Source organism: Pseudomonas sp. REB1044, assembly GCF_038813925.1.
Taxonomy (GTDB): Bacteria; Pseudomonadota; Gammaproteobacteria; order Pseudomonadales; family Pseudomonadaceae; genus Aquipseudomonas; species Aquipseudomonas boreofloridensis.
In genome coordinates this window covers 228937-285806 of the sequence record NZ_CP046139.1, presented here as the reverse complement: position 1 = coordinate 285806, position 56870 = coordinate 228937, and the positions used below count along the sequence as shown (strand labels likewise).

Sequence of the window (56870 nt, the reverse complement as noted above, 5' to 3'; positions counted from 1 at the left end):
TGACCGACACCGGCCTGCCAGCCGGCCATGCGCCGGTGCTGCTGCTCGATCTGCGTGTCGTCGATGAAGTTGTCCGACGAGCGCGTCCACAGGCTGCTCCATAGCGTGGTCTTGCGCACTGCATCGCGGTACACCAGGCGCGACAGGCGCAACTCGTTATTGCGGCTTTCGCCCCGGTAGCTGAAGTTCTGGTTCACGCCCGCGACGGTCTGGTGATAGTCGTACTCGCTGGTAGTGAAGGCCAACTGCCAATAACCGAACGGCACCGAGTAATGCAGGGTGTGGCCCTTGGTGCCCTTGCTGCCGGACTCGCCGCCGCCCAGGTCGTGGTTGAAGCTGGCGTAGAACAGGTCGTTGAGCGACAGCGGGTTGTCCAGCGACAAGGCCACGGCGCCCTGGTACTTGCCGGTGGTCTTGCTGCCGCTGTTGTCCACCGACAGGCTCAGGCGGGCCGGGAAGCGCTGGCGCCAGGCAATGATCACATCGCTTTCACCGGGCTTGGCGTCCTGAGCGCTGGCCGGGGCGATGCGGATGTCGGCATCGGCGGTGGGCACACGCTTGAAGTTCTCCAGGCCCTGCTCGATGTCGCGCAGGTTGAGCAGGTCGCCCGGCCGGGCCGGCAGCGCGTTCCAGGCATTGGCGCGGCGGCTGGTGGCGGCGTCGAAGCGAATCTGGCCGATGCGTCCGGGCAATAGGGTCAAGACCAGGATGCCGCTGTTGAGGTCCTGGGCTTCGGCGAGCACGCGGGTGGTGACGAAGCCTTTCTCGATGATCGCGTTCTGCACGCGCTTCATGGTCAGGTTCAGACCGCCTGCCCCCAGGCACTGGCCCAGCGCCGGATCATGCGCGGGATTAGCCGCGCGCAAGGCCCACTGAAACTGCTCGGCGGCGTCGCCGATCAGGCGGATCTGCTCAATGCGAAAGCACGGGGTTTCGTTTTGCGGCAGGCGCCCGGTGGCGCCCTCGGCAGGCGCCGCTTCCAGGCGCACGTCGGGGCGGGTATCGAGTTGCTCGCGCAGCACCCGCTCACGCTCACGCTGGCGCTGCAGTTCTTCTTCGGGACCGGCCGCCACGGACGTCTGAGTGGCGAGCAGGCCCGCGAGCAATAGCCAGGCGGATGACAGGCAGTGAGCAGCGGTGACGCGCGAGACGCGCGCAACCAACGCCGAACGACGGGCGAGTGGCAGCATGGCACATCCTTGTGGGCCGAAGATCAGGTAAGAAGGGGCGCCGCGCAGGGAAGGAATGAAGCGCGGTCAGCCGAGCGTTGAGACGGGGAATTAGCCGGAAAGTTGCGACCGTTCGCAGGAATAGTCCTACAAAGCGCGAATCTGTGAACGGGATCGCGAAACGCACGGCGTATTTCGTCGTGCGTTCATCAGCGCTGGGCGGATCAGGCGGTGGGGGGCGTGTCCGTCTCCTCGCCTGACACCGCTGGCGGTTGCGACGCGGGTTCTGAATCGGTCGCTTGTTCGGTCAGAGGCGCGTCCGGGACGGCCTCAACGGCCGGTGCCGCAGGCGGCTCGCGCAGACGGTTGAGCTCCGGCAGGCCGAGCTTGAGCAGGCGCGCGGTCTTGCTGCTGGCGACCTTGGCGTTGTTCTGCGAAGCCGGCAGGCGCGACAGTTGCCCGGCCAGGTTCATCGCCAGGATCTCCCGCGAATACACACCGCCGCCCAATTGGTAGATAGCTGCGATCAGTTCGCGCAGGTCCAGCGGCAGGCGCCAGCGGGTGCGCAAGGCCGAGCCGAACGGCGCGCCGAATTCGTTGAGCGACAGTTGCACCTGATCTTCGTCCAGCTCGCCCCCGGCCAGCCGCCACTCCTGCAAGGTGCGCAGCACCGCCAGATCGCCCAGGCAATGCAGCAGGCCGGCGCAGTAGCAGCGCTCCGGGTCGAGGTCGAGCTGTTGCGCCAGGGTGCGGCCGTAGTCGGCGGTGCGCAGCGAGAGGTTCCAGTAATGCGCCGCGTGGTGGGTCAGCAGCGGATCGCTCAGGCGCGCGCTGCGTTTGAGGGTCAGCCCCAGCACCAGGTTCATGCTCTGGGTGCTGCCCAATTGGTTGAGCGCCTGAAGCAGCGTCTGCACCGGCTTCTCGCGGTGCAGGGCGGCGCTGTTGGCGGCGGCGATGAGCACGGCGGTGATCTGCGGATCGTTGCGGATGTCTTCCTCCAGCACGCGCAGGTCCAGGCCCTGCGGGCTCAGCGCACGCTTGACCGCCGCCTGCACGTCCGCGAGCAGCGGACCGCCGTCGGCGCTGGCGCGGCGTTGTTCGAGGAACGCCGGCAGGCGAGCGCCGGGCTGCAGCGGCGGCACCGGGCAGGCGATCTGCTCGCCCACTTCCAGCAGCAGGTTTTCCAGACGCTTGCGCAGGTTGTCCAGGTTCAGCGGCTTGCTCAGGTAAGCGGTAGGGTGCAGCGGTAGCGCTTCCTTGACGCTGGCGCTGTCGTTGCGTTCGCTCATGAGAATGAACGGCAGCGCGGCCTGTTCGCGCCGGCCACGCACCCTGCGCAGCAGATCGAGGCCATCGAGGCCCACCAGCTCGCGGGCGGCGATGATCAGGTCGGGCATGCTGTCCAAAGCGCTCAGCGCCTGGGAGCCGTCGGCGCAGACTTCCAGGCGCGCGTCGCAGCGCACGCTCAGCAGCATCTCGCGCAGCATGTCGCGAACCCAGGGGTCGCTTTCAGCGATCAACACGCGCGGTGGAAGGGGATCTGCAGCATTCATGGGCAACTCCTGGCAATCAGTGACGCACGATCCTTCGCAGCTTCCGGAAACATCATCTGGACACCATAGCGCCACCAGCCGGACTTGGGCATAAAAAAACCCGCCGAAGCGGGTTTTTCCAACGAAGCCGTGAATTACGCCAGTTCGGCGAAGCACGCTTCGATGATGGCCAGGCCTTTGTCCAGCAGCGCGTCTTCGGCGGTCAGCGGCACCAGGATGCGCAGGACGTTGCCGTAGGTGCCACAGGACAGCAGGATCAGGCCTTTGTCGCGCGCCTTGGCCACGACTTGTGCCACGGCTGCGGCGTTCGGCGTGTGGGTGCCCTTCTCGAACACTTCCACGGCGATCATCGAACCCAGCCCACGGACGTCGCCGATGATCGGGTGCTTCTGCTGGATTTCACGCAGGCCAGCGGTCAGGCGCTCGCCGACGGCCTTGCTGCGCTCCAGCAGTTTCTCTTCCTCGAACACCTGGATGACGGCCAGGGCCGCGGCGCAGGCGATCGGCGAACCCGCGTAGGTGCCGCCCAGACCGCCTGGGGCGATGGCATCCATGTACTCGGCCTTGCCGCACACACCGGCCAGCGGGAAGCCGCCAGCGATGGATTTGGCGAAGGTGGTCAGGTCAGGCGCGACGCCCATCTGCTCCATGGCGAAGAAGGTGCCAGTACGGCCAGCGCCGGTCTGCACTTCGTCGGCGATCAGCAGGATGCCGTGCTGGTCGCACAGGGCGCGCAGACGCTGCATCAGTTCTTTCGGCGCCGGCAGGAAACCGCCTTCGCCCTGTACCGGCTCGAGGATGATCGCGGCGATGTCGCGCGGCTCGGCGTCGTTCTTGAAGATGCGCTCGACCGAGGCGATGGCGTCATCGACGCTCACGCCGTGCAGTTCGCTCGGGAACAGGGCGCGGAAGATGCCGCCGGGCATCAGGCCCATGCCAGCCGAGTACGGCACGACTTTGCCGGTCAGGCCCAGGGTCATCATGGTACGGCCGTGGTAGCCGCCGGTGAAAGCGATCACGCCCGCACGGCCGGTGGCGGCGCGGGCGATCTTGACGGCGTTTTCCACGGCTTCGGAGCCGGAGGTGACCAGCAGGGTTTTCTTGGCGAAGTCGCCCGGCACCAGGCTGTTGATCTTCTCGGCCAACTCGACGTAGGGCTCATAAGCCAGCACCTGGAAGCAGGTGTGGCTGACCTTGGTCAGCTGCTCCTGGACGGCTGCGACCACTTTCGGGTGCAGGTGGCCGGTGTTGAGCACTGCGATGCCGCCGGCGAAGTCGATCAGTTCGCGGCCTTCGACGTCGATCACCGTGGAGTTCTTCGCCGACTCGACGAAGATCGGGTGAATCTGGCCGACGCCACGTGGGACGGCGGCGACACGGCGTTGCATCAAGGATTCGTTGGTCTTGCTCATAATGCCCTCATTCGCGCCGAGGCTTACGGCGCTGTTATTCGGGGGTGGCTAGGCGGACGGCGGACAGTATTCGTTGATCGACTGCCGCGCACGCCCCGGCCACCAGGTACTGCGCTGTCAAAAAAACCAGCGGGACGTCGCTCTCGCGCCCCGCTGGCGAGGTAAATCCCTTAGCGCATCAGACGCTGATGCACAGGTATTTGATTTCGAGGTAGTCCTCGATGCCGTACTTGGAACCTTCGCGGCCCAGGCCCGAGGCCTTGATGCCACCGAACGGCGCGACTTCGTTGGAGATCAGGCCGGTGTTGATGCCGACCATGCCGTACTCCAGCGCCTCGGCGACGCGGAACACGCGGCTCATGTCGCGGGCATAGAAGTAGGAGGCCAGGCCGAACTCGGTGTCGTTGGACAGGGCGATGACTTCGGCCTCGTCCTTGAAGCGGAACAGCGGGGCCAGCGGGCCGAAGGTTTCTTCCTTGGCGACGGCCGCGTGCTTGGGCACGTCCACCAGAATGGTCGGCTCGAAGAAGTTGCCTTCGATCAGCTTGCCGCCGGACAGCACCTTGGCGCCTTTGGACACGGCGTCTTCAATGTGTTCCTGGACCTTGGCCACGGCCTTGTGGTCGATCAGCGGGCCGGTGGTGGTGCCGTCTTCCAGGCCATTGCCGATCTTGAGCTTGGCGACCGCCGCCTTGAGCTTCTCGGCGAAGGCGTCATACACGCCGTCCTGCACGTAGAGGCGGTTGGCGCAGACGCAGGTCTGACCGTTGTTGCGGTACTTGGAGATGATCGCGCCTTCGACCGCCTTGTCCAGGTCGGCATCGTCGAACACGATGAATGGCGCGTTGCCGCCCAGCTCCAGGGACACTTTCTTGATGTCCTTGGCGCATTCTTCCATCAGTTGGCGACCGATTTCGGTCGAGCCGGTGAACGACAGTTTGCGCACCAGCGCGTTGCCGGTCAGCTCGCCGCCGACTTCGCCGGCGCTGCCGGTGACCACGCTCAACACGCCCGCCGGGATGCCGGCGCGGGTGGCCAGTTCGACCAGGGCCAGGGCGGAGTACGGGGTCTGCGAGGCGGGCTTGAGCACCATGGTGCAGCCAGCGGCCAGGGCCGGGCCGGCTTTACGGGTGATCATCGCCGCCGGGAAGTTCCACGGGGTGATGGCGGCGGTGACGCCGATCGGCTGCTTGATGACGATCAGGCGCTTGTCCGGCTGGTGGCCAGGAATCGTGTCGCCGTAGACGCGCTTGGCTTCTTCGGCGAACCACTCGATGAACGACGCCGCGTAAGCGATCTCGCCCTTGGCTTCGGCCAGCGGTTTGCCTTGTTCGGTGGTCATCAGGCGGGCCAGGTCGTCCTGGTGCTCGATCATCAGCTCGAACCAGCGACGCAGCTTGGCCGAACGCTCCTTGGCCGTCAGCGCGCGCCAGGCCGGCAGGGCCTTGTCGGCGGCTTCGATGGCGCGGCGGGTTTCCGCAGCGCCCATCTTCGGCACGCTGCCGATGACATCGCCCGTGGCCGGGTTGGTCACCTGGATGGTCTGACCGCTGTCCGCGTCCAGCCACTCACCGTTGATGAAGGCCTGCTGGCGGAACAACTGAGCGTCTTTGAGCTGCATGTCGGCTTCCCTTGACCGCACCGTACACGCACGGCGCGAATGGTTGATTGTGCTTCAGGCGCCGGCTAAGGCGACCGTCATGGATGCTGGCACCCGGTCGAATCGGTGTTCGATATGGGCATCGAGCGTTTGAAATCTCAAACGAATGCTAAGCGGCTGCTGGGGTGTTGGACAATAGCCTGTTCGAAAAAAAGAACGAATGGGCAAATGCGGTGAGTGGCGTCCAGTCGGGAAGTTCACGGGCCGGAGGTGGAGCGACGAGCTTGCCAACGGCAACACTGCCTGCAGGTTAAACGAGCGGGTTGACGCAAATGCGATAGGCGCGTGAAACCGTCCCTGGATGGGTGCTTATGGCTACGATCCGGAGATCGTCCTTAATACGATGAACTCAAACGTTTCATTCAGCTCGATGGCCAACCGGGCGCTGCGGGAAAACCTGTCAGAGATCAAGGCGATGGACGCCATCGACACAGACCGGTATCATGGCGCCCGCATTGCACTCGTAGCTCAGCTGGATAGAGTACTGCCCTCCGAAGGCAGGGGTCGTGGGTTCGAATCCCGCCGAGTGCGCCATCTCCAAAAGCCCTGGGAATCTCCCGGGGCTTTTTCGTTCCTGCGCCACCCTCCCGCGCCCCTCCCCTCACCACCGCCATTGATGGTAGCGTGGGCACGTTCCTACTTTTGCACGTGCCCTTTAAACCCTTCGCGAAGGAATGCGCTCGATCATGCCCTTGCCCAAGTTCTCTGCCGCCTCCCTGCTGCTGGCCAGCCTCGCCCTGCTCAGCGTGCCGGCCCACGCCAATCTCAGCCCGCAACAATCCGCCGCCATCCTCAAAGCCTACGACGGCAGCGAGCCGGCCGACTTCAAGCAGTTCATCGGCCAGGTGGCCACGCATGAGCTGGCCAAGACCGATGGGCTCGAACAGACCCTCCAGGCCTATCAGGCCGGCACGTCACTGAATGCCGAGCAGCAAAACGAGATCAACCGTCTGCTGGGCCTCTATACCCGCATCAAGTACGGCAAGGCGGCCACCGAGACGCTGCGCGAGCTGGTCGAGATTCCGACCTTCCAGGTCGAGGGCGTGGCGCAGCACGACAACCCGCAGTTCCACAAGATCGCCGCGAAGATCCAGGCGCTGGCCGAAGGCTTTGGCCTGGCCTTCCGCAACGTCGACAACCGCGTCTACGAAATCACCCTCGGCGAAGGCAAGGAAGTGGTCGGCCTGCACGCCCACGCCGACGTGGTGCCGGTGAACCCGGACAACTGGAAGCTGGAAAACGGTACTCGCCTGGACCCGTTCAAGGTCACCCTGGTGGGCGATCGCATGTACGGGCGCGGCACCGAGGATGACAAGAACGGCATCGTCGTCGCGCTCTATGCGTTGAAAGTGGCCAAGGACGAGAAGCTGCCGCTGGCGCGCCAGTTCAAGCTGCTGATCGACACCACCGAAGAAACCTCCGGCGACGCGATTCCTTATTACTTCGCCCACAACGCCACGCCGGACTACAACCTGGCCCTGGACGGCGGCTATCCGGTGGTCATCGCCGAGAAAGGCTACGGCACGGTGATGGCCAGCTTCGCCAAGCGCGCGGGCGAAGGCAAAGGCGCGGAAGTGATCAACCTCACTGGCGGCCTGGCCACCAACCAGATTCCCACCACCTCAGTGGCGACCTTGGTCGGCGACCACCCGGTGGACCTGGCCCGACGCCTGAAAAAGGCCGGCACCGATTATCGCAAGGCTCACGGCAAGGACTTCCGGATCGACAGCGTGGTGTCCGGCAAGCACGTGATCCTGACCGTAACCGGCGTGTCTGCGCACTCCTCCTCGCCGCAGTCGGGGGTCAACCCGGTGGCGCGCATGCTCGACTTCCTCAACGGCCTGGGCGAACGCGTGCCGCTCAAGCGCAACCACTTCACCGACGCTGCGCGCTACGCCGCCGACAACTGGGGCCTGGACTACCTGGGCAGCAAGCTGGGCATCGGCTTCAAAGACGACTTCATGGGGCCGCTGACCGCCTCGCCGACGTTCGTTGGCGTGGACGACAAGGGCCTGAAGCTGGCGGTGAACCTGCGCATTCCCAAGGGCAAGTCAATCCAGACCCTCAAGGACGAGCTGGGCAGCAAGCTCGGTGCCTGGTCGAACGACACGCACACCGCCGTGGCCTTCGACTACAGCCTCGACGAGCCGATGTACCGCAACCCCGAAGGCGCGTGGGTGAAGGCGCTGCTCGACGTTGCCAGCCAGAACCTCGGCCTGCCCCATGAGTTCGGCACCTCCGCCGGTGCTACCTCGGTGCATAACCTACCCAACGGTGTCCAGTTCGGTCTGGCCATGCCCGGCGTGAAGTACACCGGTCACAACGACAACGAGTTCAAGACCGTAGAGCAGTTCATGCTCGACCTGCAGGTGGTCAGTGAAATGGTCGCGCGCATCGGGCAGATGCCCACGCTCTAGCGACGCCTGCCGAGGGCTGCCTGCCAGCCCTCGGATTTTTCCCGCCAATGACGTTTTTCAATCGGCTCCATGCCGTTTCCTGCATTGCCCGGCCACGCGCGGTCTTGGATGCTTGAGGCTTTCCAGGACAGCGTTTTTTCCACTGCCGAGGCCGCCATGAAGAACGTCGAACACATCCTCAAGAGCAAATCCCAGCATCAGACCGTCTACACCATCGGCCCTGACGATTCGGTGCTCGACGCACTCAAGCGCCTGGCGGAAGTGAATATCGGGGCGCTGCCGGTGGTGGAAGGCGATCAAGTGGTGGGTATCGTCAGCGAGCGCGATTATGCGCGCAAGCTGGTGCTCAAAGGCCGCTCGTCGGCGGTCACGCCAGTGCGCGAGATCATGAGCGCGCCGGTGGTCACCGTGGAACCCAAGCACAACCTGGAATACTGCATGAACCTGATGACCAACCGGCACCTGCGCCACTTGCCGGTGGTGGACAACGGCAAGTTGCTGGGCCTGCTGTCGATCGGTGACCTGGTCAAGGAAACCATCGCCGAGCAGGCCAACCTGATCCTGCAACTGGAGCAGTACATCCGCGGCGAGTGACGCCTCAGGCCTTGGGCTTGTGCAGCGCCTCGTTGAGCTGGTCGATCATGACGATCCAGTCGGAATCGGCGATGTAGTTTTCCTTGAGGAAGGCGCGCTGCGAGTCGCTCCAGAACGGCGCGTCCACCAGTTTGACGTCGTCGTCCAGCGGGGAATGGGTGGTGATGAAGCGGTCGATCTCGACAGGATCGTCGTCCAGGCCCATCTGCTTGAAGATTTCCGAGAACTCGTGAGTCGGTGCGTCCATGGTGCGTACCTCCGGGTAGGTCTAAGGGGTGCCTACCTCTAGACAGCTCGCAGGCCGCACTGACTCGATCCGATGCGCCAATCCGCTGGAAAAAACGCCGCGCCGCCTACAAAGGCGCGCGGCGCAGGGTGGCGAGGAAGGTCGCGGCACCGATGAACAGCCCGGCGAAGGTGCGGTTCAGGCGCTTCTGCTGCCGGGGCGTGCGCATCAGGCGCAGCACCCGCGAGGCCAGGCCGGTATAACCGGCCATTACCAGCAGGTCGACGCTGATCATGGTGACGGTGATGGTCAGGTACTGGGGCAGCAACGGTGCGTGCGGGTCGATGAACTGCGGCAGGACCGCCAGCATGAACACCAGCGCCTTGGGGTTGCTGACGTTGACCAGGAAGCCCCGGAACACCAGGCTCAGCGGCTTGCCGATGGGGCGCACCGCCGAGGGGTCGGTGAGGTCCATCGGCAAGGCCCGCCACTGGCGATAAGCCAGATACACCAGGTAGGCGACGCCGAACCATTTGATCACCTGGAACGCGGTGGCCGAGGCGGCGAGGATGGCGCCCACCCCGGCGGCGATGATGGCGATCTGCACGATCAGGCCCAGTTGCAGGCCCAGCGCGTTCCAGTAGCCGCGCCAGAAACCGTATTGCAGCCCACTGGACATCGAGGCGATCGCCCCGGCGCCCGGCGACAGGCTGATCACCCAGCACGCAGCGAAGAACGCCAACCAGGTCTCCATCGACATCGCACACCTCACTCGCGCTAATGTTGCAAAACGTTAAGCTACGATCCTGGCCAAAAAAGCACCAGTGGTTTTCGCGCGAATGCCCACGCAGCAGCGCCGCTCAGGACAGCGCTTCGAGCTCCGCCTGCATGCTCTCCAGGGTTTCCAGCGCCAGCATCCACGCTTCTTCCAGCTCGCCTTCACGTTGCTTGAGGCTGCTCTGACGCGCCAGCAACTCGCGCAGCTCGTCCTTGCGCGCCGCTTCGTAAAGTTCGGCATCGCCCAAGGCCGTCTCGATCTGCGCCAGTTCCGTGTGCACCTGGCCCAGTTCGGTTTCCAGCTTGTCGGCCGCTTTCTTGTGCGGCGCCAGTTGCTGACGCAGTGCGGCGGCGGCCTGGCGCTGGGCCTTCTTGTCGGTCTTGTCCGGGTTGACCGGGGTGCTGCTGACCGGCGCGGTGCGCTGGCGATAGTCGATCAGCCAGCGGCTGTAGTCGTCCAGGTCGCCGTCGAAAGGCTGGACCTTGCCGTCGGCCACCAGCAGGAAATCATCGGTGGTGCTCTTGAGCAGATGACGGTCGTGGGAGACCACCACCACGGCACCGGCGAACTCCTGCAAGGCCATGGTCAGCGCCAGGCGCATTTCCAGGTCGAGGTGGTTGGTCGGCTCGTCGAGCAGCAGCAGGTTCGGCCGCTCCCAGGCGATCAGCGCCAAGGCCAGCCGGGCTTTTTCGCCACCGGAGAAGTTGAGCACCGGCTCGTCGATGCGATCGCCGCGAAAATCGAAGCCGCCGAGAAAATCGCGCAAGGTCTGCTCGCGCTCGCTCGGCGCCAGACGTTGCAGGTGCAGCAGCGGGCTGGCCTTGTCGTCCAGCGAGTCGAGCTGGTGCTGGGCGAAGTAGCCCACTGCCAGGTTCTCGCCGCGCGCCAGGCGACCGCCCAGCGGCGCCAGCTCGCCGGCCAGGTTCTTGATCAGGGTGGACTTGCCCGCGCCGTTAGGGCCGAGCAGGCCGATGCGCGCGCCGGGAGTGAGCTGCAGCTTGACCGTCTCCAGGATGGTCTTGTCGCCATAGCCCAGCCGACCTTCGGACAGGTCGAGCAGCGGACTGGAGATTTTCTGCGCTTCGCGGAAGACGAAGTCGAATGGCGAATCGACATGCGCCGCCGACAGTTCCTCCATGCGCTCCAGGGCCTTGATCCGGCTCTGCGCCTGACGTGCCTTGGTGGCCTGGGCCTTGAACCGGGCGATGTACTTTTCCATGTGCGCGCGCTGCGCCTGCTGCTTCTCGTAGGCCTGTTGCTGCTGCGCCAGACGCTCGGCACGGGTGCGTTCGAAGGCGCTGTAGCCTCCTTTGTACAGGTTCAGCTTGCGCTGCTCAACGTGCAGCACGTGGTCGACCACGGCATCGAGGAAGTCGCGGTCGTGGGAGATCAGCAGCAGCGTGCCCGGATAGCCCTTGAGCCAGTCTTCTAGCCAAAGGATGGCATCGAGGTCCAGGTGGTTGGTGGGCTCGTCGAGCAGCAGCAGGTCGGAGGGGCACATCAGCGCCTGGGCCAGGTTCAGGCGCATGCGCCAGCCACCGGAGAAGTCGCCGACGCGCCGATCCATCTGTGCGCTGGTGAAGCCCAGCCCGGCCAGCAGCTTGCGCGCACGGGCGTCGGCGGTGTAGCCGTCGGCGCTGTCCAGCTCACTGTGCAAGCGCGCCAGCGCGGTGCCGTCGTGGGCGTGCTCGGCGGCAGCCAGGTCGGCCTGGACCTTGCGCAGGCGCAGGTCGCCATCGAGCACGTAGTCTACGGCCAGGCGGTCGAGGGTATCGACTTCCTGGCGCATGTGGGCGATGCGCCAGTCGGCGGGGATCTGGCAGTCGCCGGCGTCCGGCGACAGCTCGCCGCGCAGCAAAGCGAACAGGCTGGATTTGCCAGCACCGTTGGCGCCGATGAGGCCGGCCTTGTGACCGGTGTGCAGGGTCATCTCGGCGCCTTCTAGCAAGCGCTGCGGACCACGCTGTAAAGTGAGGTTAGATAGTCTGATCATGATGGTCGCGGAGTCTATCAGCTTCCGGGTGGCCCACACAGGGCGCTCGATCACTGACGCGAGTCGAACCAATGCACACCGATCTATGGGATCACGCGCGGGCCTTGTATGCCCGGCCAGGCGTCGAGCACGCCTGTCTTGCCTTGCAGTCGCTGGGCGGCGATGTCTGCCTGCTGCTGTGCGCCACCTGGTTGCAAGCGCGGGGCGTGGCGGCAGAGCCGCAGCGGGTGGAGGCGTTGCTGGCGGTCAGCGGGCCGTGGCAACGCGACGTGGTGGCGCCGCTGCGGGCGTTGCGTCAGGCGTGGCGCGGGCAGGCGGCGCAGGACGCTGCGTTGGCGGCGCTACGCGAACAGGTGAAGAGGTTGGAACTGGAGGCTGAGCGCGCCGTGCTGGAGCGCTTGCAGGGCATTACCTGCGGGTGGTCGGCGAGTCCACACGGACACGCCGATGATTGGCTGCAACGGCTGGCGCCGGCGCCGACCCACGACCACGACGCGCTGCATCAATTGCGCGCCGCGGCCGCTGCGCTTCAGGAGGCCGAAGAGGACGACTGAGCGTTGCCGTTGGCCACAGGAGCCGCGGCAGGGGTTGCCGAGTTGGACGACGATGCGGCAGTGTCGGCTGGCTTGGCGGCAGCGGGCTTGGCTGCCGGCTTGGCCGCCGCCGGTTTGCGAGCGACGCGCGCAGCGGCTGGCTTGGCCGCAGGCTTCGCGGTTGCAGGCTTGGCGGTCGAAGCCTTGGCGGCGGCAGGTTTGGCAGCAGCAGGTTTCGCAGCGGTGGGCTTGGCGGCAGTTGCTTTGCTCGGCGCTTTGGCCGCTGCAGGCTTGGCGGCGACGGGCTTGGCGGCAGTAGGCTTGGCCGCGGTCGATTTGGCAGGAGTCGCTTTGGCCGGGGTTTTGGCAGCAGCCGGCTTGGCGGCGGCGGACTTCACCGGAGTCTTCGCAGCAGGCTTGGCCGCAGGTGCCTTGGCCGCCTTGGTGGCGGGAGCCTTCGCTGCTGGCTTGGCTGCAGCCTTGCCAGCCGGCTTAGCGGCAGGTTTGGACGCTGCTTTGGCGGCGGGTTTGGCGGCGGCACGCTGATCCAGCGCCTTGCCGGCCGCCTCGCGGACCTTACCGACGCCCTGCGCCAGTTTCAGGCTGTCCTGGGCATCGCGCTTGAGTTGCTGAATATAGGTGCGCGTTTGGGTCTGACGCTCTTTCAGCGAATCGAGCAGCGCTTCCAATTCACCGATGGCGCCTTGGGCCTTCCCTTGGGCCTTGGCTTTGCCAGCCTGGGCAGCGTCCTGCAACTTCAGACGGGCGTTGTGCAGTTTCTCCTGCGCTTTACCGCGTTGTTTTTCCAACTTGGCGAGCAGTTTCTCCGCATCCGCCAGCGCTTGCGAGCAAGCCTCTTCCAGATGTTCGAGCAGGCTACCGGAAAGTTGCTGGAGCAGGTGCAACGGCGTACTAACGGGCTTCTTCTTGGCCGACATGGCTTACCTCCTGGCTGACGAGAGTGCGGCTCATACTATGCTTCTGCTGCTAACGCCGCTAGGCCATGTTGACAGTATTCTCGGCGACGCGTTGCATGTTCGGGCACAGTTTGAAACGTGCATCTGCGCCGGTCTGCCGCCGTCGTGTGGCTGTTGGATAATGGCGGCCTCCCGGCCACTGGGAAAGACTGACATACTTCGCCCTCAACGCCGCAGGAGTCGCCCGTGCACCGTCTTTCGATATTGCTGCTGAGCGCGCTGGCCTTCTCGGCCATCGCCGCCACGCCCACGTCGCCGCCCAATGACCAGGACCTGGCCTACAGCCTGGGCGCCAGCCTGGGCGAGCGCCTGCGCCAGGAAATGCCCGACCTGCAACTCGACGCCCTGGTCGAAGGGCTGCGCCAGGCCTATCAAGGTCAACCGCCGCGTATCGAGAAGTCACGCATGCAAGCCATCCTGCAACAGCATGAAGAACAGGCGGCAGCGGCCGGCGCACAGGCCCACACCGACCAGTTGCTGGCCGCCGAGAAGCGCTTCATGGCCACCGAGCGAGGGCGCGCCGGCGTGCATGAGTTAAGCGAGGGTGTGCTTTACAGCGAACTGGCCAGCGGCAGCGGCGCACAGCCCAAGGCCGGCGGCAGGGTGCAGGTTCGTTATGTCGGGAAGTTGCCGGACGGCTCGGTGTTCGATCAGAGCCAGCAGCCGCAATGGTTCAGCCTGGATTCGGTCATCGCGGGATGGCAGGTGGCGCTACCGCAGATGAAGACCGGCGCCAAATGGCGAGTAGTGATCCCTTCGGCGCAGGCCTACGGGGCCGACGGGGCGGGCGACCTGATCGCGCCTTACACCCCACTGGTCTTCGAGATCGAACTGCTGGCGGTGGGCGACTGACTCAGGCCTGCACCGCGCCCTCGACCTTGTGCGCGGTGTGCAACACTTCGATCAGGCAGTCTTCCAGCTCGAAGCGCTCATGCAACAGCCCGCCCAGCTTGCCCAGCTTCTCGGCGAATCGCTCCGGATCGGTGCACTCGCCTTTCTCGCAGTGATCGTTGAACGCCAGGGCGATCTGAGTGCTGTCATCGATGCGCGGGTTGATCTGGGTGGCGAGTTCAAGGCCGCGGGTGTCGCCAAAGGCCTTGGCTTCGCTGACCAGTTGCTCGCTGATCTCGAAGTGCCACGCCGATACATAGTCGACCAGCGCCGCGCAAAAGTCGCGATTCTTGTCCTTGTCGGCGAAGGCAGGCTTGGCGTCACGCAAGGCGTAGAACGCCTGCACCAGTTCGTGACGCTCCTTGAGCCAACGGTCGATCAGCTTGTGGACCCCGCCCCACCGTTCCTGGGCGTTCTGGCAACTATCGAGCATGGCAGTCTCTTCCCTAGCTGGGCAGATGCAGCTGCACCCGGCGCCTCGATCGGGCGACACAGCGGTGAAATCAGCGCAACGGCATCGAACCGTGTGATTTAGGTATGTGTGCAGGGCAGATTATTCCCGCACGTGCTGCCCATCAAGGTACGCAGTGGACTAAGTTCATACAAGCGTTCGATAGCCTTGGCCCGAGCCGCTGGTCGTGCGCTTGCCCCAGATCAACCCTTGCCCGGCATGCGTCGGCACCACGCCAACAGATGCCAGCAGGGCAGTGCCGCCAGCGCCAGGAACGCCAGCAAGCTCCATTCTGGAAGGGTGAGGTCGAGGAAGCTCCAACTGATCGACACGCACTCGGAGTTACCAACCAACAAGCGCGCCAGCGCCTGCGCCCAGGAGCGCTGGAAGGTATGCTCGAACGGTTCGGCCGAGACGGTCGGCCACTCGCCCTGTAACCAGACATGCCGGGCGGCCAAGGCCAGGCCGAGAGTGGCCACAACCATTGCTATCGACGCATAGGCGCGGGCGCCTTTGAGCCCCGGTGCGTGCAGGACAGCGCACACACAGATGACGCCGTAGAGCGCTAGCAGCAAACGCTGGCTCAGGCACAGCGGGCACGGCACCAACCCCAGCCAGTTCTCAAGGACGAACGCTGCCGCCAAGGCCAGCACCGAGCCGAGCAAGCCTAAGAAGAACAGAGGGCGCGAGCGAACCTGCGACATGACCGATGCGAATCCCATGGTGTTCGGAGTGGTTTAAAACGGTAGAGGAAAGAGGACCGCTGTTTCAAGTTGCTACAGAGGGAAGAAGTCGTTCATTGGAAGGGAAAGATTTCTGATGTCGGTAGGAAGAATCCTAGGCCGTAATGACAATGAAGTAGCGTCTGACCCGCCTGATTGAAATAGGCCGTAAATACCGCAGCGGTCAGGGTGCCCAGCGGCACCCGATCAAGGCATAGGCGATGCCGGGCCACGCAGCAGAATCACGCGGCTCGGCACACAGACGCCGCTCAGGTCTGGACCGCCTCAGGCAACGGCAGGGCCAGCAGGCGCTCGTCGAGCAGCCCCAGACCCTCCTGGAACAATTGATTGCTGCGCTCGGTCTCGCCCAGCCCTGCCAACAGTCGCGCCAACTCGGCACAGGTTTCCGGGTTGCGTTGCATGCGCAGACTGCTCTCGAAGTAGTCGCGAGCTTTGCCCCAGAGGCGGTTCTGCTGGCTCAGACGACCGAGGGTCAGCAGCAAGCTCGGGTCCTGCGGGTGGTCCTTGAGCCAGCCTTCGGCGGTCTGCAACTGGCGCAATGGATCGTCACCGCGTACCAGCCCGTACAGACGCGCCAAGTGGCTTTCATACTGACGCTTCAAGGCGCTGCGCAGCACCTGCTCCGCCTCCCCTTGGGCGCCCACCTGACGCAGTTGCTCGGCATAGGCCAGTACCAACTGCGGTTCATGGCGCTGGGCCGAGGTCAGTTGCTGCCAGGCACGCTCCAGCGACTGACGCGCCGCCTGTGGATCTTCACCCCGCGTGGCGGCCAGGCTCAGGTTCTGCCCCCAGGCACGCTGTTCCAGTTCGGCCAGCTCTGGGGCCGGCAGCACCTTGCCCTTGCGCAAGTCGGGCAGCAGGCGAATCAACGCAGGCCAGTCGCCGCGCTCGCGGTGCAGACGCTGCAGCAAACGCAGCACCTGGACGTTGTGCGGATGGCGCTCCTGCATCACCAGCAGGGTATCCAGCGCACCGTCGGTATCGCCGCGGTCCATCTGCAGTTGCGCATGGGTCAGCGCAATGGCCAGCTCAGCCTGGGGCTGACGCTCCAAGGCGCGTTCGAGCAAATTGTCACTGTCCTCGGTTCGCCCCTGCTCGTTGGCGGCGCGCGCCGCACCGAGGTAATACAACAGCGGCTGACGCTCGGCCTCGGCGGCACGGTGCAGGTGACGCTGAGCACTGGCCCAGCGCCCCTCGGCCAGGTCCAACTGCCCCTGCTCGATGGCGATGCGCACACGACGGCGACGGTTGCGTCGCGACCATGGGTTGACCACGCCGCTGGATGTCAGCACCAGCCCCACCAGATAACGCAGCAGCAGCAGGGCCAGCACGAACACTACCAACGCCGCCAGCGCCGCCCATAAGCCCGACTGATAACGGAAGCCCCCGTAGGCGATCAACACGTAGCCACTGTGCTTGGCGATGGCCACGCCCAGCCCCGCCGCAACGACGATTGCCAGCACGGCCAGCAGGTAAACACGCTTCATGGCTTGGCCCCCTCACCCTCGGCCGGCAGGTGCCGGCGCTGGATGTAGGCCTGCACCGCCGCCAGGCTTTCAGCCAGATCGGGAACCTGCACCGACACCGGCTGTTCGGCCAGGGCGTTGAGGCTGTCGAGCATGGCCTTGCTCTGCGGATTGTCGACATTGAAGTTGGCCAGCAGCACGCTGCGGGCATCGTCCAGGGCACGGGTGTACACCTTGTCCTGACCGTTGAGCGCGGCCCACTGGGCCTGTTCGAGGGTCAGGCTCAACGCCAGGCGCACCTGGCTGAGCGACTGCCCGGCCAGCAGCGGACGCACGTTCTGGTCGGCATTGAAGTCGACTTGGAAGTATTTGGAAATTTCCGCCCACCAGTTCGACAGACGGGTGCTGAAGTCGCCGTCTTCGGTCAGCGCACCAACCGCGTTGGCATCGCTGTCGAACTCCGGCGCCAGGGCGCTGAGTTGCTGGACCTGCTCGCGCTGCGCGGCGAGCTTGAGGAACAGGCCGGTTCGGTCAGGTTGCTGGGTGCTTTGCAGGGTCGCCAGGCTGCGCGCCAATTGCTCACGCGCGGCGAACACACCAGGATCGCTCTGCTCGCGCAGAATCTCGTCGGCGCCCTCGACCAGTGCCGTGGCGCTGGTGATGTCCTGCAAGGCTGACAGACGCAGGGTGGCCAGGCGCAGCAGATGTTCGGCCTCGGCCAGCCGCCATTCCTTGCGGCTTTCGCCCAACACCGTTTCCAGGCGCTGACTCAGCCGCTGCTGGTCGCCCTGCAACTGCGCTACCAGACGCCGGCGGTCTTCCAGTTCACTGGCTGCCGGCAGGCCGGCGAGCTGCGAGCCCAGTTGTTGCTGACGCTGCTGCAACGCCTCGGCGCGCTGGTTCAGCGCCTCGATATGCTCGCCCTGGCCCTGCTCGTTGCCTTGCAACTGATGCACCTGCCATGCGCCCCAACCGCCAACGCCCAGACCGGCCGCGCCAAACAGCAGCGCCAGCATGGCCAGGCCGTTGCCAGCCCGCTTGGCCGGCTGCTCGACGGGGGTGTGCGGCGCCTCGGCCGCCGTGGGTTGTTCGTTGTTGGACAAGACAGTCTCGCTCACGTATCCATCCTTTGCATGGGGGCGCCGTCGCTCTGCGCTGGGCGCCTTAAGAGGCAGGTGCAGCGCTGCGCTGCACGGCTGCCAGCAAAGCCGTGGCACTGGCGCCACGGCAATCCACAACCTGTTGGGCACCTGCTGCCCTGGCCTGCTCGGCGACCCGCGGGCTCGGCACGAACAGGGGCATCTGCGCAACGCGGGGCCACTGGGCGCCAGCGAGCCGCTGCAGATGTTCGAAACCCTGCCCACTGCTGACCACCAGCCCGTTCAGGCGTTCCGCTTCGATCCGTTGCAGCAGGCTGCCTGGCGGATGATCCGGCAGGCGACGTTCATACAGTTCCAGATAATCGACACTAGCACCTTGCTCACCAAGACGCTCGGCCAGCAGTTCGCGACCTCCCTTGCCACGGACGATCAGGACACGTGCTGTAGGAACCGCGATAGCCTCGCGCAGGACGGACACACCGAGCAAGGCCTCGCTATCATCGCCGGCTGTAGGGTAAGTCACCTGCAGACCCGCGGCCTGGAGCACCCGGGCCGTGGCTTCGCCCACGCTGAACCAGCCGTGGCGCGGCGCGGCGAGCGCGGCGTCGGCGAGCCGATCCAGCAGCAGGCGCGCAGCCGGCTTGCTCACGACGATGATCGCCTGATAGCTACCGATAGCGTCCAGTCGCTGCCGCGCGGCAGCGTCCAGGGCGACAGGCGCGATCGCCAACAACGGCAGGCTGCTGCTGGCAATACCCGATGCGCTCAGCACCTGCGCCACCGCCGCGCATTCCTCGGCAGGCCGAGTCAGCAGCAGGCGCCAGTTGCTCACGGATGACCGGCCTCGCCGTAGACGTCCTTGAGGATCGCCTCGGCGCCCTGCGCCAGCAGTGCCTCGGCCACCTGCACACCCAGGCGTTCAGCCTCGGCGCGCGGCGCGCGGGCATCGGCCACCAGCAACGTCCTGCCGCTGGGCTGGCCCACCAGCCCGCGCAGCCACAGGTCATCGCCCTCGAGCACGGCGTAGCAGGCGATCGGCACCTGGCAGCCACCGTTCAGACGCTTGTTCATCGCCCGCTCGGCCTTGACCCGATCCGCCGTGTCGGCATGGTCGAGCGGCGCCAGCAGCGCATGGATTTCCCGGTCGGCACTGCGGCACTCGATGCCCACTGCGCCCTGGCCACCCGCCGGAAGGCTGTCGTCGATGCCGATGCTGGAGGTGATACGTGCTTCGAAGCCCAGGCGAATCAGCCCCGCTGCCGCCAGGATGATCGCGTCGTACTCTCCGGCATCGAGCTTGGCCAGGCGCGTGTTGACGTTGCCGCGCAGGAAACGGATCTCCAGGTCTGGGCGACGGGCCAGCAACTGCGCCTGCCGGCGCAGGCTGGACGTGCCGACGATGCTCCCGGCCGGCAGCACATCAAGGCTGTCGAAGGTGTTGGAAACGAAGGCATCGCGCGGGTCTTCGCGTTCGCAGATGCAATACAAACCCAGGCCCTCGGGGAAGTCCATGGGCACGTCCTTCATCGAATGGACGGCGATGTCGGCCTCGTTGTCGAGCAGGGCGGTTTCCAGCTCCTTGACGAAAAGCCCCTTGCCGCCGATCTTCGCCAGTGGCGCGTCGAGCAGCTTGTCGCCACGGCTGACCATCGGCACCAGGGACACGATGAGACCGGGATGCGCCTGTTCCAGGCGCGCTTTGACGTATTCGGCCTGCCACAGGGCCAAGGCGCTTTTACGGGTGGCAATGCGGATTTCGCGAGTGGACATCTGACGCACCGAAGCAGAGAAATGCCGGCGATGATAACAGCTCGGCTCGCTTGGCTAGCAGATCCAGGTCATTACAAGGCCTGCCATCCCTGGCGACGGCCATGCGCGGGCAAGGCTTAGAGCTGCTGCATCATCTTGCGCACACCGGCTACATGCCGGCGGCTGACGGTCAGCGCATCGCCGTTCAAGCCCTTGAGAAACAGTTGGAAGTGGCCAAGTGGCGTACGTTGCAGCCGCTCGATGCGATCGCGCGCCACCAGCGCGTTGCGATGGATGCGCACGAAGCGCTCGCCGAACTCGTCTTCCAGGGATTTGAGCGGTTCGTCCAGCAGCACCTCGCCGCCTTCGTGGCGCAAGGTCACGTATTTGTGATCGGCGATGAAGTAGATCACCTGACCCAGCGGAATCAGTTCGATACCTTTGCGGGTGCGGGCGCTGATATGGCTGCGTGGGCCTGCACCGGCTTCGGTCGCGGGCCGGGTGAGTGCCTCGAGCTGGGTACGGTTGGGTTTGTCGGCCCTGCGCAGGGCATCGCGCAATGTCTGGGGTTGGGTGGCGTGGCCGACGTGGCTGAGGGTGCTGTGGTTGAACGCCTCCAGCTCGTCGTCATCGAGGCAGAACACCACCGCTGGCGGCGCCTCACGTTCGCACAGGCGAGCCGCGACCTGCAGGCCGTCCAGGCCTGGCATGCGGGTGTCGAGCAGCACCACGTCGGGTTTCAAGCTGTCGATCAGTGCCAGGGCCTCCTCGCCGCTGGTGGCACTGGGTTCCAGCACGTTGTAGCCCTCCAGCTCGCCAAGCAGGCGGCTCAGGCGGTCACGGGCCTGGGATTCATCGTCAACGATCAGGACATTCATAATTGCGCTGGATTCCTGAGTGAGTCTCGCAAGGTGGGTCTGCGTGACAGGAGTCGGTGGACCGTGTTGCGGTCACGCTACAGACCCATGCGAAGGCCAAAGATTCACTGGTCCGACAGAATCGCTGCCGGCCCTCTGTGAAACTGTAGACGGTCCGTGGAACGCTGCCGTTCAATCGCTGAATATCCTGTAGCGCCGCTGGCATGCCGCAAAACGGCCATCGCGCCGACCGCTGTCCTACGGACGGCAGCCCAACCCTGCTATCATCGGCGCCACTTTTTCATTCACGCCTTCTATGAGTGGATCCATGAGCACCGACAAGACCAACCAGTCCTGGGGCGGCCGCTTCAGCGAGCCCGTCGACGCCTTCGTCGCCCGCTTCACCGCCTCGGTCGATTTCGACAAGCGCCTGTACCGTCACGACATCATGGGTTCGATTGCCCACGCCACCATGCTGGCGCAGGTCGGCGTGCTGTCCGACGCCGAACGCGACGCGATCATCGACGGGCTGAACACCATCCAGGGCGAAATCGAAGCGGGCCAGTTCGACTGGCGCGTCGATCTGGAAGATGTGCACATGAACATCGAAGCGCGCCTGACCGACCGCATCGGCGTCACCGGCAAGAAGCTGCACACCGGCCGTAGCCGCAACGACCAGGTCGCCACCGACATCCGCCTGTGGCTGCGTGACGAAATCGACCTGATCCTGGCCGAAATCACCCGCCTGCAGCAGGGCCTGCTGGCCCAGGCCGAGCGCGAAGCCGAGACCATCATGCCCGGCTTCACCCACCTGCAGACCGCCCAACCGGTGACCTTCGGCCATCACCTGCTGGCCTGGTTCGAAATGCTCAGCCGCGACTACGAGCGCCTGGTCGACTGTCGCAAGCGCGTCAACCGCATGCCCTTGGGCAGCGCCGCACTGGCCGGCACCACCTATCCCATCGACCGTGAACTCACCTGCACGCTGCTAGGCTTCGAGGCGGTCTCGGGCAACTCGCTGGACGGCGTGTCCGACCGCGATTTCGCCATCGAATTCTGCGCTGCCGCAAGCCTGGCGATGATGCACCTGTCGCGCTTCTCCGAGGAGCTGGTGCTGTGGACCAGCGCGCAATTCCAGTTCATCGACCTGCCCGACCGCTTCTGCACCGGCAGCTCGATCATGCCGCAGAAGAAGAACCCGGACGTCCCGGAGCTGGTGCGCGGCAAGACCGGCCGTGTGTTCGGCGCCCTTACCGGCCTGCTCACCCTGATGAAGGGCCAGCCGCTGGCCTACAACAAGGACAACCAGGAAGACAAAGAGCCGCTGTTCGACGCCGCCGATACCCTGCGCGACTCGCTGCGCGCTTTCGCCGACATGATTCCGGCGATCAAGCCCAAGCACGCGATCATGCGCGAGGCCGCGCTGCGCGGATTCTCCACCGCCACCGACCTGGCCGACTACCTGGTGCGTCGCGGTCTGCCGTTCCGTGACTGCCACGAGATCGTCGGGCACGCGGTCAAGTACGGCGTCGACCACGGCAAGGACCTGGCCGAGATGAGCCTGGAAGAGCTGCGCCAGTTCAGCGACCAGATCGAGCAGGATGTGTTCGCCGTGCTCACTCTGGAAGGCTCGGTGAACGCGCGCAACCACATCGGCGGCACCGCACCTGCCCAGGTGCGCGCCGCTGTCGCTCGCGGCCAGGCGCTGCTGGCCGCACGCTGATCGAGCAACGGTCGGGGCTGCCCGCCAGCCCCGGCCCCTTCAGCGCTTGTTCTTGATCATTTCCAGGAACGCCGGCATCGCCGCTTCCTTGTCGGCGACGATCCGCGCCATGTGCGGGTTTTCCTGCAACTTCTGCAACAAGGCTGCGGCCTGCGGGAAGTCGGCGAGGAAATCGATGCCCAGCACCTTCTTGCCCACCGCGCAGGCCAGATCCACTGAGAAGCAGAACATCAGGTCCGCCAAGGTCAGGCGTTCGCCGGCCACATAAGGCGCGAACTTGCCATTGCGCTTGAGCGTGCCGAAGCCCACCAACAGTTCGGCGCGGGCTTTCTCCTTGACCAGCGGCTCCACCGGCTGACCGAAGAACGCCTCGGCATAGCAGGTGCGCGCGGGCAGCTCGATGTACAGCTCGATTTCCTTGAGCAGCTCGCGCACCTTGGCGAGCTCGAACGCATCGCGAGGCAATAGCGGATGCTCGGGGTGGGTCTGCTCGATGTACTCGAGGATCACGTTGGTTTCGCTGAGAAAACCGTGCTCGGTTTCCAGCGCCGGCACCTTGCCGCGCGGGCTCACCGCCAGCACCTGCGGGGTCTGCCCGGAGACGAACAGCACTTCCTCGAAAGGCACGCCTTTTTCCAGCAGGGCCAGTTTGACCATGTTGTAGTAGTTGCTGACCGCGAATCCGTAGAGCTTGAGCATGGGGTACAGCCTCCAGGCCGTGTGAGGGGTTGGCCCGCACGTTTATAGCCGCACTGGCCCTGCTCTGACCAGCATCATGGCGCACGTCGATGATCGGGCATTGCCCAGGCAGGCATGGCACACTGTGCGCCTTATCCACAGGAGCAGCGCCATGAGCGAACCCACCGACCTCGACAACGACGACGAAGCCTTCGCCGAAGCCACCCTGACCCAGGCTATCGAAAACCAGATCGAAAGCGGCAATCCGCCCGCCGCCAAGGCCACCTACAACAAGCTGAGCCTGGTCGGCTACGCGCATGAGGACATCCTCAACCTCATGGCCCACGTGCTGGCCATCGAGATCGACGCGCTGCTCAATGAAGACCGCGCGTTCAATACCGAATGGTACGAAAACGCCCTGCGCGCCCTGCCGGAATTGCCGCCTGAGGCAAATCAAGGCGACGACAAACAAGTCTGACTACACTCCTGACTTCCATCCTCGTCTGGAAGTCAGGAGTTGCCCATGTCCTTCACCCCCGATCTGATCGCCGAACTGGAAGTGCTTGCCCTGTTCAACCTGGACAGCAGCCAGGAAGGGATCAAGATTCACGCCAACGCTTCACCCTCGCTCATCGCCGCCGCCAAGCGCCTGCATGAGAAGCAGCTCACCGATCAGCCCGATGGCGGCTACCTGACCAGCCTCGGTCACGACGCGGTCGAGAGCGTGCAACTGCTGCTGAACGTGCTCAAGTCACCACAGCCCGCCTAGCCACGTAAAGACGCCTTCTCGGGATCGCACCGCGCAGGCGTCCCTCACGACGCCTGCCTGCCAGGTCGCCAGCCGCTGGAAAAATGGCGCCAAAATGCTATCCATTCTCTTATGCATTCTTGTCGCTCAGGTTACACTCGCCGACGCATCCCGACTTGCCTGAGCACGTCATGAGCCACCCTCACGAAATTCGCCCCGACCTGGACCAAGGCATTGACCGCAAGGTGCTGTCGACCCTGCGTGGGCGCTTCCTGCAGATCAATCAAGGTCGCCTGGAACGGGCCATGGACGGGCTCTCCAGCCGCCAGCAGACGGTGCTCAAGCTGTTGCCACTGTTCTTCCACGTCAATCATCCACTGCTGCCTGGCTACGTCTCGGGCGGCACGCCAGCCGGCGTATCGGGCTTCGAGCCGGACGCTGAACTGCTGGCCGAAGCCCAGCGCCTGACCCGCTCGTTCACCTACAAGGCACGCCACGGCAACCCGCCTCAGCCGATCCATGGACTGTTTCTGATGGGCAGCCTCGGCACCCTGGCCCAGGCCGAACAGAGCGACATGGACCTGTGGGTCTGCCACGCGCCGGACCTGGCCGAACCTGAGCTGGCCGAACTGCGACGCAAGTGTCAATTGCTCGAGGCTTGGGCGGCCACCCAGGGCGCCGAGGCGCACCTGTTCATGATCGAGCCGCACGGCTTCGCCCAGGGCCAGCGCGACGGCCAGCTCAGTTCCGACGACTGCGGTACCACGCAGCACTTTCTGCTGCTCGACGAGTTCTACCGCACGGCGATCTGGCTGGCCGGGCGCACCCCGCTGTGGTGGCTGGTGCCGGTGTATGAAGAGTCGAACTATCAGGCCTACACCTGCACGCTGCTCTCCAAGCGCTTCATCGGCCCCCATGAGGCGCTCGACCTTGGCCACCTGGCGGACATTCCCGCCCAGGAATTCGTCGGCGCCGGGCTGTGGCAACTGTTCAAGGGCATCGACTCGCCCTACAAATCGTTGCTCAAGCTGCTGCTCACCGAGGCCTACGCCAGCGAGCACCCCGAGGTGCGCTGCCTGAGCCTGGACTACAAACGCGCCGTATTCGCCAATTGCCTGGACCTGGACGAGCTCGACCCTTATGTACTGGTCTACCGGCGCATCGAACGCTACCTGTTGCAGCGCAACGAGCGCGCGCGCCTGGAGCGGGTACGCCGCAGCCTGTATCTGAAGGTGAACAAGAAACTCAGCGTGTGCGCACGCTCGACTCGCGACGGTTGGCAACAGCGCCTGCTCGCCCGCCTGACCGACGAATGGGGCTGGAGCGACCAGCAACTGGCCCTGCTCGATACCCGCAGTCAATGGAAGGTCCGCCAAGTGGCGCTGGAGCGCCGCGAGCTGGTGAGCGAACTCAATCACAGCTATCGCTTCGTCAGTCAATTCGCCCGCGAAAAAGGCGCCGGCAGCCGCGCCGAGCAGCGCGACCTGAACGTACTCGGACGGCGCCTGTATGCCGCCTTCGAACGCCGCGTCGGCAAGATCGAAGTCATCAACCCCGGCATTGCTCCGGACGTGGCCGAGGACACCCTGACCTTGGTGCAATCGCCCAACCGCAAGGAGCCTGGCACTTACCTCTGGGGGCTCTACCCCGGCAGCCTGGGTGTGCATGAATGGGAGCCTACCCACCCGCTCAAGCGCTGCCGCGAGCTGATCGAACTGCTGGCCTGGGCGCACCGCAACGGCGTCATCGACAGCAGCACGCGCCTGGCTCTGCACCCTGGGGTCAGCGACCTGAGCGAATTCGAACTGTTCAACCTGATGGGAAGCTTGCAGCAGAGCTTGCCCCTGCCGCTGCCGAACGTCAGCGACATCGACCTGCTGCAACCGAGCGTGGCCCAGGAAGTCCTGCTGCTGGTGAATGTCGGCCTCGATCCGCTGCGTCAACACCGTGACCTGAACATTCTGATGACCACCGAGCGCACCGACTCGCTGAGCTACGCCGGGGTGCGCGAAAACCTGGTGCTGACGCTCGACCAGGTCACCCTCAACAGCTGGAACGAAGTGCTGGTGCAGCGCTACGACGGCGAACATGCCTTGATGCGCTGCCTGCGCGATTTTCTCAACAGCCGTGGCTCACGCACCCCGCGCCCGCGCCTGACGGTACGCTGCTTCTGCCATAACCGTGCCCAGGCCATCGCCCAGCGCGTCGAGGAGTTGTTCGACACCGCCCAAGGCCTGCTGGAGCGCGACCTCGGTCATCGGTTCCTGCTGCAAGTGGCGCAGCATACCCATGTGCTGGCGCTCGACGCGGGCCAGGTCGAGCTGACCACGCTGGACGGGCACGCGGCCCTGCTCACCCACCTGGGCGAAGAGCGCACGCACTACAGCCCCTTGCAGTTGGATGGCCAAGCCCTGACGGACCACGACTTGCCGCTGTTGCTGGCACTGGGTCAGCCCGAGTGCATTCAGGTGTTCTATCGCCTGCATGAAGGGTTCGCCGACCTCTACGTGCTCGACGAGCACGGGGCGTTGTGGCAACAGCAATCACCGCTGCAGGATGAAGAGCACCTGCTGCTGCCCTTGCAGCGTTTCCTGAATTCGGTGGCCATACGCCGCAAGGCGCGCCTGCCGCTGGACGGTCGCCAAGCGGCGCTGGATATCCACTATTACCAGTTGCTGCCCAATGGCCCGGGGAAGGCTCGAAGCGTGGAGCGGCGCCCGACACCGGCCGTGGACGAAGCCCAGCCCTACTACGAAGTGCAGGCGATCGTTCAGGCCACCCCACAGCAGGCGCCACAGGTCACCTTGTATTGCGATCAGCTCGAATATTCCGAGCTGGAGTATGGCGATCAGCTGTATGCCGTGGTCGCGCGACAGATCCTCGAGCAGCGCCACAGCGCAGGTGTTTACCGCTGCTATATCACCGACCTGGACCTGTCGGGCCTGGACGACGAACGACCGGCCTCGACTGCGGTTCTGCTGCGCCACAAGCAAGCCCTTGAGCAGGCGCTGAACGACGGCCTGCATCTGCAACAGCGCACATCGCAGCCCTGACCCTGCACCGATTCCCGCTGCTGCCAATCCATCGGCCGCACCACCATCAAGCGCTCTTGGCACTGGAGTACTCGATGATGAACAAAGCATGTTGGATGGGCTCGACCCCTGAACTGGGCAGCCTGCGTATTCACGAACTGATTCTGCCCGGCAGCCACGATTCGGGCATGGACACCAAGGTCGGCGGCGTGATCGCCCAGGAGCTCACCCAGGACGTTCCCTGTATCGATCAGGTCCGTGGCGGTATTCGCGTGCTGGACCTGCGCGTGCGGGCATACCACGAATACACCCCGGATCAAGCCTACCGCTATCAGCTGTTCCACATGAGCAGTTCCGGGCGCAACCTGTTCGGCGACGTCCTCAATCAGCTCAAGCAGTTTTTCAAAACGCCGGCCAACGCCAAGGAAATCGTGATCCTCGACTTCCATCAGTTCGAGCGCTTCGGCGAGAAGGAACACGGCTGGCTGCGCGAGGCGATGAACCGGCACTTCGGCTCGATGTTCATCCCCAAGTCCCTGAGTCACCTGACACTGGACGAGTTGTGGAGCCAGCACCCGGGCAAGAACATCGTGATCGCCTACAACCATCAAGACCGCGGCGACTATTGGCCTGGCGTGCGTCAGGTGTGGATCGGTGAAAACACACCCTCGGCCGCCACGCTGAAGGCGTTCATGGACAAGCAACCACCGGTGGACGATACCAAGGGCGAGCTGAGCGCGATTCAGTGCGCCAAGTACAACGTGGCCGAGTTGTTCCGCCCGGAGGACTTCAGCGACAAGATCGACGAGTGGTTCGAATCGCAGGACCTGAACAGCTATATCCAGAAATTCCGCATCATCAACACCGACTGGTCGCTGCGCAGCCGCATCGTCGACAACTGCATCCATGCCTGCCAACTGCGGGCCAGGCAGGCCCGCTGACGCTTGTCGGGCAAGGCCTCAAGTCTCGGCCAGCTTACAGATCGAAATCGCCCGCCGCTTCGGGCTGGTATTCGACCGCCAGCAACTTGAGCTTGAGGGTCTTGCCGCCCGGTGCCGGCCAGTCGATCTGGTCGCCCACCGACAGGCCGAGCAGCGCGCAACCGATCGGTGCGAGGATCGAGACGTTGCCCTCCACGCCCGCGTCCTTCGGGTACACCAGCGTCAAGTGGTAATCCTTGCCGGTGGCCTGCTCGCGGCAGTGCACGCGCGAGTTCATGGTCACCACACCGGCCGGGACTTCCTCGTGACCGACCACCTGATCGGCGCGGTCCAGCTCGTCCTGCAGGGCGAGCACACCCGGCGTACTGTCGTCGAGGCTGTCGATCAGACGCTCCAGACGCTGCACGTCCAATCGGGTGAGGATAAGGGTAGGTTGGCTGCTCATGATCCAGTCGGACTCCTTTCAACGGGGCATTTCAGGCTGTAGATAAAGCAAAACCCCGCCCAAGGGCGGGGTTTGCTGATGGCTTCTGGCGAGGCCAGTAATGGCTCGACACTACCACAGCCGGACAAATACTCAAGCCTCAGGCGTCGCCGCCCTCAGCGCCCGGGCCTCGCGGCAGATGTGCCGGCGCCGTTCATCGTCGGCCGCGCGCCATTCGCGGATGTGCTCCACATGCCGGTAGCAACCGGTACAGACACGACGCTCATCGAGCCGACACACATTGATGCAGGGCGAAGGCACGGCTGGGCTGACGTTGCTGTAGAGCGGCTTGGGTGGCCGCGGCTGATCGCTCATGTCAGATCTCGTCGAAGTCCAGCTTCTCGCCGACCCGCTCACAGACGATGCGTTCGAGCATCTCGCCGAGCAGCTCTTCGCTCTTCTCGCACACCCACTTGCCGCTCTCTTCGTCGTAGTCGAAGTGAAAACCGCCGGAACGGTCGGCCAGCCACAGTTGGCGCAGCGGTTCCTGGCGGCTGAAGATCAGTTGGCTGCCGTTGTCGAACTTGATGGTCAGCACCCCGGCGGAGTTTTCCATGTCCAGATCCAGGTCGGTGTCATCGAACAGATCCTCCAGGGCCTGTTGGGTGGCGTCGACCAGATCGTGGAAACGCGCTTCGCTCAAACTCATTGCAGGAACCTCGGAAATGGCTGCAGGGACGCAAGCCGGGCACGATACCGGCGCAAGGCGCCCAGCTTCAAGCCGTAAGCGGCAAGAGACAAGAAAAACCGCCCAGCGCAGACGACCGGCGCCACAAACTTGCCGCGTGCAGCTTGCCACTTGCCGCTCGCGGCTTGCGGCTCGACTCGCCCGGACCCTCGCATAGGCAATCTGCCGGGCGCTCGGTATACTCGGGCGCAATACTGCTTAATTCAAAGGATTTCGCCCATGAAGCGCCTGATTTCCTCCGTTGCGGCGCTGGTCGCTGTTGCCTGCCTCGTTTCGGCCTGCGGCCAGAAAGGCCCCTGTACCTGCCTGAAGACGGCAAGGACGGCAAGAGCGCACGCAAGTCGTCGCATCAACACGGGCAGCCGGCCCAGGCCGCGCCGCAAGACGAAGAACCGCTGCCCGAGCAGTCGCCAGCGCAGTAAGGAAATCCCATGGACGCATTCAACTACCGCGGCGGCGAGTTGTTCGCCGAGGGCGTGGCCCTGTCGGCCATCGCCGAGCGCTTCGGCACCCCCACCTACGTCTATTCGCGCGCCCATATCGAGGCCCAGTACCGCAGCTACACCGACGCCCTGCAAGGGGTCGAGCACTTGGTGTGCTTCGCGGTCAAGGCCAACTCCAACCTGGGGGTGCTGAACCTGTTGGCGCGCCTGGGCGCAGGCTTCGACATCGTCTCCGGCGGCGAGCTGGAGCGCGTGCTGGCCGCAGGCGGACGCGCCGACCGCGTGGTGTTTTCCGGCGTCGGCAAGACCCGTGAAGACATGCGCCGCGCCTTGGAAGTGGGCGTGCACTGCTTCAACGTCGAATCCACCGACGAACTCGAGCGCCTGCAAACCGTGGCCGCCGAGATGGGCAAAGTGGCCCCGGTGTCGCTGCGGGTCAACCCGGACGTCGATGCGGGCACCCACCCGTACATCTCCACGGGCCTGAAGGAAAACAAGTTCGGCATCGCCATCGCCGATGCCGAAGCCCTCTACGTGCGCGCCGCGCAACTGCCGAACCTGGACGTGGTCGGCGTCGACTGCCACATCGGCTCGCAGTTGACCACCGTCGATCCATTCCTCGACGCGCTGGATCGCCTGCTGGCCCTGGTCGATCGCCTGGCCGAGTGCGGCATCCACCTGCGTCACCTGGACCTGGGCGGCGGTGTCGGCGTGCGCTACCGCGACGAGCAGCCGCCGCAGGTGGCCGACTACCTGCAGGCCATCCGCGAGCGCGTCGGCGCGCGCGATCTGGCGCTGGTATTCGAACCGGGCCGCTACATCGTCGCCAACGGCGGCGTATTGCTGACCCGCGTCGAGTACCTCAAGCACACCGAACACAAGGACTTCGCCATCATCGATGCGGCGATGAACGACCTGATTCGTCCGGCCCTGTACCAGGCCTGGATGGACGTCAGCGCCGTCAGCCCGCGCGAAGGCCAGACACGCGCCTACGACCTGGTCGGGCCCATCTGCGAAACCGGCGACTTCCTCGCCAAGGACCGTGCGCTGAACCTGGCCGAAGGCGATCTGCTGGCCGTGCGTTCGGCGGGCGCCTATGGTTTCGTCATGAGCTCGAACTACAACACCCGGGGCCGCTGCGCCGAGGTGCTGGTCGATGGCGACCAGGCCTTCGAAGTGCGCCGCCGCGAAACCATCGCTGAATTGTTCGCCGGCGAAAGCCTGCTGCCGGAGTGAACCCATGCTGCTGCGTTTTACCAAGATGCACGGACTGGGCAATGACTTCATGGTGCTCGACCTGGTCAGCCAGCATGCGCACATCCAGCCCAAGCACGCCAAGCAATGGGGCGACCGCCACACCGGCATCGGTTTCGACCAACTGCTGATCGTCGAGGCGCCGAGCAATCCGGAGGTGGACTTCCGCTACCGGATCTTCAACGCCGACGGCTCCGAGGTCGAACAATGCGGCAATGGCGCGCGCTGCTTCGCCCGTTTCGTGCTGGACAAGCGCCTGACGGCGAAGAAGCGCATCCGTGTCGAGACCAAAGGCGGCGTCATCGAGCTGGACATCCAGAACGATGGCCAGGTCTGCGTCGATATGGGGCCACCGCGCTTCGTGCCGGCCGACATCCCCTTCGTTGCCGACGAGCAGGCGCTCAGCTACCCGCTGCAGATCGATGGACAGGTTCATCAGATCGCCGCCGTGTCGATGGGCAACCCCCATTCGGTGCTGCGCGTCGATGACGTGCAGCGCGCACCGGTACACGAGCTGGGACCGAAGATCGAACACCATCCGCGCTTCCCGCAACGGGTGAACGCCGGCTTCCTCCAGGTTGTCGACCGTCACCGCGCCTACCTGCGGGTATGGGAGCGCGGTGCTGGCGAGACCCAGGCCTGCGGCACCGGCGCCTGCGCCGCCGCCGTGGCCGCCATCGCGCAGGGCTGGATGGACTCGCCCGTGTGCATCGAGCTGCCGGGCGGACGCCTGAGCATCGAATGGGCAGGCCCGGGCCAGTCGGTACGCATGACCGGTCCCGCCGTGCGCGTCTACGAAGGACAGGTCCGTTTCTAAACGAGTATCCGCCATGACCGATCAGCCACAGGTTGTACCCGAGCAAGCCGCCGATCTCGACGCCGAGGCGGTGATCGCCTACCTGCGCGCCCACCCCACCTTCTTCGCCGAGCACGACGACCTGCTGGTCGAGCAACGCATCCCCCACCAGCGCGGCGACAGCGTATCGCTGGTGGAACGTCAGCTCACGCTGCTGCGCGAGCGCAACATCGAGATGCGCCATCGCCTGTCGCAACTGATGGACGTAGCCCGCGACAACGACCGACTGTTCGAGAAAACGCGTCGGCTGATTCTCGACCTGCTCGACGCCAACACCTTGGAAGAAGTGGTGATGGCGGTCGAAGACAGCCTGCGCCAGGAATTCCAGGTGCCCTTCGTCAGCCTGATCCTGTTCGGCGACAACGCCGCGCCCGTCGGGCGCTGGGTCAGCAGCGCCGAGGCGCAACAGGCCATCGGTGGGCTGCTGGGCAGCGGCAAGACGGTCAGCGGCAACCTGCGCGAGCATGAGCTGGCCTTCCTGTTCGGCGACGAACAGCGCCTGGAGGTGGGCTCCAGTGCCGTGGCCTCGCTGGAGCACCAGGGGCTGCACGGGGTACTGGCCATCGGCAGTCGCGACCCGCAGCACTACAAGAGCAGCGTCGGCACCCTGTTCCTCACCTACATCGCCGAAATCCTCGGCCGCGTGGTTCCACGGGTGACGCAGACGCTGCGCTCGGTGCGCTGATGGAACGTGAGCTGGCGGCTTATTGCGCGCACCTGCGCAACGAGCGCCAGGTGTCCGAGCACACCCAACTCGCCTACCGGCGCGATCTGACCAAAGTGCTCGAATTCTGCAATAACCAAGGCATCGCCAGTTGGAAGACATTGCAGATCCAGCAGTTGCGTCAACTGGTGGCGCGTCTGCACCATCATGGCCAGTCCTCGACCAGCCTGGCGCGCCTGCTCTCGGCAGTGCGCGGGTTGTATCGCTACCTCAACCGCGAAGGATTGTGCGAGCACGACCCGGCCAACGGCCTGGCACCGCCCAAAGGCGAACGCCGCCTGCCCAAGACCCTCGACACCGACCGCGCCCTGCAACTGCTCGACGGCGGCGTCGATGACGACTTCATCGCCCGCCGCGACCAGGCCATCCTCGAACTGTTCTATTCCTCGGGCTTGCGCCTGTCGGAGCTGACTCAGCTGGACCTGGAGCAACTCGACCTCGCTGGCGCGCTGGTGCAGGTCCACGGTAAAGGGGCAAGGCGCGCGTGCTGCCGGTCGGGCGCAAGGCCCGCGAAGCCTTGCACGCCTGGCTGAAGCTGCGCGGCATCAGCGCCCCGCGTGACAGCGCGGTGTTCGTCACCCGCCAAGGCAAGCGCCTGGGCCAGCGGGCCATTCAGCTACGGGTCAAGGCCGCCGGCGAGCGCGAGCTGGGCCAGCACCTGCACCCGCACATGCTCCGCCATTCGTTCGCCAGCCATCTGCTGGAGTCGTCCCAGGATTTGCGGGCAGTACAGGAAATGCTCGGCCACGCCGACATCAGTACCACGCAAATCTATACCCACCTGGACTTCCAGCACCTGGCCGCCGTCTACGACAGCGCCCACCCACGGGCCAAACGCAGCAAGGATAGCGACTCATGACCATCAAACTGATCACCTTCGACCTGGACGACACCTTGTGGGACACCGCGCCCGTGATCGCCAGCGCCGAAATTCTCTTGCGCGACTGGCTGGCTGCCAACGCCCCACGCCTGGGCAGCGTGCCGGTCGAACACCTGTTTGCCATCCGCGAACGCCTGGTCCAGGCCGAACCAGCGCTCAAGCACCGCATCAGTGCGCTGCGCCGACGCGTGCTGTTCAACGCGCTGGCGGAAGTCGGCTACGCCCAAGAGCAGGCGCAGGCGCTGGCAGACGAAGCCTTCGAGGTGTTCCTGCAGGCCCGGCACCAGGTCAAAGTGTTCCCAGAAGTCGAGCCGGTATTGGAGATCCTGCGCCAGCACTATGTGCTGGGCGTAGTGACCAATGGCAACGCCGATGTGCGTCGCCTGGGCATCTCCGACTACTTCCGCTTCGCCCTGTGCGCCGAGGACCTGGGCGTGGGCAAGCCTGATCCGGCGCCATTTCTCGAAGCGCTCAAGCGCGGCGGGGTCGAGGCAGCAGCCGCAGTACACATCGGAGACCATCCGGGTGATGACATTTCCGGCGCCCAGCGCGCCGGCCTGCGCGCGGTGTGGTTCAACCCCCAGGGCAAGGACTGGACCGGCGAGCGCGCGCCGGACGCCGAGGTCCGGCAGTTGTCGCAGCTTCCCGAGGTGCTGGCACGCTGGCGCTGAGGGTCTGCCTTCTCACCACCCACAAAAAAGCCCGCAGCGACGGCGGGCTTTTTCGCACTCAGCCACTCAGATAGGGCGGCTGCCGTACTTGTTGTCCGGCTTCTTGGGCGGATCGGCGACCACGTTGGCCTCCACTTCCTGCACCTTGCCACCGCGCGCCAGGAACTCTTCCATGGCCCGGGCCAGCGCATCGCGCTCTTTCTGCTTGGCCTCCAGGCTCGGCATGTCGTCTACCGAGACAGCGGCCTTGGATTTGCCCTTGGCCGCCGGCGCCGGACTGCTGTCGTCGTCGCCGGCATCTTCGGCACCGTCGTCGGCCGCCGTTTCGAGGGCCTCGTCACCCTCTTCGTCGTCGCCGACTTCGAGGTCATCGTTTTCCAGATCGTCGTCGCTCATGTTCTACCTCATGACTTGCGAAAAGCAGATTAGTTATGGCCCAGTGATGCCGTAGACCGGCAGCCACCGGTGAAAATTCCACCGACCGTGGATTGGCCACGGCCTGGAGTATGCGCTGCGTACAGGGAGCGCTTGCCAGCAGGTTCCGGCCTAAGGCCAGCACTGGCGAAATCTTCGGCGGGGGCCGATGGCCTTGCGCTATGAGCCAGCCTAGCAAAGCTGGCACCGACGTGCGCAGGGCGCCTCGAAGGCCCCCTCCGGCGCGCATTCTAGCGCGCCGGGAGAAAAAGCAAAGCTCCATCAGTACCCGTCATTTTGTAAGTATTCGCCCTACGTCACGAACGTGTCGGGTAAACCGTTTGCCCCAAGGCGAAACAGTAAAAATCAGGCAAAAAAATGCCCGGACGAGCCGGGCAAGTTTTTTACCGCATGGCGATTACAGGTTGTAACCACGCTCGTTGTGCTGAGCCAGGTCGAGACCGACCGACTCTTCTTCTTCGTTGACCCGCAGCCCCATCACCGCGTCCAGTACCTTGAGAATCACGTAGGTGACGATGGCGGTATAGGCCACAGTGAAGATCACGCCCTTGGCCTGTACCCAGACCTGCGCACCGATATCGGTGACCGTGCCGAAGCCGCCCAGCGCAGGTGCCGCGAACACGCCGGTGAGAATCGCGCCGACGATGCCGCCCACGCCATGCACGCCGAAGGCATCGAGCGAGTCGTCATAGCCCAGCTTGCGTTTGAGGCTGGTGGCGCAGAAGTAGCAGATCACGCCGGACGCCAGGCCGATCACCAGAGCGCCCATCGGACCTACCGTGCCCGCCGCCGGAGTGATGGCGACCAGACCCGCGACCACACCCGACGCGATGCCCAGCGCGCTCGGTTTACCATGACCGATCCACTCGGCGAACATCCAGCTCAGCGCGGCGGCGGCGGTGGCGATCTGGGTCACCAGCATGGCCATGCCGGCGGTACCGTTGGCGGCCGCGGCGGAGCCTGCGTTGAAGCCGAACCAGCCGATCCACAGCATGGCCGCACCGACCAGGGTGTAGCCCAGGTTGTGCGGTGCCATCGGCGTGGTCGGGTAGCCCTTGCGCTTGCCCAGCACCACGCAGGCCACCAGGCCCGCGACACCGGCGTTGATGTGCACCACGGTGCCCCCAGCGAAGTCCAGCACGCCCCAGTCCCACATCAGCGCACCGTCACCGCTCCAGACCATGTGCGCGATCGGCGCATAGACCAGGGTGAACCACACGCCCATGAACACCAGCATGGCAGAGAACTTCATGCGCTCGGCGAAGGCACCGACGATCAGCGCTGGGGTGATGATGGCGAAGGTCATCTGGAAGGTGATGAACACCGCCTCGGGGAACAGCGCGGTGGCCGAGGTCAGGCCCGATGGCGTGACGCCCGCGAGGAAGGCCTTGGAGAAGCCGCCGATGAAGGAATTGAAGTTGAGCACGCCCTTTTCCATACCGGCGGTATCGAAGGCGATGCTGTAACCGTAGACAACCCACAGGATGCTGATCAGACCGGTGATGGCAAAGCACTGCATCATCACCGACAGCAGGTTCTTGGAGCGCACCATGCCACCGTAGAACAGGGCCAGGCCCGGGATGGTCATGAACAGTACCAGCGCGGTGGCGGTGAGCATCCAGGCGGTGTCGCCGGAGTTCAGCACCGGGGCGGCGGCTTCGTCTGCCAAGGCCAGGCCAGGCATGACGAGGGACAATAGGGCTCCTAGCCCTGCGATCTTGCGCAGAGTCATTTGTTTTCTCCTGGGGCGTGTTGGGTTTGGTGAGGCGGTGTTGCGTCGCTTAGATCGCGTCGGTATCGGTCTCGCCGGTACGGATGCGGATGGCCTGCTCCAGATTCACCACGAAGATCTTGCCGTCACCGATCTTGCCGGTGTTGGCAGCCTTGGTAATGGCTTCGATCACCCGGTCCAGGTCCTTGTCGTCGATGGCGACATCGATTTTGACCTTGGGCAGGAAATCGACCACGTACTCGGCACCACGGTACAGCTCGGTATGGCCCTTCTGCCGGCCGAAGCCCTTGACTTCGGTCACGGTGATGCCCTGCACGCCGATTTCCGACAGCGACTCGCGCACGTCGTCCAGCTTGAACGGCTTGATGATGGCAGTGACTAGCTTCATGAAACTCTTCTCCCGATTTGGTGGACTTGCCCCAGGAAAACAAACCCGTCTCAAGTCTAAGCGCAGCGCCTGGCTTTGTAACGCGTCGTTGGTTTCCTTCCCCCCTCCGACGCACGCTTCGGTGGGTGACGTGAGACCTAGCGATTGCGCCTGCACACTGCCCGATCACTCAGGACGTCATCAGTGCATGGCTTGCGAGAGTCATTGCAGAAACCTTGCCATTTCTCAAAAAACTCGGAATTACAGGCCATTACGTTATCGCTCGAGGATTGGCCTGAGGCCCTCAGAGAAGAAGGCGCACAATTCCGGTGCATCCAACCCCTGCATGCTGCGCAAAAAGTGTGCATCCAGCCGTTCCGGGGCACCGTGCTACACTGCCAACCCTTCCCTCTTGATGGACAGCCTGCCCCATGCTCGCGCCCAAAGCCCTCCTCGATGCCCTGAGCGACCAGGCCTCGCGCCTGTTCAGCGGCGATACTGCGCAACCGCGCGCCGAACTCGAAAGCCAGTTCAAGGCCCTGATGCAGAGCACCTTCAGCAAGCTGGACCTGGTCAGCCGAGAAGAATTCGACAGCCAGATGGTGGTGTTGGCCCGCACCCGTGCTCGCCTTGAAGCACTGGAAAAGCAGGTGGCCGACCTCGAGGCCCGCCTGGCGCCTTCAGCGGACCACTGAGCCCCCAGCTGGCAGAGCCTGCACGGTGCAATGCCGCCTGCAGGCCGGGCATATGAAGCATGCTTTCCTACACACTAAATATCGCATTCGACAAGATGAAAGTTATTTAACGACCCCCTCTGCGATTGACTTCGATACTACCCTTGAATAAAGTTCGCTCGCCTTGGGAAAAGGCCCTTATTCCACTCAATGAAGCATTCAATGGACACAGTATCTAGTCGCTGCCTGATCGGCGCCCCACGGGCCGGTCAGGCACTGAAATCGGAACACCGGTCCCAACACCAGGATCGGGCACGCCGCGCCAGAGCCTGACGCTCCGCCGTGACTTGCCTCGCCCGGTGCCCGCCGGTCGGAGGCAAGCTCATGACCCTCACCTCGTTCGTTTCACATCGCCTGCACGCCTGCCTGGCCGCGCTGCATGCGCGCACCCGCAGGCCACTCGGCGCGAGGCTTGAAGACGTTCCCACAGCCGCTGCACACGGCCCGCAACTGCGCGCCATCTGGCAGGCCCATCCTGGTCACGGAAAACTCCAGTTGCGCCTGCACTGGTGCCATGACGCCCTCAGGAACCTCCGAGTCGCAGCGGGCCGATGGCCTGGTTTCGCGCCTGCCTGAGGCCCTCGAACTTCATCTGAAAACCGTATTTAAACGGTCACTTCCGTGCAAACTTTTTTAATTTAAAAGTTTGAGGGCCCCTTATTGCCTGAATTATTTGAACGAGGACAAACCCATGGACTGCGCGAGTAGAAAGTTCGCTGCCGGATCAACTTCCGACCCTCGGCAGCGAACAGACAACCGTCGGAAAAACCTGGTTTTTTCATGCGCCCCGACATACCGCCGTTCACCCCGTGAGTGAAACGTCTGTGTGGCGTGCCGCCGCAGCGGCAGGAGCACAGCAACATGACCGCCAAATACCGCAATACCCCGTCGGCCAAGGCCGAGCGCGAAACCCGCCTGTCCACCCAGGCCGCCCGTGAGGCGCACCATGGTCTGGCCGTCACGCTGGCCAACCTCGACACCAGCGAGTTGGGCCTGACCGAGCAGGAAGCCGCCAAGCGCCTGAAGCGCGACGGCGCCAACCAAGTGGCCCAGGACCGTCAGGCACCCGCCGTGGTGCAACTGCTCAAGGCCCTGAACAACCCCTTCATCTATGTCCTGCTGACCCTCGCCGCGATCAGCTTCGTCACCGACTACTGGCTGCCGATCCGTGCCGGCGAAGGGGACGACGCCGACCTGACCAAGGTCATCATCATCATGACCATGGTCAGCGTCAGCAGCCTGCTGCGCTTCTGGCAGGAGTACCGCTCTAACAAGGCCGCCGATGCGCTCAAGGCGATGGTTCGCACCACCGCCACGGTGCTGCGCCGCGAACGCTTCGGCCAAGCACCGGCCCTGCGCGAAGTGCCCATGAACGAATTGGTGGTCGGCGATCTGGTACAGCTCTCGGCGGGCGACATGATCCCCGCCGACGTGCGCCTGCTCGAGTCGCGCGACTTGTTCATCAGCCAGGCGGTGCTGACCGGCGAAGCGCTGCCGGTGGAGAAGTACGACACCCTCGGCCACGTCGCGCAGAAATCCGCCGAAGACGCCGGCGACGCCGACAGCCCGCTGGAGCTGTCGAACATCTGCTTCATGGGCACCAACGTGGTCAGCGGCCGGGCCCGTGCGGTGGTGCTGGCCACGGGCAAACGCACCTATTTCGGCTCCCTGGCCAAGGCCATCGCCGGGTCGCGCACCCAGACCGCCTTCGATCGCGGGGTGAACAGCGTCAGCGCACTGCTGATCCGCTTCATGCTGGTGATGGTGCCGGTGGTGTTCATGATCAACGGCCTGGTCAAGGGCGATTGGGGCGATGCCTTCCTCTTCGCCCTGGCCGTGGCGGTGGGACTCACCCCGGAAATGCTGCCGATGATCGTCAGCGCCAACCTGGCCAAGGGCGCGGTCGCCATGGCCCGACGCAAAGTGGTGGTCAAACGCCTGAACGCCATCCAGAACTTCGGCTCCATGGATGTGCTGTGCACCGACAAGACCGGTACCCTCACCCAGGACCGCATCATTCTCGAACACCACGTACGCCTCGACGGTCAGCGCGACCGTCGTGTGCTGGAGCTGGCCTGGCTCAACAGCTATCACCAGAGCGGTATCCGCAACCTGATGGACCAAGCGGTGCTGCATTTCGCCGGCCAGGACCACGCCTTCGAGGCGCCGCGCAGCTACACCAAGATCGATGAGTTGCCGTTCGACTTCATTCGCCGGCGCCTGTCGGTGGTGGTGAAGAACGTCCTGGGCCAGCACCTGATGGTGAGCAAGGGCGCGGTCGAAGAAATGCTCGCCATCGCCACCCATGTCCAGGAAGGCGATGACGTGGTGGCACTCGATGCTCTGCGCCGCCAGCGCCTGCTCGACAGCGCCGACGCGTTCAACCGCGATGGTTTCCGCGTGCTGGTGGTCGCCACCCGGCACATTCCCCCTACCGAAGAAAAGGCGCAGTACCACACCGACGACGAGTACGATCTGGTGATCCAGGGTTTCCTCACCTTCCTCGATCCTCCCAAGGAAACCGCCGGCCCCGCCATCGCCGCGCTGCGTGACAGGGGCGTGCAGGTCAAAGTGCTGACCGGCGACAACCCAGTGGTCACCTGCAAAGTCTGCCGTGAAGTGGGCCTCGATCCCGGCCTGCCACTGTTGGGTCGCGACATCGAACGCATGGACGACACCACCCTGGCTATCCAGGTCGAAGCCCGCACCGTGTTCGCCAAGCTCACCCCGCTGCAGAAATCACGGGTGCTCAAAGCCCTGCAGGCCAACGGTCACACCGTCGGTTTCCTCGGTGACGGCATCAACGATGCTCCCGCCCTGCGTGACGCCGATGTGGGGATTTCGGTGGACAGCGGCACCGATATCGCCAAGGAGTCGGCCGACATCATCCTTCTGGAGAAAAGCCTGATGGTGCTCGAGGAAGGCGTGGTACAAGGCCGCGAAACCTTCGGCAACATCATGAAGTACCTGTGCATGACCGCCAGCTCCAACTTCGGCAACGTGTTCTCGGTGCTGGTGGCCAGCGCCTTCATCCCGTTCCTGCCGATGCTGGCGATTCATCTGCTGCTGCAGAACCTGATGTACGACTTCTCCCAACTGGCGCTGCCGTGGGACCGCATGGACAAGGAGTTCCTGCGCCAGCCACGCAAGTGGGATGCCGGCAACATCGGCCGCTTCATGCTGTGGATAGGGCCGACCTCGTCGATCTTCGACATCACCACCTTCGCCCTGATGTGGTACGTGTTTGCCGCCAATAGCGTCGAAATGCAGGCGCTGTTCCAGTCCGGCTGGTTCATCGAGGGCCTGCTGTCGCAAACGCTGGTGGTGCACATGCTGCGCACCCGCAAGGTGCCGTTCTTCCAGAGCACCGCAGCGCTACCAGTTCTACTGGCCACCGGTGCAGTGATGGCCTTGGGCATCTACCTGCCGTTCTCGCCGGTGGGCGCGATGGTGGGACTCGTACCGTTGCCGTGGGAATACTTCCCTTGGCTGGCCGCCACGCTGCTGGGCTACTGCGTGGTGGCTCAGGGCATGAAGACTTTGTACATCCGCCGGTTCGACCAGTGGTTCTAGGTGCTGCCTGAAACCCCTTGAAGCGCGGTAATCCACTATTGAAAGCCGCCCGGCACCTCATTGATCCCCGTTCCTTGAGCGTGCTCGGCGGTTTTTGTCTTGTCTGGCCTAGACCACCCGTTCGTTCGAATCCTGCACATCGTTCACCGGGTAAGTGCATCATCTGAAAACATAATCATTTGAATAGTTCGACATCCAACTGGACAGCTTCTGATAATGCGGTTCATGAAAAACCACATGACACGCTGAAATTGAACCATTCATCGTATTGACAGACAACGACCGTCACTTATACTCGACCGCACTGAGCATCACGTCGGCTGGAGCCGACTATAAGAACAAGGATGACAACAATGTTGATGCACGGCTGCGCACGCATGTGCCCAGCGCCTCGCGCGCTCTCTATAAGCCTTCACGGCAATCATAATAAAGCTTCTACTGTCCTCAGACGTTCACCTCTTAGCTCCCTGCCCTTTATTAACATGCCCGCAACACTGACTTGCCGAGCCGGCTAACGGCGCTCGTCAATCCGTTTTGCTCGTCATGTGCACATGACCGTTGCTCTAAACACGCACGCGGCTTGTATTCGCCTGAACGAAAGTTTCTTAAATAACGGACGTTGTTAGTTCAATGGAGTGAATTTACCGTGTTCAAAAGACGCAAGCCCGTTGCCCTCGACCATCCAGATCTCGAGCGCGTGAAGTTGACACCGCAGATGCTCGATTACGACCGTTTCGCCAATCGTGGTCGCTCGCAGTATCTGCCCTACGTCATGAGTTTCAATGCAGCCGACTATCAATCGCCCAGCATCCATACCGACCGACTGGGGTTTCGCATCGCCCATGATCGAAACGGCAGGCCGGTGAGCGCCGGCACGCTCGACGAGTGCCCGGCCGACATCGTCAACCTACTGGTAGGCGCCTCTCCCGCCTTGGGCTACGGGGCTTCCAGCGATGCAGCGAGTGTCGCCAGCCGGCTCGCGCACCACGACCCCGACGGCATTCCCTGGCTCAATTTCGCCGGGCATTGTTTCAATGCGACGCAGGAGCTGATGCTGTTCATGCTGCATCGGCATCGCCTGCCCAAGATCCGCAGAATCGTGGTGCTGGGCGGCTTCAACACCCTGGTCATGGCGCGCTTGCCCGAGTTCATTCGCGGTGAACTTCCACCCTTCTATTTCTGCGGCGATTATTACGAGAAGTTCGACGAGATCGCCGAAGCACATGGGGCATCTCTGCCGCCAGCGAAACTTCCAAAGTGGCCCACCGAAACCACAGCGGTCCCACCTGTCGGGGAAACACTGAGTCGTGCCACGGCAGAAACGGCGCGCTGCCTAGCGACATGGAAAAGTCTGGCCCAGGCACACGGCGCGGAACTGTCTTTTCTCATGCAACCGCTGGCCACTTGGGTGCGTTCTCCGTGCGCTGAAGAAAAGCGATTGTTTGACGAACTTGATCAGATCTCAAAACTCGGCACGTGGTCGCAATTATACGGTGATATATCCGACCCCGCAGTCGCCGATCACTATTCCGATTATCTGGCCTCGGCGTGCCACACATTGGACCTGCCATTCACCAACTTGGTGCATGGCCTCAGGTCGCGACCGGCGACTGAATGGTTGTTTGTCGACCGCGCGCACTTCACCGATATCGGAAATGACGTCGTGGCGCAGGCCATTCAGCAACATCTGAACTAACAGGAAAGGAATCGATCATGTTCAAACGGATTCGACAGGCATTCAGCGCGCTCTTCAAGCGGAAGAAGAAGACCAAGAAAAAGAATAATTCCTCCATTTATCCGATGCACTGATGAACAGCGCCAGAACCGTGTTTTGCGCCCTGCTCAGCGCCGAATCGGGCGAGCAGGCTCGGCAAACCTTCTCGCCCGCCGACCTGCGCGCGTTGCTGCGCGACGTCCCGGTTGGCCAGGCAATGACCAACGACTGGCGCTGCCCCCAGGCGCTGGAAACGTTGGCACAGGAAACGGCCGACCGCGTGCAACGCTTGGCCAGGCCGTGGCGCGCTTTGTGCGCACGCCTGGAGACCGACGAACGTGCCGTACTCAGGGCCAAGGCCGTGCGCGAGGCCGCACCCTTGCTGGTCGGCAGCCAACACTTGCTGCACAGCGTCTGTGCCAGTTGGAACAACGAATCGTCCTATGCCATGGCGGTGTTGAGTATTCATGCAGCCGATGTCGGCAAAGGGCTGGCCGGCGCTGGACGCCTGCCACGCTACGCCGAACTGCTGCGTGAACTCGGACCTTCGGAAAACGGCATCGACCCTCTGCGCATCGGCGAGGATGAAAGCCTTTGCCCGGGCGCTTTCAACCTGGCGGCGATGCTGCTGGTGATGGGCCATTTCCCCGAATCGCTGTTGCCACAGATCCTTGGCGTCAACTTGTACCTGCGCCACGCCGGCCTGCTGCCGATGTTCGCGTTCATCGCCCAGCCCTCGCCCGCCACGTCCTTTCTCGACTTGCGCCGGGACCCGGACGAACCGAACTGTGACTTGGCCGTGCTGGCCGGGACCGCAGTCTGCGACTACCTGGCCCAGGCCGACGCCAGCGCCGAACAGGCGGTTGCCCAAGGTTATGCCTGGGCGCGCTGGCAGGTCGAAACGGCCCACAGCGCGCTGCTCGAGGTGCTCGAACGCTGGCTCGATCCCCGGGAAGCGGCACGGGATGTGATCAGGCGGCGACGCCCAGAGGCGTGTCAGTACCACGACAGCACCCGCTTGGCGGGCGCTCCGATGAAACCTATGCTGCAGACAGACGACGCGCTGCTACTGCTCGACCATCTGGCCAATAGCGCCTACGTTCGCCCAGGCGACCCCCACCGCAGTCCGCTGCTGAACGCATTGATCTCGCCCCGCGGCAAGATGTTTCGGATCTTCAGCCCCGACGACGTACTGATCCTGCAACGCTGGATCGCCGGACTGCCCTACACCCAGGCCCCCAGCCCAGAACCTGCGCACCTGCACTGGAAGGACGACGGCCTGCTGCAGCGTGCCTTGTGCGTCGATGAGCGAGGCTCGGTCCTCTGCACTACGGTGCCCCCCGCCAACGCTATTCGCGCTGGCTTCACGTCGAACTCACCCCTGCAGAAGAGCAGCAGACTCGCGACTATGTGAACCGCTGGCTGGTCAGGTCTGCCAGAGCCCTGTCCAAGGGGCGCTGCCCACTGCCTGAGCGCTGGGCGCCCGGCGCACTGCGCCAGTGGCTGCAGCTCCAGCATGTGGCCGCCAATGCCACGCTGGATCCGGACGAGGCAGTGCCCACACGCGAAGAGGTGGTCGCCGACATTCTCGCCCTGGCCCCACTGACCATGATCGACGGTGCCTGGCTAGCAGGCTTCGCCCACCCTTCCTTAGCCAGTTCAGGGTTTGCCAGCCGATTGTTCGAAACCTTCTACGACGAACTCGGCAACGGTGTCCTGATGCAGAACCACCCGGTGATCTATCGCCAGTTATTGCGCGCCGTGCACGGCGAACTGCCGGCGACAGCCAGTGCCGACTACGCCGCCGCCGATTGCTTTGCCGATCAGGATTTCGACCTGCCGCTGCTGTGGCTTGCGATCGGCCGCTATCCGCAACGCTACTGCGCGGAAATTCTCGGCCTCAACCTGGCGATGGAACTGTCTGGCGTAGGGGGCGGCTACCGGCGCACGCACAAGGCCTTGCGCGCCTATGGCTACCCCACCTTGTTCGTCGACCTGCACAACGCCATCGACAACATCGCGACCGGGCACAGCGCATGGGCGGTCGCCAGCCTCGACACCTACCTCAGTGCTTTTGGCGCAACCGATCGAGAGGCCTTGTGGACACGCGTCCGCGTTGGCTTCGCCGCACTCAACCCCCCCAGGGAGGACACCATGCTGGACAAGTTCAAGGAACGAATGAGGTCGCTGCTATGACCTGCACGCTCGGCATTTCCGCTTTCTACCACGACAGCGCCGCCACCCTGGTGGTCGATGGCCACATCGTGGCGGCCGCCCAGGAAGAACGCTTCAGCCGTATTCGACACGATCCCGGATTTCCCACCCAGGCCATCGCGTTCGTGCTGGCCGAGGCGGGGCTGTCCCTGGCGCAGGTCGACCATGTGGCGTATTACGAAGACCCTGCGCTGAAATTCCGTCGGGTGCTGTCCACCGCGGCCGTCGCCGGGTTTTCCTCGGCAGCGACCTACGCCCCCGTACTCAGTGATTGGTTCAAGACCAAGCGCCGCATGGACCGCCAGGTACAGCGGCATCTGCAGGAGATGGGCGATCGCCAGGGACGCGTGATCGAGGTTCATGGCCATCATCAATCCCACGCAGCCTCGGCGTTCTTTCCCAGCCCGTTCGAACGGGCGGCAGTGTTGTGCATCGACAGCGTCGGCGAATGGGCCACTACCACGCTGTGGCACGGCACGCCAGAAGGGCTGAAACAGGTTGCCGAGCTCGAATTTCCCCACTCGCTCGGACTGCTCTACTCCGCGTTCACCTACTTCTGCGGATTCAAGGTGGACTCGGGCGAGTACAAGTTGATGGGCCTGGCCCCTTACGGCAAGCCGGTGCACGCCGATCGAATCCTGGCCGAGTTGATCGACGTCAAGCCTGACGGCAGCTTCCGCCTGGACTGGAGCAAGTTCGAGTTCATCGGTGGCGAGGTGATGACGGGGGAGGCGTTCGAACGCCTGTTCGGCGGACCTCGTCGCCTGCCGGAAGCGCCGTTGACCGAACGCGAGTTCGACCTCGCCGCCTCTGTGCAGAAAGTCACCGAATTGGTGGTGTCGCGCCTGGCGCAGACGGCGAGGGATCTGACCGGCGAGCGCAATCTGTGCATGGCTGGCGGGGTGGCACTGAACTGCGTGGCCAATGGCGTGGTGTCTCGGCAAAGGACCTTCGATCGCCTGTGGATTCAGCCGGCGGCAGGGGATGCCGGAGGCTCGTTGGGCGCTGCGCTGCTGAGCGATCGCCGTGCCAGAAAGGTTCACGTGCGCGAATTGCCCAAAGGCGTGGACGGCATGCAGGGCGCGCTGCTGGGACCTGAATACAGCGACGCGCAGATCAAGGCCGAGCTCGACCTGTGCGGTGCGGTGTACCAGCAGTTGGATGACGAAGCGTTCGACCATCGGCTGATCCTCAGCATGGAGGAAGGCGGCGTGGTCGGCTGGTTCCAGGGGCGCATGGAGTTTGGTCCGCGCTCGCTGGGCAACCGCTCGATACTCGGCGACCCGCGCCGCGCCGACACCCAATCCACCATGAACCTGCGCATCAAGTTTCGCGAGTCTTTCCGGCCGTTTGCGCCGGTGGTGCTCGCCGAGCAGGCTTCGGAATACTTCGACATCGTCGAAGAAAGCCCTTACATGCTGGTGGTCTCGCCGGTCGCACAAGCCGTGCGCCGCAGCGTACCCGCCGCCCAAGCGGCACTCAGCGGCATCGACCTGCTCAAGGTGGTGCGCAGCAGCCTGCCGGCCATTACCCATGTGGACTTCTCGGCACGCGTGCAGACCGTGGACCGCGAGCGTAATCCGCGTTTCCGCGCGCTGCTGGAGCGCTTCGATCGCCGGACCGGCTGCCCGGTGCTGGTCAACACCTCCTTCAACGTGCGCGGCGAGCCCATCGTCAACACACCCGCGCAGGCCTACCGCTGCTTCATGCGCACCAACATGGACGTGCTGGCGATCGGCAATTTCTACCTGGAGAAAACCCAGCAACCGCACTTCGAAGAAGCCGTCGACTGGCGCGAGACCGTGCCGCTGGATTGAGTCGTTCAACCACTAGGGAAGGTGTATCCATGAGTTACGTCATCGTGTCTCTGTTGTCGCTGTTCGGCCCGTTCATCCGTCGCGGCGCGCGTTTTGCACACCGGCCCGACCCACGCGCGGCCTCCTACCTGAAGCGCCTGCCATGAGTCTCATGGCCCTGGACGTGCACCAGGCCTCGGTGATCAACACGCTGAGAGTGCCAGGCTATGACCGGCAAGTGCTGGCGCAGTGTCGGCAACGCCTGGGCACAGCGCCGCACCGTGCCGAGGACGTCGGCAACGTCGGCGCGCAATGGCTGCGTTCGGCATTGGCCAGTGATGTGCTGCAGGCCATCGCCGCGTTTCCCGGCAGCGGCTACAAAGCCTTGTTGCTGCGTGGGATCGAGCTCAGTACCGAAGTACGCTCGCCCTGCGACGGGTTCCTGCCCGACGCCGAGTGCGTACTGGACTTCGATCTGCTGCATTTCGGCATGCTCGAACTGCTCGGCGTGCGTTGTCATGCCGTGGAATACGAGAACCACGGCAAGTTGGTACGCAACGTCGTGCCCGTACCACAGGCCGTCGGCACCACCAGCTCATGGGGCGCGGATGTCGACTTTTCCTGGCACACCGACAATCCCAACTGGCCGTTCGGCGACCAAGCGCTGGATGTCGCCCGCAGCGTACCCAACTACCTGGCCTTCACAGCGGTGCGCAACCAGGAGCAGGCGTCGACCGACATCGTCTGCATCGACCATGTACTGGCGCAACTGCCGAGCTTGGCCATCGAGCACCTGAGCGAATCGAGCTACGTCTTCGGTGCACCGGCCTCGAACGAAGGGTTCGACGGCGAACACCGCGTGATGCCGATTCTGGAACGCAGTGCCGAGGGCTATCGACTGCGCTTCGACGACGGCATCGTCAGCGCCCAGACCCCCCACGCAGAGACCGCGCTGGCGCAGTTGCGCGCGGTGCTCGGCCAGGTTCGCGGCATCGAGCTGGTGCTGCAGCCCGGAGATTTCTTCATCTTCAAGAACACCCGTGTGCTGCATCGGCGCAAGGCTTTCAAACCTCTGCCCGATGGCCAGGCGCGCTGGTTGCGCCGGGTTTACGGCAACTGATCCCACTCCATCCTCACTCGAACAGGAAGTTTGCATGAACAAGCGTATTGCAGTCATTGGTGGTCGTCCTGCCCCAATTCACGGCGCCAAGGCCCTAGGTATCGATGTCGTGCTGGTGCACCAGCCAGGCGATTACGAAGACGACATCCTCAGCCACTGCGAACAGGTGGTGCACGCGCCGCTGGACGACGCGGCAGCGATCATCAAGGTGCTCGAGCCGCTGCACCGCGAGCGACCGTTCGCGCGCATCATCACCACCACCGAAGTGGCGGGTGAGTCGACCGGCAAGGTCGTCGATCATTTCCAGCTCACCGGCGTGTCGTACAAGACGGCCCACCTGCTCAAGGACAAGGTGGCCATGCGCAAGCTGCTGGCCGAGCATGACCTCAGCCCGGTCGCCTACCGTCATGTGACCTGCGCGCAGGACGCCATCGACTTCGTGGCCGAGCACGGCCGGTCGGTGCTCAAGCCTGCCGAAGGCGTCGCCAGCCTGCACATCCACCCCTGCTTCGACGCCGACACTGCCACCCAGGCCTGGCAAGCGCTCAAGCACGCCGAGGTGCGACACATCATCATCGAGGAGTACCTCGATGGCCCAGTGGTCAGCGTCGACTCGTTCTCCTTCGCCGGGCGTCACCTGCCCATCGGCTACTCGCAGTACCGCATGAATGACAAATACGTGGAGTGGGAAGTCAGCACCCCCAGCACCGACGCCGCGAAATGGCTGCCGGAGCTCATGGACATGACCTGCCGCCTGCTCGATGCCGTGGAACTGGTGGAAGGTCCGTCGCACAGCGAGTTCGTGCTCACCGACAAAGGCCCACGGGTGCTGGAGTCGCACGCACGTCTGGCCGGTTCCGGGGCCCCGGAACTGGTGCGCCGCGCATTCGGCCTGGACCTGAACCGGATGTTCCTGACCGTGCCGCTGGGCATCGACGAACTGCCGCTGCAATCGCCCCAGCCCACAGCCGGCGCTGCGATCCAGTTCTTCGTGCCGACGCCGGGCACGGTGCGCAAGGTCGAGCTCGACCTCAAACCCGATGTCGATGTCCGTCACACCCGCCCCGGCGAGACGCCACGCGTGTTCCTGCCCTTCCTGTTCGAGCTGGGCGAGGCGCAACAGGCGGTGGTCATTCAGAAACACGAAGGCGACACGATACCGGCCCTGGATACGGTCGCCGACTGCGTGTCGGGCTATGTGCTGGCCACCGGCAGCTCACGCGAGGATGCCGTGCGCATCGGCGATGAATTGGTGCAGGCGGTGCACTTCATCATGGAGCCCAAGGCATGAGCTACGTGCTCTGCCTGCACCGCTGGGTGGGGCGCCAGGCACTCTACGAGCGTTATGGCCTTGAGCCGGGCATGCAGATCCGCGCGATCTGCACGGCCGAATCCGCACAGTCGCTGCCCGGGGATCGGCTGGCCTCGATCTCGACGCTGGAATCGCTGGACGATGCCACTGCGGTGATGGCCGAGGCGCAGCGGCTGATCGAGCTGCACGGTGTCCCGCATCGGGTGGTCGCGCTCAACGAAGGCGACCTGCTCAACGCTGCGGCGATCCGCGAGCGATGGGGCGTGCCAGGCGACCCCTGCGCCTGGATCGAGCGCTTTCGCGACAAGCTGACCATGCTCGAGGTCGCCGCCCGGCAGGCGGCGATCGCGATCCTGCCGGCGGTGAGCGCCGAGGATCCGCAGGCGGTACAGCGGTTGCTGGCCGAGCACGGCTATCCATTGGTGCTCAAGCCGCGATGCGGTACCGCCAGCCGCGGTGTGCGGATCCTGCGCCAGGCGCAAGACCTGAGGCTGCTGCAAGCGCCACACGCCGAGCCAATGATGGTTCAGGCGTTCTGCGCAGCGCCGATCCTGCACGTGGATGGTTGGTGGGACGGCGAGCGGATCGTCGTCCTGACCGCCTCGCGATACGTCAACAGCTGTGCCGACTTCGGGCCGGACAGCGCGCTAGGCAGCATCGAACTGGACGCGGACGAACACGAGCGCGCTATCGCCGAGCAGGTGGCGGCGCTGCTCGCGGTCTTCGCAGGCCAACGCGAGATCGTCTTCCACCTCGAATTGTTCGACGATGGTCAGACCTTGCGTTTCCTGGAGATCGGCGCACGCGTCGGCGGCGCGGAGATTCCATTTCTGTGGCGCGAGGTGCGTGACATCGACTTGGTCGGCATCGCCTGGGAGTTGCAGACCGAGGCCTGTAGCCGTCAGCGCGATCATGCCCGCACCCGCAGCCGCGACGGGCGACCGCTGCACGGCGAGCGCGGTGCCTGGGTGATCGGCCGCCGGGAAAGCCCTTTGCGCACCGAGCTGGGTACGCTGTACTGGGCGCAGGAGGCGCTGCCCGCCGGTGTGCCCAGCGGGGTCTACGAGGGCGCCCGCACTCGGCTGCGGCTGCGCAGCTTCGACCGTCCGGCGCTGGTGCGGGATGTGGAGCGCATCTTCGAGCATCTGGCACAGACCTGGAGTGCCTCGGCATGACCGCTCGCGGCATGCCGCACCGGCACTGTCAGCGTGCAGATGAGCGCCACTGTCGCTGGCGACTCGGCGCATGTCACTATCGACGTCTCAAAGGCGCCCGTCCTCGGTCGGGCGCTGGCAGGGACAGCCCTTGGACGCTGGTGGCCGGCGCAAGACCGGCCCTAGCGCACGCTTAACTTTTGCAGGAGCAATTCCGATGCCAGTGGAAAACTTGATAGGCGTGGCGATCATCGCCTTGGGCATGGTCCTGACGCCTGGCCCTAACATGGTCTACCTCACCTCCAGAGCGATCTCCCAAGGACGCCTGGCCGGCATGATCTCGCTCGCCGGCGTAGCGCTCGGCTTCATCTGCTATCTGGTCGCCTCCGGGCTTGGCCTGTCCGCGTTGTTCAAGGCCGTGCCGATGGCCTACGACGTGGTACGCATCGCCGGGGCCTTCTACCTGGGCTACCTGGCGTGGAACATGATCCGCGGCTCCTCGCCCTTCGAAGCGCGCGAACTGCCCCCTCATTCACCGCGCAAGCTGTTCACCATGGGCCTGGTGACCAACCTGCTCAATCCCAAGATCGCCTTGATGTACTCGGCCCTGATCCCTCAGTTCATCAATCCCGCTGCCGGGTCGACCCTGCAGCAGTACATGCAGTTGGGGCTGGTACAGATCAGCATCGCCGTGACCGTCAATGGCCTGATCGTGCTGGCGGCGGCGCGGGTCAGCCGCTTCCTGACCGCGCGGCCGAAAGCCATGCGTGCCCAACGCTGGGTATCCGGTGGGGTGCTCGGTGCTTTCGCCATCGACATCCTGATGCGCAAGCCACTGGACTGAACCGGTTGCCCGCCGGCAGGCGCTGGCGGGTACTGGCCACCTTCAGCGGCCCCCGGCCACCGGCACGATGGTCCATGTGACATAGCTGGCGGGCGATCGCCGCACCGATCCCGCGGCTGCCACCCGTCACCACTGCCAAGCCATTCATGTCGACATCCTTATCCGGAGGAGAAAATCGAGGATGCTGTCACTGTAGGTCAAGAACGCTGGCGGTGGCGCAACATCCAGCTACCATTAGCTCGCGTCGCTCGTGACCTTATCTACGTAGGCCTGCATGAACCAATCAGGCTGGTCCTCAACCTTGTATTCAAGGCTGGTGCCGTCGGTGATCTCGGCCAACCAGACAGAGTGCTCACCCGAGTTATCGAAGATGTAAGCACGGTTGGACGCTGCTACTGCCTCCGGCAGTAGCTTGAGTGACCGGTGGAAACGCTGAACGATCTTGTCAGCCGGGACGTTGTGTCCACCATCGTCTACACGGTTAGCCACGCGGTTTATGTTGATGCTTGGGTCGTCAGTGGCCACGAAGTAGAGGTAGGTGCGATAACCCAGTTCCTGCGCACGGCGCATGAAGGCGACCTTGTCTTGCGACGACATCACCGTCTCGAACGTGAAGCTCACACGTTCCTCCACGAGTTTCTGCCGGATGAAATCAGCAATTACCGAGGCGTGATACGAATTGAAGTCGAGGCGGCGAACGTCGATGCGCGGGCCGTCCATGTCGAACAATGCAGCCTGACCTTCAAGACGCTCTTTCAAGATCAAGTCGTGGGTGGCAAAGAAGGCTCGAACGTGATCGGCGGTCGCCTTAACTTTGAATGGACTGAGATCGACAAAGCCGTCTGCCTTCGCGGCCTTTTCGATCTCGTCTGCGTTCACGTAGGTATCGATCAGATTGGCCGGAACTTGCTCTCTGATGGTGCTCTTGCCCGAACCATTCGGCCCCGCAAAGACGCGTAGCTAGGCGTTAGCACTAGAACCTACTCGGTGGACCTGGATGGCCTGACCGACACTCACTTTGCGGCGAGGCCTGGAATTACCGACGACCGTCTCGGATCCATCGGCCTTGGACTCAACGAGATAGCTGCCCTGCACCGTCATGACGGTATGTCCGGCCGCGAGCGCTCGCAAGAAGGCCATACGCGTTGCACCTGCTGCGACTGCAGGAATCTCACCTTCGAGATGTTGAATCTCTTTTTCGGTAAGGCGCTTTGTACTCGACATACCTTTCTCCTGAGGGGAAATGGGCAGAGACTCGCTCATTCTAGCCACCTCGCGCTTCTTTCTAAAGCATCACACTGGTAGATCGCGAAAGCTTTCGGCAATCATGCAGGTACCCCGGCGCAAGCATGGCTCATGGCTCGCTTGTCGCAAAACCTCGTCTCACTCTTTCCCTGCCCCCACCCAATCCCACCACTATCCTTGCCCCCAGCCGCAGGACGCGGCGTCCACAGCGATCAAGGAGTGTCCATGTCCCTCGCCCTAGTCCACAGCCGCGCCCAGGTCGGGGTGCTGGCGCCGGCGGTCAGCGTCGAAACCCATCTGGCCAACGGCCTGCCCAACCTCACCTTGGTGGGCTTGCCCGAGGCCACGGTCAAGGAAAGCAAGGACCGGGTGCGCAGCGCCATCGTCAATTCAGGGCTGGAGTATCCCGCGCGGCGCATCACCCAGAGTCTTGCTCCGGCCGATCTGCCCAAGGACGGCGGGCGCTACGACCTGGCCATCGCCCTGGGCATTCTCGCCGCCAACGGGCAGGTGCCGGTAGCCACCCTGGCCGACTTCGAATGCCTGGGCGAGTTGGCGCTTTCAGGGGCGCTGCGGCCGGTCCAGGGCGTGTTGCCGGCGGCGCTGGCCGCGCGCGAAGCCGGGCGGGCGCTGGTGGTGCCGCGTGAGAACGCCGAGGAAGCGAGCCTGGCGGGCGGTCTGGTGGTGTATGCCGTCGGGCACCTGCAGGAACTGGTCGCGCACCTCAACGGCCAGGTGCCGCTGCCGACCTATGCGGCCAACGGGCTGACCCTGCGCACGCGGCCCTACCCAGACCTCAGCGAAGTGCAGGGGCAGGTCGCTGCCAAGCGCGCCCTGCTGGTGGCCGCCGCCGGAGCGCACAACCTGCTGTTCACCGGCCCGCCCGGCACCGGCAAGACGCTTCTGGCCAGTCGCCTGCCCGGCTTGCTGCCGCCCCTGGACGAGCACGAGGCGCTCGAGGTGGCGGCGATCCAGTCGGTCAGCGGCAAGGCGCCGCTGGACTGCTGGCCGCAAAGACCCTTTCGCCATCCGCACCACTCGGCGTCCGGCCCGGCGCTGGTGGGCGGAGGCAGCAGGCCACAGCCCGGCGAAATCACCCTGGCGCACCACGGGGTGCTGTTTCTCGACGAGTTGCCGGAATTCGAGCGGCGGGTGCTGGAGGTGCTGCGCGAGCCGTTGGAGTCTGGAGAGATCGTGGTATCGCGGGCCAGAGACCGGGTGCGCTTTCCAGCACGCTTTCAACTGGTGGCAGCGATGAATCCCTGCCCCTGTGGCTATCTGGGCGACCCGGCAGCGCGCTGTCGTTGCAGCCCGGAACAGATCCAGCGCTACCGCAACAAACTCTCTGGTCCCCTGCTCGACCGTATCGACCTGCACCTGACCGTGGCGCGCGAGAGCACCACCCTCAGCCACCAGGCCAGCGGCGAAGGCAGCGCCAGCGTCGCCGCCGTGGTCGCCGAATGCCGCGAACGCCAGCAGCGGCGTCAGGGCTGCGCCAATGCGTTTCTCACCTTGCCGGGCCTGCGTCAGCACTGTGCATTGAACAGCGCCGACATGACCTGGCTGGAGAACGCTTGCGAACGGCTCAACCTGTCGCTGCGCGCGGCCCACCGGCTGCTCAAGGTGGCGCGAACCCTGGCCGACCTCGAACAGGCCGAGCGTATCGAACGCGCGCACCTGGCCGAGGCTCTGCAGTATCGGCCAGGCAGTTAACGCCAAGCCGTTGGCGACCGGCTCAAAACGCCTTGCTGAGCGTCGCCCAGACCCGCACCGACGACTGACTTCCCGCCACCGAAGGCTCATTGCCCACCGGCGTAGCCACTGAAGCAGAGGCACGCCACTGCTGCGGGCCACTCCAGTTCAAGCCCACGCCCGCACCGGACAAGGTGGCGCTGTTATCGGTGCCGCCAATGGGTCGGCGATTGATTTTCACGTAGGCGCTGTCGAAGAAGGTGATCGCTTGCCAGCGGCCGGCCCATCCTGCACCCAGCTCGTGGCGCCATTCGAGCGTGCCGGCATAGCCGGTATCGCCCGACAACGCGCCGATGTCGTAGGCGCGCACGCTGTAGGGGCCGCCGACCGTCAGTTTTTCCGCCGAGTCGAGATTGACATCGCTCCACTGCGCAGCGAGGTTCAGGTAGATCGCGTCGCTCGCCGTCAGCCCCTGCAGGCGGGAGAAGTTGGCATTGAGCTTGGAGAATCCACCCTCGGGCTGCCTTTGCACGGGCGCTTCATCGGTGATCACACGGCCACTGGTCAAGCCGACGCTCCAGGCGCTGACAGCGCCCGCCAGCAGGTCATCTCGCAGGTCACCATTGAGGCTCAGCACCCAGTTGTTGAGGTGACGATCATTGCTGATGCCGGTGGCATCGATGTCATCGCGCAAACGCTTGTTGTCGAACTGCGCCTGCACGTAAAGGTTGCTGTCCCGGCTGCGCAACAGCGGGTGCCTGATCCAGACGCTGGCCAAGTCGGCGGTGCCGTTGGCATCCAATTCGTCGAAGTCGTTGCCCAGGCGGTACTTCAGATGCGAATAGGCCACTCCGGCGCGCGTGCCTTGTCCGTTGAGCAAGGCCTCATAGGACAGACGCCCGTAGTTCATGTCGCTTCCGGCCGACACCAGGGTCGCCGTGAATACATCACCCAGTCGCAGTGGGTTGAGCAGACTCAGGTTGGCAGACAGACGCTCGCGGCCAATGTAGCGGTTGCCGAAGTTGTCCAGCGCAACGGTCGCCAGCGGCGCCGGATTGTCCACCGTCGCGACATCCAGATCGGAGGTGCCGACAGCCGCGCCCGGTTTGAGCGTGGCCGCCACGCCCACGCCCGGAATGTCCGAGAGCAGCAAAAGGCTGCGGTTAAGTGACGGGTCATCGATCACCGCGCCACTGCGCAGCGGTTCCAACGTGGAGTTTAGCAGGCCGTCGCGCACGTCGCTGCGGTTGTCCAGTCGCACCTGGCCGTAACGCGCCTCGACGACCAGGAGCGTGACGTTGCCATCCTGGATCGTCTGGGCAGGAATGATGGCCCGCGCCAACGGATAGCCCCGTTGCTGGTAGTAGGCCGTGATCCGACCGGCCACTGCGTTGATTTGCGAGAGGGTCAGCGCCTGGCCCTCCTGGTCCGCGACCAACGCATGCAGCTCATCGGCCGTGAACTGGGTGTTGCCAGTGATCAGCAGCTTCTTGACCAGAAAAGGCGGCGACTCGGGCAGCGCGGTCGGGCTCCCGGTCTGGGTTTGCAAGGCCGGTGCCGACGACGACGGGACAGGTGGCAGGCTCGGCTCTACCTGCTGCAGGATCACGCCCGCGTCCGGGAATGTCTGGGCGGACAAGGGCTGGGTGATGCAGGCCACCATCAGAGCGGCGGCCATGGGGCGGTAACGGAGCGACGATACGGTAGTTTTTTTCATTGAAATTATCGCTGGGTGCGGGCGGCTACGGGCGGTAGTTGCACACCACCGTTCTGGATGCTCAACAAGGGAGCAGGCGTGGCGAAGCCGGAGGCAGTGTTGAGCAGGACGGTCTTGCGATCGCCTTCTGTGCGCTGCTGGTCGGTCTTGACCTGTTGGTCATCGCGGATGTCGAGGGTCGAAGACAGGGACAACGCTTGCGGCTGCGCGGTGGCCTGCGGCGCGAGGATGGACGACTGCACCTGCGCGACCGCGGTCTGCACCCTGACGACAGGCAGGACCGGCGTGGTGACGGGCACGGTGACAGAAACCGCCGTGATGTCCGCCAGCGCCACCGTCTGGCCGGTGAGCAGATAGTTCGAGCTGTCAACGCCCAGCAGACGGCTGGTCAGATTGACCGTCTTGCCCGCACCGACGGTGGCGTCGGCGAATGCGCCTGCGGTCACGAGCGCCACGTCGTCGCCCGTGAACACCCCTGTCAACGACGCGCTGCTGGCATCGACCAAGGCCGTGGTGGTGCCATCGAACACCTTGGAGCGGGCATTGATGCCGGCGAGTGACACGCTGGCCGGGGTGATCGCTGCAGTCAACCCGCTGGGCGCGACGAGACTGTAGTTGGTCGCGTCGGCGCCATTGAGGCTGTAGCCACTGACCGTGACGGCTTTGCCCGTGCCGACGTTCTTGTCGGCGAAGGTGGCAGTGCCCGTACCGCCTACGGCAACCGCATCGGACCCGAACCCATTGACCGAAGCAGTCCCCGTCAGGGTCGCGACCGTGGAGCCGTCATAGGTTTTGCTGGCGGCCGCGATACCGGTGATGCCAAGCGTGGCTTTAGCAATGTCGGCCGACAGGTTGGTCGGCTGCACCAAGTTGTAATTGCCGGCATCGGCGCCGACCAGCGTCAAGCCATTGACCGAAATGGCCTTGCCTGCGCCCACGTTCTTGTCGGCGAAGCGCCCGGTTGCACTGCCGGAAAGCGCAACGGCATCAGCCCCGATGGCCGAGACGCTGGCGGTTCCGCTCAAAGCCGCCACCGTGGTGCCGTCATAGATTTTGTCGTTGGCCCCAAGCCCGGTCAGCGCTAGGTTGGCCTTGCTGATCGTGGCGGTCAGGCCGCTTGGCTGGATCAGCGCGTAGTTGCGCGCGTCCGCGCCGGTCAAGGTGTAGCCGTTGACCAGGACCGATTTACCAACGCCCGCACTCTTGTCGCTGAAGGCGCCCGAAGCAGTGCCATTGAGGCTCAGCACATCGCCGCCGAATCCGCTCACTGTAGCGATACCCGACAAGGTCGCGGCGGTGGTGCCATCGTAGGTTTTGTTGGCGACGTTCACGCCTGTGACGCTGATATCAGCTTTGTCGATGCTAGCAGAGAGGCCGCTGGGCGGTGCCACCTCGTAGTTGCCGGCGTCGGCGCCGGACAGGGTGTATCCGGTTACGCTGACAGCCTTGGCCGCGCCGACGTTCTTGTCGGTGAAAGACGCCGTGACAGGGCCGCTCACCGACACCACATCGCTGCCAAACGCATTGACC

General features: G+C 64.3%; 51 protein-coding genes, 1 tRNA gene and 2 pseudogenes (2 of these 54 only partly in view). 27 read left to right on the top strand and 27 right to left on the bottom strand.

Going from position 1 to position 56870, the window contains the following annotated elements; genetic code table 11:
* The 4 genes from GKC70_RS01315 to gabD all read right to left on the bottom strand — a co-directional run.
* Window positions 1–1190: the 5' portion of a ShlB/FhaC/HecB family hemolysin secretion/activation protein gene (locus tag GKC70_RS01315; protein WP_342650218.1), read on the bottom strand. The gene continues 565 nt to the left of window position 1, outside the view; the window shows 1190 of its 1755 coding nt (coding positions 1–1190); the start codon lies at window positions 1188–1190; its stop codon lies off the left edge, out of view.
* Window positions 1191–1393: 203 nt separating this feature from the next.
* Complete coding sequence (locus GKC70_RS01310; protein ID WP_342650217.1) at window positions 1394–2722, bottom strand: HDOD domain-containing protein; 1329 nt, start codon at window positions 2720–2722, stop codon at window positions 1394–1396.
* A gap of 134 nt (window positions 2723–2856) precedes the next feature.
* Window positions 2857–4134, bottom strand: coding sequence for a 4-aminobutyrate--2-oxoglutarate transaminase (gene gabT, locus GKC70_RS01305; RefSeq protein WP_116889714.1), 1278 nt, complete (start codon window positions 4132–4134; stop codon window positions 2857–2859).
* Between the two features lie 178 nt (window positions 4135–4312).
* Window positions 4313–5755: an NADP-dependent succinate-semialdehyde dehydrogenase gene (gabD, locus tag GKC70_RS01300; RefSeq protein ID WP_039581491.1), complete on the bottom strand. Its 1443-nt coding sequence runs from the start codon at window positions 5753–5755 to the stop codon at window positions 4313–4315.
* 496 nt (window positions 5756–6251) lie between these two features.
* On the opposite strand from gabD, the gene GKC70_RS01295 reads away from it, so the two are divergent.
* From GKC70_RS01295 to GKC70_RS01285, 3 genes are all read left to right on the top strand, one after another.
* Window positions 6252–6328 (top strand) — tRNA-Arg (locus tag GKC70_RS01295).
* Between the two features lie 152 nt (window positions 6329–6480).
* On the top strand, window positions 6481–8211 hold the full coding sequence (locus tag GKC70_RS01290; protein WP_342650216.1) for a dipeptidase: 1731 nt from the start codon (window positions 6481–6483) through the stop codon (window positions 8209–8211).
* Window positions 8212–8367: 156 nt separating this feature from the next.
* Entirely contained in the window at window positions 8368–8805 is a 438-nt protein-coding gene (locus GKC70_RS01285) for a CBS domain-containing protein (protein WP_342651576.1), read from the top strand.
* 4 nt (window positions 8806–8809) lie between these two features.
* On the opposite strand, the gene GKC70_RS01280 is transcribed toward GKC70_RS01285, so the two are convergent.
* The 3 genes from GKC70_RS01280 to GKC70_RS01270 all read right to left on the bottom strand — a co-directional run bounded on the left by GKC70_RS01280 (window position 8810) and on the right by GKC70_RS01270 (window position 11802).
* A complete protein-coding gene (locus GKC70_RS01280; protein ID WP_116889720.1) occupies window positions 8810–9052 on the bottom strand; it encodes a DUF2789 domain-containing protein in 243 nt (80 codons plus the stop codon).
* Between the two features lie 106 nt (window positions 9053–9158).
* Window positions 9159–9791 (bottom strand): LysE family transporter, encoded by a 633-nt coding sequence (locus GKC70_RS01275; RefSeq protein ID WP_295481251.1) that lies wholly within the window; start codon window positions 9789–9791, stop codon window positions 9159–9161.
* 100 nt (window positions 9792–9891) lie between these two features.
* Window positions 9892–11802, bottom strand: a complete 1911-nt coding sequence (locus GKC70_RS01270) for an ATP-binding cassette domain-containing protein (RefSeq protein WP_342650215.1) — start codon at window positions 11800–11802, stop codon at window positions 9892–9894.
* A gap of 71 nt (window positions 11803–11873) precedes the next feature.
* On the opposite strand from GKC70_RS01270, the gene GKC70_RS01265 reads away from it, so the two are divergent.
* Complete coding sequence (locus GKC70_RS01265) at window positions 11874–12356, top strand: TIGR02444 family protein (protein WP_342650214.1); 483 nt, start codon at window positions 11874–11876, stop codon at window positions 12354–12356.
* On the opposite strand, the gene GKC70_RS01260 is transcribed toward GKC70_RS01265, so the two are convergent.
* Window positions 12332–13273, bottom strand: coding sequence for an AlgP family protein (locus GKC70_RS01260; RefSeq protein WP_342650213.1), 942 nt, complete (start codon window positions 13271–13273; stop codon window positions 12332–12334). The genes GKC70_RS01265 and GKC70_RS01260 overlap by 25 nt on opposite strands.
* A 249-nt stretch (window positions 13274–13522) precedes the next feature.
* Between GKC70_RS01260 and GKC70_RS01255 the strand changes: the two genes are divergently transcribed.
* Complete coding sequence (locus tag GKC70_RS01255; protein ID WP_342651575.1) at window positions 13523–14164, top strand: FKBP-type peptidyl-prolyl cis-trans isomerase; 642 nt, start codon at window positions 13523–13525, stop codon at window positions 14162–14164.
* 1 nt (window position 14165) lies between these two features.
* On the opposite strand, the gene rsd is transcribed toward GKC70_RS01255, so the two are convergent.
* The 7 genes from rsd to GKC70_RS01220 form a co-directional block, all read right to left on the bottom strand.
* On the bottom strand, window positions 14166–14636 hold the full coding sequence (rsd, locus tag GKC70_RS01250) for a sigma D regulator (protein WP_295481254.1): 471 nt from the start codon (window positions 14634–14636) through the stop codon (window positions 14166–14168).
* A 221-nt stretch (window positions 14637–14857) separates the two neighbouring features.
* Window positions 14858–15358 (bottom strand): disulfide bond formation protein B, encoded by a 501-nt coding sequence (locus GKC70_RS01245; RefSeq protein WP_342650212.1) that lies wholly within the window; start codon window positions 15356–15358, stop codon window positions 14858–14860.
* Between the two features lie 287 nt (window positions 15359–15645).
* The gene (locus GKC70_RS01240; RefSeq protein ID WP_342650211.1) at window positions 15646–16884 is read right to left on the bottom strand and encodes a heme biosynthesis protein HemY; all 1239 of its coding nucleotides are present in this window, start codon (window positions 16882–16884) and stop codon (window positions 15646–15648) included.
* A complete protein-coding gene (locus tag GKC70_RS01235; RefSeq protein WP_342650210.1) occupies window positions 16881–17981 on the bottom strand; it encodes a uroporphyrinogen-III C-methyltransferase in 1101 nt (366 codons plus the stop codon). The genes GKC70_RS01240 and GKC70_RS01235 overlap by 4 nt, the downstream gene beginning before the upstream one ends.
* Before the next feature lie 46 nt (window positions 17982–18027).
* Window positions 18028–18795, bottom strand: coding sequence for a uroporphyrinogen-III synthase (locus GKC70_RS01230; RefSeq protein ID WP_342650209.1), 768 nt, complete (start codon window positions 18793–18795; stop codon window positions 18028–18030).
* On the bottom strand, window positions 18792–19733 hold the full coding sequence (gene hemC, locus GKC70_RS01225; RefSeq protein WP_342650208.1) for a hydroxymethylbilane synthase: 942 nt from the start codon (window positions 19731–19733) through the stop codon (window positions 18792–18794). Before hemC ends, GKC70_RS01230 begins: the two co-directional genes overlap by 4 nt.
* Before the next feature lie 116 nt (window positions 19734–19849).
* Complete coding sequence (locus GKC70_RS01220) at window positions 19850–20590, bottom strand: LytTR family DNA-binding domain-containing protein (RefSeq protein WP_342650207.1); 741 nt, start codon at window positions 20588–20590, stop codon at window positions 19850–19852.
* A gap of 307 nt (window positions 20591–20897) precedes the next feature.
* Between GKC70_RS01220 and argH the strand changes: the two genes are divergently transcribed.
* A complete protein-coding gene (gene argH / locus GKC70_RS01215) occupies window positions 20898–22292 on the top strand; it encodes an argininosuccinate lyase (RefSeq protein WP_039581526.1) in 1395 nt (464 codons plus the stop codon).
* 39 nt (window positions 22293–22331) lie between these two features.
* On the opposite strand, the gene GKC70_RS01210 is transcribed toward argH, so the two are convergent.
* Window positions 22332–22991, bottom strand: coding sequence for a glutathione S-transferase (locus GKC70_RS01210; protein ID WP_342650206.1), 660 nt, complete (start codon window positions 22989–22991; stop codon window positions 22332–22334).
* A gap of 151 nt (window positions 22992–23142) precedes the next feature.
* Between GKC70_RS01210 and GKC70_RS01205 the strand changes: the two genes are divergently transcribed.
* The 4 genes from GKC70_RS01205 to GKC70_RS01190 all read left to right on the top strand — a co-directional run bounded on the left by GKC70_RS01205 (window position 23143) and on the right by GKC70_RS01190 (window position 27691).
* The gene (locus tag GKC70_RS01205; RefSeq protein WP_342650205.1) at window positions 23143–23448 is read left to right on the top strand and encodes a hypothetical protein; all 306 of its coding nucleotides are present in this window, start codon (window positions 23143–23145) and stop codon (window positions 23446–23448) included.
* A gap of 45 nt (window positions 23449–23493) precedes the next feature.
* On the top strand, window positions 23494–23739 hold the full coding sequence (locus tag GKC70_RS01200; protein ID WP_039581529.1) for a TIGR02647 family protein: 246 nt from the start codon (window positions 23494–23496) through the stop codon (window positions 23737–23739).
* Between the two features lie 170 nt (window positions 23740–23909).
* Window positions 23910–26771 (top strand): class I adenylate cyclase, encoded by a 2862-nt coding sequence (locus GKC70_RS01195; protein ID WP_342650204.1) that lies wholly within the window; start codon window positions 23910–23912, stop codon window positions 26769–26771.
* 77 nt (window positions 26772–26848) lie between these two features.
* Window positions 26849–27691 (top strand): hypothetical protein, encoded by an 843-nt coding sequence (locus tag GKC70_RS01190; RefSeq protein ID WP_342650203.1) that lies wholly within the window; start codon window positions 26849–26851, stop codon window positions 27689–27691.
* Between the two features lie 34 nt (window positions 27692–27725).
* On the opposite strand, the gene rnk is transcribed toward GKC70_RS01190, so the two are convergent.
* The 3 genes from rnk to cyaY all read right to left on the bottom strand — a co-directional run bounded on the left by rnk (window position 27726) and on the right by cyaY (window position 28824).
* Entirely contained in the window at window positions 27726–28136 is a 411-nt protein-coding gene (gene rnk, locus GKC70_RS01185) for a nucleoside diphosphate kinase regulator (protein ID WP_342650202.1), read from the bottom strand.
* A 132-nt stretch (window positions 28137–28268) separates the two neighbouring features.
* A complete protein-coding gene (locus GKC70_RS01180) occupies window positions 28269–28490 on the bottom strand; it encodes a DUF1289 domain-containing protein (protein ID WP_116889736.1) in 222 nt (73 codons plus the stop codon).
* Window position 28491: 1 nt separating this feature from the next.
* Window positions 28492–28824, bottom strand: coding sequence for an iron donor protein CyaY (cyaY, locus tag GKC70_RS01175; protein WP_342650201.1), 333 nt, complete (start codon window positions 28822–28824; stop codon window positions 28492–28494).
* Between the two features lie 258 nt (window positions 28825–29082).
* Between cyaY and GKC70_RS01170 the strand changes: the two are divergent.
* The 6 genes and pseudogenes from GKC70_RS01170 (at window position 29083) to GKC70_RS01145 (ending at window position 33691) form a co-directional block, all read left to right on the top strand.
* Window positions 29083–29285: pseudogene (locus GKC70_RS01170) on the top strand (lipoprotein).
* 9 nt (window positions 29286–29294) lie between these two features.
* A complete protein-coding gene (gene lysA / locus GKC70_RS01165) occupies window positions 29295–30542 on the top strand; it encodes a diaminopimelate decarboxylase (protein WP_039581537.1) in 1248 nt (415 codons plus the stop codon).
* A 4-nt stretch (window positions 30543–30546) separates the two neighbouring features.
* Window positions 30547–31377, top strand: a complete 831-nt coding sequence (gene dapF / locus GKC70_RS01160; protein ID WP_039581540.1) for a diaminopimelate epimerase — start codon at window positions 30547–30549, stop codon at window positions 31375–31377.
* A gap of 13 nt (window positions 31378–31390) precedes the next feature.
* Window positions 31391–32101 (top strand): DUF484 family protein, encoded by a 711-nt coding sequence (locus tag GKC70_RS01155; RefSeq protein WP_039581543.1) that lies wholly within the window; start codon window positions 31391–31393, stop codon window positions 32099–32101.
* Window positions 32101–32999: pseudogene (gene xerC / locus GKC70_RS01150) on the top strand (tyrosine recombinase XerC). Before GKC70_RS01155 ends, xerC begins: the two are co-directional and overlap by 1 nt.
* Window positions 32996–33691 carry an HAD family hydrolase gene (locus GKC70_RS01145; protein WP_342650200.1) on the top strand — a complete coding sequence of 232 codons (696 nt, stop codon included), beginning with the start codon at window positions 32996–32998 and terminating at the stop codon, window positions 33689–33691. Before xerC ends, GKC70_RS01145 begins: the two are co-directional and overlap by 4 nt.
* A 66-nt stretch (window positions 33692–33757) precedes the next feature.
* Here GKC70_RS01145 and sutA read toward each other — a convergent pair whose 3' ends face one another.
* The 3 genes from sutA to glnK all read right to left on the bottom strand — a co-directional run bounded on the left by sutA (window position 33758) and on the right by glnK (window position 36246).
* Complete coding sequence (sutA, locus tag GKC70_RS01140) at window positions 33758–34087, bottom strand: transcriptional regulator SutA (RefSeq protein ID WP_342650199.1); 330 nt, start codon at window positions 34085–34087, stop codon at window positions 33758–33760.
* A gap of 436 nt (window positions 34088–34523) precedes the next feature.
* A complete protein-coding gene (locus GKC70_RS01135; RefSeq protein ID WP_039581549.1) occupies window positions 34524–35858 on the bottom strand; it encodes an ammonium transporter in 1335 nt (444 codons plus the stop codon).
* A gap of 49 nt (window positions 35859–35907) precedes the next feature.
* A complete protein-coding gene (gene glnK / locus GKC70_RS01130; protein ID WP_002555808.1) occupies window positions 35908–36246 on the bottom strand; it encodes a P-II family nitrogen regulator in 339 nt (112 codons plus the stop codon).
* A gap of 410 nt (window positions 36247–36656) precedes the next feature.
* Between glnK and GKC70_RS01125 the strand changes: the two genes are divergently transcribed.
* Entirely contained in the window at window positions 36657–36920 is a 264-nt protein-coding gene (locus tag GKC70_RS01125) for an accessory factor UbiK family protein (RefSeq protein ID WP_029612547.1), read from the top strand.
* A gap of 384 nt (window positions 36921–37304) precedes the next feature.
* Here the strand turns inward: GKC70_RS01125 and GKC70_RS01120 are convergent, their stop codons facing one another.
* A complete protein-coding gene (locus GKC70_RS01120) occupies window positions 37305–37475 on the bottom strand; it encodes a hypothetical protein (protein ID WP_342650198.1) in 171 nt (56 codons plus the stop codon).
* A gap of 345 nt (window positions 37476–37820) precedes the next feature.
* On the opposite strand from GKC70_RS01120, the gene mgtA reads away from it, so the two are divergent.
* The 9 genes from mgtA to GKC70_RS01075 all read left to right on the top strand — a co-directional run bounded on the left by mgtA (window position 37821) and on the right by GKC70_RS01075 (window position 50686).
* Window positions 37821–40532, top strand: a complete 2712-nt coding sequence (mgtA, locus tag GKC70_RS01115) for a magnesium-translocating P-type ATPase (protein ID WP_342650197.1) — start codon at window positions 37821–37823, stop codon at window positions 40530–40532.
* A gap of 646 nt (window positions 40533–41178) precedes the next feature.
* The gene (locus GKC70_RS01110) at window positions 41179–42228 is read left to right on the top strand and encodes a hypothetical protein (RefSeq protein ID WP_342650196.1); all 1050 of its coding nucleotides are present in this window, start codon (window positions 41179–41181) and stop codon (window positions 42226–42228) included.
* Between the two features lie 112 nt (window positions 42229–42340).
* On the top strand, window positions 42341–43660 hold the full coding sequence (locus GKC70_RS01105) for a hypothetical protein (protein WP_342650195.1): 1320 nt from the start codon (window positions 42341–42343) through the stop codon (window positions 43658–43660).
* On the top strand, window positions 43657–44442 hold the full coding sequence (locus GKC70_RS01100; protein WP_342650194.1) for an iron-containing redox enzyme family protein: 786 nt from the start codon (window positions 43657–43659) through the stop codon (window positions 44440–44442). Before GKC70_RS01105 ends, GKC70_RS01100 begins: the two co-directional genes overlap by 4 nt.
* Entirely contained in the window at window positions 44439–46277 is a 1839-nt protein-coding gene (locus GKC70_RS01095; protein ID WP_304482882.1) for a carbamoyltransferase, read from the top strand. The genes GKC70_RS01100 and GKC70_RS01095 overlap by 4 nt, the downstream gene beginning before the upstream one ends.
* A gap of 142 nt (window positions 46278–46419) precedes the next feature.
* Complete coding sequence (locus GKC70_RS01090) at window positions 46420–47376, top strand: TauD/TfdA family dioxygenase (RefSeq protein ID WP_342650193.1); 957 nt, start codon at window positions 46420–46422, stop codon at window positions 47374–47376.
* A gap of 34 nt (window positions 47377–47410) precedes the next feature.
* Window positions 47411–48667 carry an ATP-grasp domain-containing protein gene (locus GKC70_RS01085; protein ID WP_342650192.1) on the top strand — a complete coding sequence of 419 codons (1257 nt, stop codon included), beginning with the start codon at window positions 47411–47413 and terminating at the stop codon, window positions 48665–48667.
* A complete protein-coding gene (locus GKC70_RS01080; protein ID WP_342650191.1) occupies window positions 48664–49863 on the top strand; it encodes a biotin carboxylase in 1200 nt (399 codons plus the stop codon). The genes GKC70_RS01085 and GKC70_RS01080 overlap by 4 nt, the downstream gene beginning before the upstream one ends.
* 196 nt (window positions 49864–50059) lie before the next feature.
* Window positions 50060–50686, top strand: a complete 627-nt coding sequence (locus GKC70_RS01075; RefSeq protein ID WP_039581711.1) for a LysE family translocator — start codon at window positions 50060–50062, stop codon at window positions 50684–50686.
* A gap of 234 nt (window positions 50687–50920) precedes the next feature.
* Here the strand turns inward: GKC70_RS01075 and GKC70_RS01070 are convergent, their stop codons facing one another.
* Both GKC70_RS01070 and GKC70_RS01065 read right to left on the bottom strand, forming a co-directional pair.
* Window positions 50921–51604: a zeta toxin family protein gene (locus GKC70_RS01070; protein WP_342651574.1), complete on the bottom strand. Its 684-nt coding sequence runs from the start codon at window positions 51602–51604 to the stop codon at window positions 50921–50923.
* A 42-nt stretch (window positions 51605–51646) separates the two neighbouring features.
* Window positions 51647–51949: a hypothetical protein gene (locus GKC70_RS01065; protein WP_342650190.1), complete on the bottom strand. Its 303-nt coding sequence runs from the start codon at window positions 51947–51949 to the stop codon at window positions 51647–51649.
* Between the two features lie 207 nt (window positions 51950–52156).
* Between GKC70_RS01065 and GKC70_RS01060 the strand changes: the two genes are divergently transcribed.
* Complete coding sequence (locus GKC70_RS01060) at window positions 52157–53644, top strand: YifB family Mg chelatase-like AAA ATPase (protein ID WP_295481265.1); 1488 nt, start codon at window positions 52157–52159, stop codon at window positions 53642–53644.
* A 22-nt stretch (window positions 53645–53666) separates the two neighbouring features.
* On the opposite strand, the gene GKC70_RS01055 is transcribed toward GKC70_RS01060, so the two are convergent.
* Together GKC70_RS01055 and GKC70_RS01050 are read right to left on the bottom strand one after the other, a co-directional pair.
* Complete coding sequence (locus GKC70_RS01055) at window positions 53667–55301, bottom strand: ShlB/FhaC/HecB family hemolysin secretion/activation protein (RefSeq protein WP_342650189.1); 1635 nt, start codon at window positions 55299–55301, stop codon at window positions 53667–53669.
* 44 nt (window positions 55302–55345) lie between these two features.
* Window positions 55346–56870, bottom strand: the end of a protein-coding gene (locus GKC70_RS01050) for a YDG domain-containing protein (protein ID WP_342650188.1). It continues 4772 nt past the right edge of the window; the window shows 1525 of its 6297 coding nt (coding positions 4773–6297); its start codon lies beyond the right edge, outside the window; its stop codon occupies window positions 55346–55348.

Bases quoted from the DNA above. Each gene is read 5' to 3' on its own strand.
- GKC70_RS01310 (WP_342650217.1), bottom strand. From the start codon at position 2,722: ATGAATGCTGCAGATCCCCTTCCACCGCGCGTGTTGATCGCTGAAAGC.
- gabT (WP_116889714.1), bottom strand. From the start codon at position 4,134: ATGAGCAAGACCAACGAATCCTTGATGCAACGCCGTGTCGCCGCCGTC.
- gabD (WP_039581491.1), bottom strand. From the start codon at position 5,755: ATGCAGCTCAAAGACGCTCAGTTGTTCCGCCAGCAGGCCTTCATCAAC.
- GKC70_RS01290 (WP_342650216.1), top strand. From the start codon at position 6,481: ATGCCCTTGCCCAAGTTCTCTGCCGCCTCCCTGCTGCTGGCCAGCCTC.
- GKC70_RS01285 (WP_342651576.1), top strand. From the start codon at position 8,368: ATGAAGAACGTCGAACACATCCTCAAGAGCAAATCCCAGCATCAGACC.
- GKC70_RS01280 (WP_116889720.1), bottom strand. From the start codon at position 9,052: ATGGACGCACCGACTCACGAGTTCTCGGAAATCTTCAAGCAGATGGGC.
- GKC70_RS01275 (WP_295481251.1), bottom strand. From the start codon at position 9,791: ATGTCGATGGAGACCTGGTTGGCGTTCTTCGCTGCGTGCTGGGTGATC.
- GKC70_RS01270 (WP_342650215.1), bottom strand. From the start codon at position 11,802: ATGATCAGACTATCTAACCTCACTTTACAGCGTGGTCCGCAGCGCTTG.
- GKC70_RS01265 (WP_342650214.1), top strand. From the start codon at position 11,874: ATGCACACCGATCTATGGGATCACGCGCGGGCCTTGTATGCCCGGCCA.
- GKC70_RS01260 (WP_342650213.1), bottom strand. From the start codon at position 13,273: ATGTCGGCCAAGAAGAAGCCCGTTAGTACGCCGTTGCACCTGCTCCAG.
- rsd (WP_295481254.1), bottom strand. From the start codon at position 14,636: ATGCTCGATAGTTGCCAGAACGCCCAGGAACGGTGGGGCGGGGTCCAC.
- GKC70_RS01245 (WP_342650212.1), bottom strand. From the start codon at position 15,358: ATGTCGCAGGTTCGCTCGCGCCCTCTGTTCTTCTTAGGCTTGCTCGGC.
- GKC70_RS01240 (WP_342650211.1), bottom strand. From the start codon at position 16,884: ATGAAGCGTGTTTACCTGCTGGCCGTGCTGGCAATCGTCGTTGCGGCG.
- hemC (WP_342650208.1), bottom strand. From the start codon at position 19,733: ATGTCCACTCGCGAAATCCGCATTGCCACCCGTAAAAGCGCCTTGGCC.
- GKC70_RS01220 (WP_342650207.1), bottom strand. From the start codon at position 20,590: ATGAATGTCCTGATCGTTGACGATGAATCCCAGGCCCGTGACCGCCTG.
- argH (WP_039581526.1), top strand. From the start codon at position 20,898: ATGAGCACCGACAAGACCAACCAGTCCTGGGGCGGCCGCTTCAGCGAG.
- GKC70_RS01210 (WP_342650206.1), bottom strand. From the start codon at position 22,991: ATGCTCAAGCTCTACGGATTCGCGGTCAGCAACTACTACAACATGGTC.
- GKC70_RS01205 (WP_342650205.1), top strand. From the start codon at position 23,143: ATGAGCGAACCCACCGACCTCGACAACGACGACGAAGCCTTCGCCGAA.
- GKC70_RS01200 (WP_039581529.1), top strand. From the start codon at position 23,494: ATGTCCTTCACCCCCGATCTGATCGCCGAACTGGAAGTGCTTGCCCTG.
- GKC70_RS01195 (WP_342650204.1), top strand. From the start codon at position 23,910: ATGAGCCACCCTCACGAAATTCGCCCCGACCTGGACCAAGGCATTGAC.
- GKC70_RS01190 (WP_342650203.1), top strand. From the start codon at position 26,849: ATGAACAAAGCATGTTGGATGGGCTCGACCCCTGAACTGGGCAGCCTG.
- rnk (WP_342650202.1), bottom strand. From the start codon at position 28,136: ATGAGCAGCCAACCTACCCTTATCCTCACCCGATTGGACGTGCAGCGT.
- GKC70_RS01180 (WP_116889736.1), bottom strand. From the start codon at position 28,490: ATGAGCGATCAGCCGCGGCCACCCAAGCCGCTCTACAGCAACGTCAGC.
- cyaY (WP_342650201.1), bottom strand. From the start codon at position 28,824: ATGAGTTTGAGCGAAGCGCGTTTCCACGATCTGGTCGACGCCACCCAA.
- lysA (WP_039581537.1), top strand. From the start codon at position 29,295: ATGGACGCATTCAACTACCGCGGCGGCGAGTTGTTCGCCGAGGGCGTG.
- dapF (WP_039581540.1), top strand. From the start codon at position 30,547: ATGCTGCTGCGTTTTACCAAGATGCACGGACTGGGCAATGACTTCATG.
- GKC70_RS01155 (WP_039581543.1), top strand. From the start codon at position 31,391: ATGACCGATCAGCCACAGGTTGTACCCGAGCAAGCCGCCGATCTCGAC.
- GKC70_RS01145 (WP_342650200.1), top strand. From the start codon at position 32,996: ATGACCATCAAACTGATCACCTTCGACCTGGACGACACCTTGTGGGAC.
- sutA (WP_342650199.1), bottom strand. From the start codon at position 34,087: ATGAGCGACGACGATCTGGAAAACGATGACCTCGAAGTCGGCGACGAC.
- GKC70_RS01135 (WP_039581549.1), bottom strand. From the start codon at position 35,858: ATGACTCTGCGCAAGATCGCAGGGCTAGGAGCCCTATTGTCCCTCGTC.
- glnK (WP_002555808.1), bottom strand. From the start codon at position 36,246: ATGAAGCTAGTCACTGCCATCATCAAGCCGTTCAAGCTGGACGACGTG.
- GKC70_RS01125 (WP_029612547.1), top strand. From the start codon at position 36,657: ATGCTCGCGCCCAAAGCCCTCCTCGATGCCCTGAGCGACCAGGCCTCG.
- GKC70_RS01120 (WP_342650198.1), bottom strand. From the start codon at position 37,475: ATGGCACCAGTGCAGGCGCAACTGGAGTTTTCCGTGACCAGGATGGGC.
- mgtA (WP_342650197.1), top strand. From the start codon at position 37,821: ATGACCGCCAAATACCGCAATACCCCGTCGGCCAAGGCCGAGCGCGAA.
- GKC70_RS01105 (WP_342650195.1), top strand. From the start codon at position 42,341: ATGAACAGCGCCAGAACCGTGTTTTGCGCCCTGCTCAGCGCCGAATCG.
- GKC70_RS01095 (WP_304482882.1), top strand. From the start codon at position 44,439: ATGACCTGCACGCTCGGCATTTCCGCTTTCTACCACGACAGCGCCGCC.
- GKC70_RS01090 (WP_342650193.1), top strand. From the start codon at position 46,420: ATGAGTCTCATGGCCCTGGACGTGCACCAGGCCTCGGTGATCAACACG.
- GKC70_RS01085 (WP_342650192.1), top strand. From the start codon at position 47,411: ATGAACAAGCGTATTGCAGTCATTGGTGGTCGTCCTGCCCCAATTCAC.
- GKC70_RS01080 (WP_342650191.1), top strand. From the start codon at position 48,664: ATGAGCTACGTGCTCTGCCTGCACCGCTGGGTGGGGCGCCAGGCACTC.
- GKC70_RS01075 (WP_039581711.1), top strand. From the start codon at position 50,060: ATGCCAGTGGAAAACTTGATAGGCGTGGCGATCATCGCCTTGGGCATG.
- GKC70_RS01065 (WP_342650190.1), bottom strand. From the start codon at position 51,949: ATGAGCGAGTCTCTGCCCATTTCCCCTCAGGAGAAAGGTATGTCGAGT.
- GKC70_RS01060 (WP_295481265.1), top strand. From the start codon at position 52,157: ATGTCCCTCGCCCTAGTCCACAGCCGCGCCCAGGTCGGGGTGCTGGCG.
- GKC70_RS01055 (WP_342650189.1), bottom strand. From the start codon at position 55,301: ATGGCCGCCGCTCTGATGGTGGCCTGCATCACCCAGCCCTTGTCCGCC.